Genomic DNA, 42,661 nt, shown 5'->3' on the forward strand with positions numbered 1-42,661 from the left:
CATTCTTAAATTGCACATCTTTTGCTTTGTAGTTTGGCGTATCCCAATTTGCTACATTTGTAGAAATAGCTCGGTTTTTTGCGGAAGCATAATTCATTGAATTTTCCAATGACTGAATTGTTCCACCAAACAAATTCATATTATCCACTCCTAAAAAAGTACTAACACTATTTTTCTGAACAGTCATAAAGTATCATTTTTATCTACGAATAGTTTAAGTCATATTTCCACTAAAGTCTATCGGTTTCCGACATTTTTCATCAAAAAAACAAAAGATAGTCATTTTTTACTAGTCTTTTTTTACTACATCATTGCCCGGATTTACTTTTTTAATACATTTTTATTTTGTAACATTCTATTTTGATATGTTTAGATGTCGAATTTTAAAAAAATACAGATTTTTATAGTTATTTATAGTTCTTATGCCATGTAAAAAAAGTCCTGCTTTATTCATTCACTATGCCTTTATTATATAATTTTCTTTTATTTTAAGATGAAAAGTGAACAAATTTCTACTTTTAACTGCTTTCTATCTAAGTAATTAGTTGTCTGTTCATTGCATGTTTACTGTTCATATAGATGAAATGGAATATGTTTGAAATCAGACTAGTCAACAACAATCACCTTTTTCTTCACGAATAATAACATGTATGAGAAAATACCTAATTTCATAAAAGATAAAAGGACTTTCGAATCACAAAAAGATTAATTTAAATAATAGGTATTAAAGCCCTATATATACCGGAAAAAATATTGCTTTACAAAAACTTAAACTATCATTTAAAATACTTACCTTTATTTCTTCAAAAAGAAAATAAATAGCTTAATATCGGCTAAGTTGCAATGTATTGCATCGAGGTTTTCCTTGTCCCTAAAAAACACTTTTTCTCTGTACGATGCCTATTCAAGAGAACTTTACTTCTCCTTGAAAAAGCGTGATGTATAGCTGTCGTATCCTCTTGTCCTTGAAAAAATCCCGATGTTTATTCAAAAAAACTTTCCCCGCCCTGTGACTGTGCATAAATCGAACATTTAAACGCCGTTACTACACTAAGTTATATTTTCCATAAGTTTTTTAACCCCTCATGACAAAGTCTGTAAAATGACGATTACCCTTAGTATGATCAAAACCTATTCTTAGGAGATTTTAATTCACATCAAGGGTATATTATTTTCAACCATAGATGAATACTTTGCTGGCTGTATAACATATTAAAATACTAAACAGAATATTGAAAGCTGTAATTGATTTTACATGAGTCCATAAATTAATATCATTAAAATTCCAATAGGATAACAAAGTAAATAACAGGTTTCCAAATGGATGTAATTCTCAGCGTAGTTGTACCCACATTAAGATCCATTTGAAATTGATCAAATTTCCAATGAAAAATAACATACAGGAAATCAATAATCCGCATATCGTTAAGAGTATATTACTAGAAACATGGTCAATAAATTCAAAAATACGCATACCAAAAAATTCAATTGTTTTCCATGATCCATAAGATAAAATGGATGATGCAGTAAGAAGGACCATCATGCAGAGTACAAACCAAACACTTTTCTTTCTGCCAATTTTAAAAAATTCGGTAATATTTACCGTTATCGTCTCTATCAGTCCGACACCTGTTGTTAACACTGCTATCGCAACTAATATAAAAAAAACCAACCCGAAATTTATTCCCTCTGGCATTCGATTTAAAAGATTTGGAATTGCAATAAAGTGAAACTTCATTCAGTAGGAGTTTTCTTCCATCTCCTACTGAATGTTAGTTGAACGAATCGGGCATTTAGGTGCCGTTTTCTCCCACTTAGACCCTTTTGTATCAACTCAGGTCTTAAAGTGGGAGTCTTACGGCACCTTACATGCGGGATAAATAATAAGCCTTGTCCTGAATCTGGTGCAATTAGAAATGCAAATAATACAGGAAAAATAACTAATCCTGATAAAAAAGCAATCAGCGTATCAAAAGAAATAACTGAAATACCTAGTTTAACTGATGTGAATGGCAAAATTATTGGCGATTCTAATTATAGACGTGTAGGGGCTTTTCATCGTGCGTCAAAAGACGTAATTTTAAAAAATGATTTTGTCATCTATGAAGAGAAAGATATTCTTAATGAGAAAAACGTTCTCCCCGAAGTAGCTGTTCCCCTTGTATTTAATAACTAACAAAAGTTGTATTAGGGATTATCGGTACCCCTAAAGAAGTAATGATATGCTAAATTAGTCAAGAAGTATATTGAAATAATGTGAAAAGAAGTGGTTATTGAACAAGTTGATGAATTAGAAGAAAACATCCTTGAATCATTTATAAACTATCTGCTATTAAGTAAATTTGCTGATCCAATACGAATTAAACAGTATTGCTCAACGTCTCTATATGAATGTGTACAAAATATTATTGCATCATCATTGATTTTTTACTGGCTGTCAAATGTCTTTTTGCAGTAAACAAAATTATTCTTTTGGTTCTTTAAGAAGTATTCTTTTAACGACGGCGCGTGACATGTTTATAAAAAATGTGCTTATCTAAGTGATTAAAAATTAATTATTCTAAAGGCCGTTTTAAAATCAGAAGATGAATATTAGGCTATGGAATGCTTTAGGCATGAATCAGCTGCCTTCCTAAAAGTATGCAATCAATAGATAATCTTCAACCACTCATCATTAGCGGTACCATTTGTGATTCTCTTTTACAGGTAAACACATCCTATCATCAAGCCAAACATTTGCTAAGTTTTGTCAAAAAGCATAAATTACGATCGTAAATTTTTGATTTCTATTCATGGTCTACTTTACTAGCAATGTTTCCAGAACGGATTGATTCAACGTTTGCAGCTATGTTAAAAAACGTTTGGCAAAATTGATCATGGATGAATTATATGAGGAATTAAGGCGTAATTTTATTATTTATTTTGATTGTAATATGAATATAACATATACGGACAAACAGCTGTTTATCCATCGGAATACGCTCATTTACCGGCTCCATAAGATAGAAAAATTAGCGCGATTAAACACACGGAACTTCTAACATTGTTTATTACTATAAACTGCCTTAATAAAATTTTCTGCATATAAAGAAGGAAATCCCTCTCCGGACAAATCGAGCATTTAGGTACTATTATCTCCCACTTCAACTTTTTTCGTTCTCTCTATAACTTTTGAAATGGAAGTCTCACGACCCAGATACGGGATAATACTAAGCTTTATCTTTATTAGCTAGAAAGGATCTCTTTATCAATTATAAAACCAGAGCAATGTGCTCTGGTTTTATAATCTTATCTTGAACGTAATTTTTCTAATTCTACAAGGAAGTTGTGATTTAGTACTTTGATGTATGTTCCTTTCATTCCTAACGAACGGGACTCGATAACACCAGCACTTTCTAGCTTTCTTAACGCATTAACAATAACAGATCTTGTAATTCCAACTCGATCAGCAATTTTACTTGCTACGAGTAATCCTTCACTACCATCAAGTTCTTCAAAAATATGGTCAATTGCTTCTAATTCACTATATGATAGAGAGCTAATTGCCATTTGTACAACAGCTTTACTTCTTGCTTCCATTTCAATCTCTTGAGACTTTTCATGAAGGATTTCCATTCCTACTACTGTTGCACCATATTCAGCTAATAATAAATCATCTTCGTTAAATTCTCCATTTAGACGGCCAAGGATTAATGTTCCTAATCTTTCTCCTCCACCAATAATTGGTACAATCGTTGTTAAAGCGCTTTGGAATAAGTCACGATTTTCTACAGGAAAAACAGTATGTGGGCTATCAATACCTAAATTAGCCGTTGTTTCATGAATATTGTATAAACCTTCTGTATATTCTTGTGGAAATTGACGTTCCTCTAGCATCGTTTTCATTCTTTCATTTTCAATTTCTTGATTAATAGCAAACCCCAAAAGCTTTCCACGTCTGCTTAAAATATATACATTTCCTTTTATTACATCACGTAAAGATGCAGACATATCATTAAAGTCAACTGATTTTCCTCCAAATTTTTGTAGCATTGCGTTAATTTTTCTTGCACGATTTAATAGTTCCATAATGATCCTCCATTCGATCTTTAGTTTATAGTATATATTGGCTTAAATCTTTATTTTTAGCGATAGCCCTGAGTTTTTCGTCAACGTAAGCTGGAGTTATTTCGATTGTATCCATATTAATTTCTGGTGCTTCAAAGGAAAGATCCTCCAGCAATTTTTCTAAAATAGTATGAAGTCTTCTAGCTCCTATATTATCCATTTCTTGATTTACTTCATAAGCTATTTCAGCTAGTCTATCTACAGCTTCGTCTGTAAAAACTATATTTATACCTTCTGTTTTCAATAAAGCTGTATATTGCTTTAATAAAGCGTTAGATGGCTCTTTGAGTATACGTTTGAAATCATCTGTAGAGAGCTTTTCCAATTCAACACGAATCGGGAATCTTCCTTGGAGTTCAGGAATCAGATCAGAAGGTTTCGACATATGAAAAGCACCGGCTGCAATAAATAATATATGATCTGTTTTTACTGGACCATGCTTTGTAACAACAGTAGAACCTTCAATGATCGGTAAAATATCTCGTTGAACCCCTTCTCTTGATACATTAGCAGATTGTTCTTGCTTGCCTGCTACTTTATCAATTTCATCAATAAATACAATACCAGCCTGTTCTGCCCGTTGAATAGCCTCCTGAACGGCTTCTTCCATATCAACAAGCTTGGCAGCTTCCTGTTGAGTTAATACTTTTCTTGCTTCCGATACTGGTAATTTGCGTTTCTTTTTTCTTTTTGGCATAAACTGACTTAATGCATCCTGCATGTTCATGCCCATCTGCTCCATACCGGATCCTTGTAACATATCGAACATAGATGGAGCCTGTTCTTCTATTTCTACAGATACAAGATGATCCTCTAATTCTCCTAAAGCTAATTGATGCTCTACGCGCTTTCGCTTATTACGAATTTCTTCATTTTTTGCAGACGACTTATCATCATCCGTGTTATTCGTTGACTGTGAAGAAAATAACATTTCAAACGGGTTTTTTGTCTGATTTTCTGTTTTTGCCTGCGGAACTAAAAGTTTAACTAGTTGCTTATTTGCTTCCTTTTCTGCTTTATCTAAAACTTTTTTCATTTTTTCTTCTTTTACCATACGTAAAGACATTTCTACTAAGTCACGAATCATTGATTCGACATCTCGGCCAACATAACCTACCTCAGTAAATTTGGTCGCCTCTACTTTTACAAATGGTGCACCTACTAGCTTAGCTAATCTTCTAGCTATTTCTGTTTTTCCTACACCAGTCGGACCGATCATCAATATATTCTTAGGAACAATTTCCTCTTTTAGACTGTCTTCAAGCTGCATTCTCCTGTACCTGTTTCTCAGTGCTACAGCTACCGAGCGTTTAGCACTTTTTTGCCCAATAATATATTTATCCAATTGTTCCACAATTTGTTTGGGTGTGTAGTCAATTCCCATACTTCCAAAAGGCCTCCTTTAATCAAGCACCTCGAGTGTAATATGATTGTTCGTATACACACATATTTCTCCGGCAATATTTAAGGCAGCTTGTGCGATCTCTTTAGCCGTTAACTCCGTTGAATATCTAACCAATGCTCGGCCTGCGCTGAGTGCATAATTTCCTCCAGAGCCAATTGCTAAAATTCCATCATCAGGTTCAATCACTTCACCAGTACCAGAAACTAAAAACATATTCTCTCTATTCATGACTATCAACATAGCTTCCAGCTTTCTTAAAACTTTATCACTGCGCCACTCTTTTGCAAGTTCTACAGCGGCTCTTGCAAGATTGCCGTTATATGTCTCCAGTTTCCCTTCAAACTTCTCAAAAAGTGTAAATGCATCTGCAACAGATCCAGCAAATCCTGCTAACACTTGCCCCTTAAATAATTTTCGGACTTTTTTTGCTTTATGCTTCATGACAACCGCATTTCCCATTGTTACTTGACCATCACCACTCATGGCACATTGGCCATTATGCTTAACGGCAAATATTGTTGTGGCATGAAAACCATTCGTCACGCCTCTCACCTCTTCAATTAAAATTAATCATTTGCTCTTGGATGACTTTTCATATAGACGCGCCGCAAATGATCTTTCGTCACATGAGTATATATTTGTGTTGTTGACAAATTTTCGTGACCTAATAATTCTTGAACACTGCGTAAATCAGCACCTTCATTTAAGAGATGTGTAGCAAATGTATGGCGTAATTTATGCGGATGTACATTCACAGTTAGAGCCGCTTTTTTTACCACTCTGTTTAATACATCCCTGATTCCTCTGTCTGTCAATGGGGAACCGCAATGATTCAGGAATAATGCATTAGTTGGCTGTTTAGCTTTAGCTAACAACAGCTTTCTACCATCCTGTATGTACGTTTCCAAAGCAATTTCCGCAAATTTACCATACGGGATGTAGCGCTCTTTTCTGCCTTTTCCCGTTACAAACACGGTACCAATCGTGAAATCAATGTTATCAAGAACTAATTGCTGACATTCACTAACACGCATTCCCGTTGCATAAAGCAATTCCAATATTGCTTGATCTCGTTGTCCTAATGGATCTGTTAAATCGTTGACTTCAAATAGTTTTTCCAGCTCTTCAGCATACAAAAACCCCGGTATAGGGCTTTCTGTTTTTGGTAACCGAATCAATGTAAATGGATTGCCTATTACTATCTCTTCTCGTTCCAAAAATTTAAAAAACGTTCTTAATGCAGAGATTTTCCTAGAAACAGATCTTCTGCTAAGCTTTCGATTGTACAACGTATTAAGAAATACACGTACAACGCGTTCATCTACTTCACGAAGATCATTCACAGCTTCCGAAGCCAAGAAGTCAAAAAACAATTCCAGATCATTCAGATAATATTTAACAGTATATGGTGAAGCATTTTTTTCTATTTGTAAGTACTCCTTAAAGGATTGCCAATAGTTCCTGAAATTATTCAAATTTTCACCCCATTAAGCAGCGACTAAAGCATAACATAGAAATTATTGTTTCGCAATAAATTTAACTAAATTGTAACAAAATTCAGAATCAGCTTCACTTTCCATGTTTTTTGCTTGCTTTCTCCTTTCTGCTTATGCTTGTGAAAAATCAAACGTATAGACGCAGAGGTTCATTGATTATCGCTCCTGGAAGTCAATTATAAAAGCAAAAAGCACTCTATGCTATTTTTTAACTAAGCAAGTTCACTGTACAAGACATAACAAGTGTCAAGTAGATGCCCTTACCAATGCGTAATTATATATGTTTCCAACTAATTAGTCAACAAATTGTATTTAATAATTGAAAACTAATTGAATTGTTGCTTAATACAGCTTTTTATCCATATAAATGCTTTCGTTAAAAACAACTACTTTTTGTACTTTCTTCTTTTTTCACGCTGATATAATGTAAAAAGTTTATTCTACATTATTCATTGCCAAAAATCGCTTTTTGAGCATAAATTTAAATCAAAAAAGAAAAAACACTTTTGACATAGGTTTGTTCTATGAACATAGGACTGTTTTTGAATAAAGATGACTATGTATACCCGCTTTAATTTTTTCAAACTTTCTGCATGTTTCAATAAGGTCGAAGTTGCTTCGCTTACACCATAAATAGAAAAAATACTTCATTCAATAGACTTTCTTCCCTGAATTAAAATAGGATAAAGTGAAACTTCATTCAGTAGGAGTTTTCGTCCATCTTCTACTGAATGTTAGTTGAACGAATCGGGCATTTAGGTGCCGTTTTCTCCAACTTACACCCTTTTGTATCAACTCAGGTCTTGAAGTGGGAGTCTTACGGCACCTTACATGCGGGATAAAAGCTAAAAAACACAAGCCTCCTTAAAATACGGCGGTGTGCCGCTGCCGAAGTTTTTCCTCTTTAAAAAACCGCGATGTATCGCTGGCGTAGCTTTCCTTGTCCTTGAAAAAGAAGAACGCTTTTTCTGCGTGCGATGTATCGCTGGCGTAGCTTTCCTTGTCCTGGTCGCGCCAAATGGACCGGGAATTGAGAAGCAGTTTCTCTCATAAAGTTCGTAAAATGATTTTTTTAATGAACGTCCTACATTCGGGATAAAGAAAACAGGGTGTATATCGACGCCTGAGCAGCAAGCCCACTTTTAGTCGGCCTTCCTTTTGATTCGAGCCGATGTTGACTTATCGTAGGAAGGAGATCGAAGTTTGCTAGGCGCTTGAGCGCTTAAGCTAGACGACGATACTGCTTTTTTAGAAAAACTTGGCTTATCGCCAAGTCTTTATGGCGAAAGCTATAGTTTTTCTTATACTATAAACCATAAAGTTTTATACTTTCCTATAGTATAAAAAAGCTATCCACCACGGGAAAACAAATATAATTTCCTACACAACATTAAAAACTGCTCGATGAAACGAGCAGTTATGTTTGTGGTTGTTCTTTATACTCACAATTTGTACATTGAATTTGTGATCCTTTTTTTGCTTTTTTCTCTACTAATAAGGAATTACACTTTGGACACGAACGGTTTATGGGTTTATCCCAAGATAGAAAATCACAATCCGGGAATTGGTCACATCCATAAAAAATTCGTCGCTTCTTCGATTTTCGTTCAACGACTTCTCCCTTTTTACATTTTGGACAAGTTACACCTATTGTCTTTAATATCGGTTTCGTATTTCTACATTCAGGAAAGTTGGAACATGCAAGAAACTTGCCATATCTGCCCATTTTATATACCATTTCATGTCCACATTTCTCACATTCAATTCCAGCTGGTTCATCTTTAATTTCTACTTTTTCCATTTCTTGCTCAGCTTTTTCCAAGCGTTTTTCAAATTCTTGATAGAATTGATCAATGATTTTCACCCATTCTGTTCTTCCATCTTCAATGGCATCTAAATCATTTTCCATTTGGGCCGTAAAATCAACATCAATAATTTTTGGAAAAAACTCTTCGACTAACTCGATAACAATCGTTCCTAATTCGGTTGGGATAAACCGTTTATTATCTATGCTTACATAGCCCCGACGCTGAATCGTATCCAATGTAGGAGCATACGTTGAAGGTCTTCCAATTCCCAACTCTTCCATCGTCTTTACTAATCTCGCCTCAGTATATCTTGGTGGCGGCTGAGTGAAATGCTGATTTGGTTTAATATCGTTTGCCTTTACTTTCATTCCTTCTGTCAAAGCAGGCAAATATTTATCTTCTTCTTTTTTATTATCATCTGTTCCTTCAACATAGACTTTCATAAATCCTTTAAACTTAATTTTGGAGCCAGTAGCTCTAAACTCTACATCATTGTTTAATAGATGTACGGTCATTGTATCCATAATGGCAGCGGCCATCTGGCTAGCTAAAAATCGCTCCCAAATTAATTTGTATAATCGAAATTGATCCCTTGATAACACCGATTTTAGTGTTTTGGGTTCTCTTACGACAGATGTTGGACGAATTGCTTCATGCGCATCTTGTGCCGTTTCCTTTTGTTTTTGTTTTCGATTCACCCCAACATATTCTTCTCCATACTGCTTTGTAATATAATCTTTAGCTTCATTTTTAGCTGATTCTGAAATTCTTGTGGAATCAGTTCGCATATAGGTGATTAAACCTGTAATTCCACCGGCTTTTTTCCCAAGGTCAATTCCTTCATATAACTGTTGAGCTACCATCATCGTCTTTTTAGCTTTAAAATTTAACTTCCTAGCAGCTTCCTGTTGGAGGGAAGAAGTAGTGAACGGTTGAGCAGGGTTTCGTCTGCGTTCTTTTTTAGTCACTTTATCGACAATGAAATGGTCACCATCGAGTTTTTGCAGCACTTCCTTTACATCTGCCTCTGTTTTTAATGCTGTCTTTTTACCATTTAACCCATAAAAAGAACCTTGAAACGAGTCTTTATCCTTTTGAAATTGCCCTTCTATTGTCCAATATTCTTCTGGTTTAAAATTTTCTATTTCTTTTTCACGATCAATAATTAATTTAACAGCAACCGACTGCACTCGTCCTGCACTCAAACCCTTTTTTACTTTTTTCCATAATAATGGACTAATATTATAACCTACAAGACGATCTAAAATTCTTCTGGCTTGCTGTGCATCGACTAGGTTCATATCAATACTTCTCGGATGCTTAAATGACTCTTTAATTGCATCCTTTGTTATTTCATTAAATACGACCCGACAGTCGGATTCATTATCAATATTTAATATGTGGGCTAAATGCCAGGCGATTGCTTCTCCCTCACGATCAGGGTCGGCTGCAAGATAGATTTTTTTAGCTTTTTTAGCTGCTGCTTTTAGCTCTTTTACTACATCGCCTTTACCACGAATTGTAATATACTTTGGGGTAAATCCGTTTTCTGTATCAACTCCCATTTGACTTTTTGGTAAATCGCGCACATGACCCATGGAAGCTTTTACTTTATATTTTTTGCCTAAGTAACGTTCAATCGTCTTTGCTTTCGCAGGTGATTCGACGATTACTAGATAATCTGACATATCATTTCCTCCCAAAAATGAGGTTATCCTTAGAAAACCTTACTACATAATCATCAACACTGTCATATTAATGATTCCACATCCATTTTATTTCTCTGTCTCATCTTCCCTCTGCTCCATCTAATCATACTATGAACCTCTTATAATAATTTACAAATCTTCACTAATAGTAAATATATACGGTGCATTTGTCAAACATGTAATGAATTATTTCTTCATAAATCAAGCATTTTAGTTCTCATTTTTAGTGCTTTTATTACGCTTTGCAATTACAAATTAAATTTTTTACTATTTTTTTCACTTATAAAATTTCCTGTTTTTCTATTTGTAAAAGCCGTATGGTTGTTTTAGCCATTCCACTCATCTAATATATCATTAGCGCTCATCACTAATTTAGCTCCATCCTGAATCAGAAGGTGACACCCTTTTGTCTGTTCACTAAACAGGGATCCAGGAACAGCAAACACTTCCCTTCCCTGGTCCAAGGCATGATCTACTGTGATCATTGTTCCACTTTTTTGGGTTGCTTCGATTACTAACGTTCCAAAACTTAAGCCACTTATAATTCGATTTCTTTCGGGAAAATGGTACCGGGTCGGTTGGGTAGATGGAGAGTATTCAGACAAAACAAGCCCTTGCTCTATTATTTTTTGGAAAAGCTTTATGTTCTCTCGTGGATAAATATGATAAAAGCCACTGCCTAATACAGCTATTGTTTTTCCTTGATAATCCAATGTTGCTTCATGTGCAATTCGATCAACTCCCTTAGCCATTCCGCTTACAATTAACCAATTTTGAAAAACTAAAGGTTTAATCATTCTTGTTACCTTGCGCATAGCTTCCTGTGATGGATTTCTTGTACCAATTACACTTAAAGCTGGAAATTGCTTTAGTAAGTTTATATCCCCTAATGCATATAAAACAAGGGGGGGATCCTGAATAGCTTTTAACATAGGGGAAAAACATTTGTCAAGGATTGTAACTACATGAAAATCATTGAATTCTGATTCTAACTGATGCAATAATGTAGCATCATGGAGATCTCGATAAAGAATAGTTGCATTCTTTAAAGGGAGTTGGTAATAGTGGTTAATTTCGAGTGGAGTCATTTGATACAACTGTTGAAGGGAACTGTCTTTTTGCAATACTTTTCTAATCCAATGTCTCGTTATTCCTCTACAACGGCTTACATGTATAAGACTAAAACGTAAATCAGTCAATATCTCACTTCCTTTTTTATACTATAGGAAAGTATAAAACTTTATGGTTTATAGTATAAGAAAAACTACAGCTTTCGCTAAAGACTTGACGACAAGCCAAGTTTTTCTAATGAATAATGAGTGCAGTGTTCAAATAAGGGGAAAATAGTTCTGAGGACTAAGATCGCAATGTCCTGTAAGACTGTGATGTATTAACTGTCAATATTTTTTTATTGTCACGTTATAGCGCCGACACTAGCACTCCTCTCTTGTAGAAGTTGGAAAAGAGGACGTATCAAGTAGCGGGGTGGATGTATATAATAATGAGTAACCAAAAAATCGATGCGTCGTTTTTACTGGACTTTTTAAACATCTACTTATAGAGAAAAGGACCTAAAAAAGTATTTTAGGCCCTCTCGAAAACAATTTTTAATGTGTTTTACATTTTTCTTTCAAGCCATTATCCTCGAGTACTTTAATCATTGTTTCGCCCATTACTGCTGGAGTCTCTGCTACTTTAATACCACACTCGTTCATCACACGAATTTTTTCTTCCGCAGTACCTTTTCCGCCGGAAATGATCGCTCCTGCATGGCCCATTCGTTTTCCTGGAGGTGCAGTTGCACCGCCAATGAATCCTACTACAGGTTTTTTCATATTTGCTTTTACCCACTCAGCCGCTTCTTCTTCCGCAGTTCCGCCGATTTCTCCTATCATCATAACGGCATACGTTTCTGGGTCATTATTAAAAGCTTCTAATACATCAATAAAATTAGTTCCATTTACAGGATCTCCACCGATACCAACCGCTGTCGTTTGACCATAACCGGCCTCCGATAATTGATGTACAGCTTCGTAGGTAAGGGTACCAGAACGAGATACAACACCAATATGGCCTTTTTTATGAATATAACCAGGCATAATACCAATTTTACTTTCGTCTGCTGTAATAACTCCAGGGCAATTCGGTCCAATTAAACGTGTCTTCTTACCTTCCATATAGCGCTTTACTTTTACCATATCCAAAACTGGAATATGCTCCGTAATACAAATTACTAAATCCAATTCCGCGTCCACCGCTTCCATAATCGCATCTGCAGCAAACGGTGCTGGGACATAAATAACAGAGGCCGTTGCATCGGTTGCTTCAACCGCTTCCTGTACCGTATTAAACACAGGAACCCCTTCAACTTCCGTACCGCCTTTTTTTGGTGTTATACCACCAACGATTTTCGTACCGTATTCAAGCATTTGCTTTGTATGGAATCTTGCTGTTCCACCAGTAATACCTTGGACAATTACTTTTGTATCTTTATTTACATATACGCCCATTTTCGTCCGTCCTTTCCACAAGATCTGAACATATTTAACATTTTTTGCGATTTATTTCACCATTGAGACAATCTTTTTAGCACCATCAGCCATAGAACTTGCTGACGTAATATTTAGTCCTGAGGAGTTTAAAATCTCTTTTCCTTTAATAACGTTCGTTCCCTCAAGACGAACTACTAAAGGAATCTCTAATCCTACCTGTTTCGTGGCTTCGACAACACCTTCTGCGATAACATCACATTTCATAATACCACCAAAGATATTGACAAAGATTCCTTTTACATTACTATCAGACAAGATTATTTTAAAAGCTTCTGTTACCTTTTCAGCCGTGGCACCGCCTCCCACATCAAGGAAGTTTGCAGGCTCTCCGCCATAATGTTTAATAATGTCCATCGTTGACATAGCAAGACCGGCTCCATTAACCATACAGCCGATATTACCATCTAAAGAAATATAGCTTAGATCATACTTAGAAGCTTCAATTTCTTTTTCATCTTCTTCGTCTAGATCTCGTAAATCCATAATATCGGATTGGCGGAATAAAGCGTTGTCATCAAAATTTAATTTTGCATCAAGTGCCAACACTTCGCCATCTCCTGTAGTTACTAATGGGTTGATTTCAGCAATGGAACAATCTTTTTCTACAAAAGCTGTATAAAGCCCCATCATAAATTTAACCGCTTTCCCTAACAACTCATGTGGAATATTAATATTAAAAGCAAGTCTCCGTGCTTGGTAAGGAGCTAAACCGATAACGGGGTCGATTACTTCTTTAAAGATTTTTTCTGGTGTAGCAGCTGCTACTTCTTCAATTTCTGTGCCACCTTCTTCAGATGCCATCATAACTACACGCGATGTTGCTCGATCAAGTACAACACCAATATAATATTCTTTTTTAATATCGCAGCCTTCTTCGATTAATAATCGCTTAACTACTTGCCCTTTTGGTCCTGTTTGATGTGTTACTAATGTTTTTCCTAGAATTTCATCTGCGTATGTACGCACTTCTTCTACATTTTTTGCAACTTTAACACCACCAGCTTTGCCACGTCCGCCAGCGTGGATTTGCGCTTTTACTACTGTGACATCGCTTCCTAATTTCTTTGCTTCTTCCACAGCTTCATCGACTGTATATGCAACGTATCCATTAGGAACTTTTACGCCGTATTGTCGCAAAATTTCTTTCCCTTGATGCTCATGAATGTTCATTCTACATCCTCCCATCTTAATTCACTGCATATCCATTGTATAAAAAAACAGTTCAATTAACAAGAATAGTTTATCAGAAATTGTCGAATCAAATAAGCTAATGAATTAACTAGTTTAACCAGTTGAAATACGGTATGAGAAATAGTTTATCTATTATAAATGAACAGGACTTGGTACGTAGACATATGCTTATTCAGAGAGACCTAAGAACTAGGTTACTTTAATTGCTGATCAGCACGATACACAAAAGCAAAAACTTCGGCAACTGCTTCATAAAGTTCTTCTGGAATCGTCTCATTAATATTTAACTGTGCTAATAATTCAACTAATGAAGCATCTTCAAGAATCGGAATATCGTTTTCCTTTGCTCTTTCAACGATATCTTCTGCTAACCATCCTTTACCTATCGCAGTAACGACTGGAACCGCATGTCGTGTTTCATCATATCGTAACGCTGCTGCTTTACGTCTATTTTGTTTCATACCCTATAGTCAACTCCTTGATATCCAAATGGATTTGCATCATGCAATTGTTTTCGCTCTTCATTAAGGGGCTTAAAAGTAACTGTTGATAAATAATAATTCATTTCCTCCAAGCCTTTTTTTAATAAAGGCTGTAACTTCAAAGACAATGTTCGCAATTCCGGATGGTCATTAAACACAGTAATCGTAACATTACGATTTTGCACATGCATATCGACGATCGTTTGCTTCATATTTGTAAGTTCCAAACAGAATAATATTCGGCAATGATCCGGATCCAATTTTCCTGACTTGGTTTTTTTTCCTTCAAATTTTAATTCGATGTCATTAGCTAACCCTAGTTTACTTGCAGGCAGTTGTAGATATGCTGCTAAGAAACCATTATTCAACTCTTGAACAGAAAACAATTGCATTCCGTTAAAATTATGTAGTACACGTTGAATTTGCTCTTGTATAACTCCCTCTGTCTGTTGGAGGGCTAGAATAAGTTGACCCTTTAATGTTGTGTTTTGTAACTTTTCATTCATTATTTGATGTTCATAAGAAATACCGGAATATTGCAAATGTTGTTTTACTAGAGCTAACCATTGCTGTTTTGGATTTACGAGCAAATGGCTCTTTGATACGTTTATCAGCTGTTTTAGTTGCTGATACGTATGCGGTTTTTGTAATAAACGAATACTCTTTAATAATTGACCGTAATTATTGCTTAATGGCAAATCCTCGGTGAACAAAATCGGAAAGGTCTGGGAGATTTCTCGCTTTAATTGGGCAAGCTCTGCATCATTAAATAAATACTGATTTGCTGCTGCTAACAACAGCTTACTTTCCCATTTTCTTAAAGTAAGATCAGCTTGTTTACTATATTCCTGTTGGTTATATATTAGTTCGTTCCATCGTTTTATTGTTTGTGGAGAAGTTATATCTTCTCCCCCTAATGTTTGAAGAAGCGGAAATAAGCTTTTGCTTAATCTGGCAAGCTGCTTATATACCAATTGCTGACTATTAGCTTTCTCTTCTGTAGACGGCTGTAGCAATTGTCCTAGTTGTACGTTTAATTCCGAATGAATGGAACGCTGCTGAAGCGAATTCAGCAAGTGCTCTAACTGTGGTGCTAATGGCATCGTTCGTTTTATATGTAATGCCTGAAAGACTGCTTCAGTTATTGGAAACTGCTGTCGAATCATTTCTTTTAATATTGGTAACGCCTGTTGCTTGTTTTTATAATGTGATAATAACTGAAAGGCATTTTGCAGTTGCTTTCTATCAAATGGTATGTCTTCTTTCATTAACTGTTTTGTCAAATCTACATGGTTCGTGTTTACTCTTAAACCAAGTTGCTGCAACAATTGACTTACCATGAGATCCGGTTTCTGATTGGTTTGTCCACCAATCACCTTTAGCTCCATAATTTCACCTAGTTGTTGAATTTGAAAGTGATAATGATTACCAACGGTTAATGGAGCCTGTAGTTGTGCAACTAGCCGCTCTCCCCCTAATTGTATTTCTGCTTTGTGTTGCGAAAAAATTTTAAGCACCCTACCTTGAATAATTTGTCCTATCCTTAATTGACTCAGTGAGGTGCTTTTATTTAGTTGCAGAATTTCTTTTAAATCATGGATGCGCAAAAAAATCTCCCCCTTTAGAAAGATATTTGTTTAATCGGTGCAAAAGAGCGCCGATGATGGGGACAAACACCATGTTGTTTCAGCTTTTTTAAGTGCTGCTTCGTTCCATAACCCATATTTGAAGCAAATTCATACATAGGGTACTGTTTATGTAATTTTTTCATATATTGATCTCTAGTGACTTTTGCTAAAACACTTGCCGCAGCGATAGAAATACTGCTTGCATCTCCTTTCGTTATCGCTTCTGATGAACAGGTAAGTTGATCCAGGCGAACTGCATCGATAAGAACATGATCCGGCTCTGGATCTAACTGATTGATCGCATGATACATTGCTAACTTTGTTGCTTCGTAAATATTTATCTGGTCAATAATTTTACTGCTAATGACAGAAATTCCATAACTTATCGCCTGTTCTTTAATATAATGATAATACTGGTTACGCTTTGCTTCTGTTAACTGCTTGGAATCATCCAAGCCTAATAATACAAAATCAACAGGAAGGATAACTGCTGCCGCAACGACTGGTCCAGCGAGTGGGCCTCTGCCAGCTTCATCCACACCAGCAATACCATGAAATCCCTTATTATAGCAGGACTTTTCAAATACTGTCATTTCCAGATGCCGTTGTTTCAATGCTTTTATTTTTAGTTGTTGTTTTTCATAGCTTGTTATTAATTGTTGTACCCCTTTTCGTTCATCTACACGTAATTTTTCGATCACCTCGTCTGTTACTTTCCCCGATTTAAATAATTGTTTTAGTTGAGCAATGGATTGCTTTTTCATGGATAACCCTACCTTTTTTCTATTATCGACCACTTTTTTAAAATCATTAGAGCAAAGCCGGTAAGAGCCAAAGAACCTAATAAATGAAACAAGACACCCATCCGATAGATGTATGTCTCTCCACATAAGATAAGTTATTATTTTTTATACTATAGGAAAGTACAAAACTTTAGGGTTTATAGTATAAGAAAAACTACAGCTTTCGCTAAAGACTTGGCGACAAGCCAAGTTTTTCTAATCTAATCCTACATCTTTTTCCTTATCATTCAACTTTTCTCCCGGTGCTTCTAAGGAAATGTTACCTAGTCTACCTGAGCGTAAATCTTGAATAAAAATTTTGGAAACTTTAGAGAAATTCACCTTTCCACCACTTTCTAATGCCCCACGTTGTTTACCGATGGTCACAAAAATATCCCACATATCCTCCGTGTCTTGACTTAAATTGTACCGTTTTTTAAGATTGTTAGGATAATGAACTTTCATATAGTTAATGACAAAAGCCACGATATCCTGCATTGGTAACAGTTGATCTTTAATCGTACCAATGGCGGCTAAACGATATCCAACTGCTTCTTCCTCGAATTTTGGCCATAGTATGCCCGGTGTATCAAGCAGTTCAAAATCCTTTTTAACTTTAATCCACAACTGCTGTTTCGTAACACCCGGCTTATCCCCAGTTTTTGCAATCTTTTTATTAGCTAATCGATTGATAAGGGTTGATTTGCCGACATTTGGTATCCCAATAATCATCGCTCGAGCAGCACGTGACTGAATTCCTTTTGCCTTTAGCTTATCCAATTTTATTTGGGCTTGTTCTTTTGCTAATTGAATGACCCGTTTTATATCCTGTTTATTATTTACATTAACCGCAATCGCTGGGACTTCTCGCTCCTTAAAATAGAAAAGCCATTGATCTGTAACTCGTGGGTCAGCTAGATCACTTTTCATCATTAATGTAATTTTGGATTTATGTTGCAAGATTTCTTTTAGCATTGGATTTTGTGAGGACAGAGGCACTCTTGCATCTACTAATTCTATTACAAAATCGACTAACCTTAGTTTTTCCACTACTTCTCGCTTTGCCTTTGCCATATGTCCAGGAAACCATTGAATTGTCATCGTATAGTACCTACTTTCCAATAATTTGTATCCGATCAATGGGCCAATAAATCAAGCTTGTTTTCCCGACGATTTGATCGAGAGAAACTAGTCCAATTACCCGGCTATCTGTTGAATTTTCTCTATTATCTCCTAAGACGAGCACATCATTTTCTGGAATCTTATGGTGGTTACCAGGAAGATCTTCCAATGTAAAGTCATTGGTTTGTATTTGGTATGCTTGTTGATCGGTTAAAAAGGGCTGACTCACTTCTTTACCATTAATGTATAATACATCATCCTTTATTTCAACATGCTCACCTGGCAGACCGATTACACGTTTTATAAAATCTTTTTCTGATGAAGCATGGAAAACGACAATATCAAATCGTTCAGGTTCTTGAAAATGGTACGTGAATTTATTTACGATCATTTGATCCCCGTTTTGTAATGTAGGCAGCATAGATGGTCCATCAACTACAATTGCGGCAAAAAAGAATGTTCGTATAATAAAGGCTACGCCAAGAGCGATTAAAAGTGCTTTTAACCAGTCCCACCATTCATTTTTTCTTTCTTTCGGTTTGTCTGCCACTAGCTCCAACCTCCTGTTTTAAAACCTCATTCCTATGTATTCAGCTTTTTATAAAGTAAAACTTCATTTCTTGGAATGCTTTTCCCAAGAAATGTTAGTTAAACGAACCGGGCATTTAGGTGCCGTTTTCTCACACGTAGACCCTTTTTGTATCAACTCTGGTCTTGTAGTGGGAGGCTTACGGCAACTTACATGCGGGATAAAGTGAATCTTCATTTCTTGGAATGCTTTTCCCAAGAAATGTTAGTTGAACGAATCGGGCATTTAGGTGCCGTTTTCTTCCACTTAGACCTTTTTGTACAAACTCAGGCTCTTTGAAGTGGGAGACTTACGGCACCTTACATGCGGGATAAAGTGAATCTTCATTTCTTGGAATGCTTTTCCCAAGAAATGTTAGTTGAACGAATCGGGCATTTAGGTGCCGTTTTCTTCCACTTAGACCTTTTTGTACAAACTCAGGCTCTTTGAAGTGGGAGACTTACGGCACCTTACATGCGGGATAAAGTGAATCTTCATTTCTTGGAATGCTTTTCCCAAGAAATGTTAGTTGAACGAATCGGGCATTTAAGTGCCGTTTTCTTCCACTTAGACCTTTTTGTACAAACTCAGGCTCTTTGAAGTGGGAGACTTACGGCACCTTACATGCGGGATAAACTTGGCTTACTAGAGCAAAAAGGAGCTTGCGCAAATTTGCCAAGCTCCTTTCCTAAACATGTTTTCGTCATGTATTCGATTAGCGACGTTCTTTTATACGAGCCGCTTTTCCGCGAAGATTACGTAGATAGTATAGTTTCGCGCGACGTACGCTACCACGGCGGGTTACTTCAATTTTATCGATACGAGGGGAATGTACAGGGAATGTACGCTCAACACCTACACCGTAAGATAGTTTTCTCACCGTAAATGTTTCACTAATTCCACCATTTTGTCGTTTAATTACGACACCTTCAAATACCTGAATACGTTCACGAGAACCTTCCACAACTTTTACGTGGACTTTAACTGTATCCCCTGCACGAAAATCAGGATGATCCATACGAAGTTGGTCTTTTGTAATTTCTTCAAGCAATTTTTGCATCCTGGTTCACTCCTTCCAACTCAATGCTCATATCTCCTATCCGACAGCGGAACATCGTTGATCATGCTTAAAGACGAAACTTTAAACACAACATATAATATACCATATACAATGACATACTTCAACTACTATTTCAGTGAGTCTGTCAAGTATTTCCGGGAGCTCCTCTCACCTAGTGGTTTTCTTGCTTTTATCCCGAATGTGAGATACCGTAAGACTCCCACTTCAAGAGTTGAAATCGATACAAAGAAGATAACGGCACCTAAATTCCCAATTCGTTCGGGTCGACCGGATGTCGATCACAAAGGCGTTGCAACAGGACAGAGTATGCTTCGACAGCAATACACCGCGATTTTCCAAGGACAAGGAAAGCTACATAGCGACGCATCGCACGACGAAAAAGTGTTTTTTCTTTTTCAAGGACGTTGCGATGTTAGCCTTTATTCTAGTAAAAGATAGAGGAAAACTCCTACTGAATGAAGTTTCACTTTATTTCCGATTTAGTAAAAGCTTTCGAATTATCGCTCCTGAACCCGCAGTGGATATACACTTCGCTTTTCGCGGGCAACGCCTCAACTTCCTCGGAAGCAAAGAGCGGCTTCCTGCGGGATTTTCGGATGTTACTTTTCCCGCAGGAGTCTTCGTGTATATCCACTGCTTTTTTGGAGATTCCAATTCTTATCTATTTTAGATTTTTTATAGACGCTGTTTTCCGAATGCTCAAAACCCCATTAAACTTCGTAAAGCACTTACATATGGCTTTCCTTGATCATCGTATACTAATGCTGGCATATGCCCTTGAATAGTACCAATCGATCGCCTTGTCTTTTCTGTAAGCAAGGGTGCGAATGTTGGCAGATTATATCTCCTTCTTATTTGTTTTCCTGTCCAAGACTTATTATATCAAAGATAAGAGTCCTCTTCCCTTCCCCTCATAATTTGTTCTAATATTATAAACAATATCCCCGTTTATATTTTACTCATACTTTCCATTAACAGATTTTTTTATTTCAGCTAGAAACACTTGAAGATCTCGTGGTAAATCTATCTTTTCTAGTAGATCACTTCTTCGTTCAAAAGTTCGCCTAACTGCCTCCCGTTTTCTCCATGTTTCTATTTTTTGATGATCCCCTGAGAGTAATATGTCTGGAACCTTCATGCCTCGAAAATTGGCAGGGCGTGTGTAATGTGGATGCTCAAGTAAACCTGTAGAAAAAGAATCTTGTGGAGCTGAAGCTTTATTACCTAATACCTCAGGCAAAAGGCGGACAACACTATCAATGACTACCATCGCACCTAATTCGCCTCCCGTTAACACATAATCGCCTATGGATAGTTCATCTGTTGCTAAATAATGTCTAATTCGTTCATCAAAGCCCTCATAATGACCACAAATAAATATTAAATGTTCTTCTTTGGCTAGTTCCTCTGCCTTTGTCTGTTGAAATTGTTCACCTTGAGGGCACATTAAAATTATTCTTGGCTTCGTATTACGTTTTGTTTTGATGGCATCTACGGCATCAAAAATAGGCTGTGGCGTCAATACCATTCCGGCGCCACCACCATATGGGTAATCATCCACCTTTTGATGCTTGTTTTCAGAGTAATCTCGAAAATTAATTAAATCATAACTAAATATATTCTTATCCTGCGCTTTTTTTAAAATCGATGCGTTCATTACGCCATGAAACATTTCAGGAAAGAGCGTTAAAACATCTATATGCATTAGTCCAACAGTCCTTCCATTGGCCTAATGGTCACTTTCTTTTTAGCTACATCTACATGGAGCACTACTTCTTTGATATATGGAATAAGTACATCTTTTCCTTGTTTTCTTTTGGCAACCCAGACATCATTTGCTCCCGGTGATAAAATTTCTTTGATTGTTCCTATTTCTTCGCCAGCTTCAGTGACCACAGAACATCCGATAATTTCATGATAATAATATTCATTCTCTTCCAATTCCGTAAGCTGTGATTCACTGATTTTTAACTCACAGCCTTTAAACGGTAAAATATCATTTATATTATGGAAGCCTTCAAACTGAAGTAAATCGAAGTCTTTAAGTACACGATGATTCGCAATGGTAACTTGAAAAGGGGGGTGATTGTCCTTTATCACAAATAATGTATTCCCAATTTGAAAACGATCTTCGAAGTCAGTAATCCGTAATACTTTTACTTCTCCTTTTATTCCATGGGTATTAATTATTTTTCCAACTGTAAATAACCGTTCTTGCATGATTTCACCTGCTATTCTTCAATTCGTACTACAATATTATCCTTTACAACAACAGCGCTATTACCCATTATTTCATCCCAATGCGATCCCTCAGAGACCTCAACAAGAGCTTCAACTTCCTTCTCAACAATTTCACTACCAATCTCCAGCATGTCCAGTTGATCCATTTTAAATTCGGCTAGTTTTATCTTTTCTTTGCGATTATTAATTTCTCGTTGAAAACGCTGGTCGATTTCTTGTTTAGAGAGCCCTGATTTATTCTTTAATTTGCGTTGTTCAAACAGTAGCTGTTGACACTCTTGTTCAAGTCGCATTTTATGATGAAGAAAATTCGCTTTTATTTCCTCTTTACTCTTTTCTGTGATTATTTGCTTAACTTGGACCTTTTTAATTATTTGCATGTTTTACGCCTCACTCTCAACAAAACATCTAAGCAAACTATCGTTATGTTTTAGAAAAACTTGGCTTGTCGCCAAGTTTTTATGGCGAAAGCTATAGGGTTTTTCTTATACTATAAACCATAAAGTTTTATACTTTCCTATAGTCTTAAAAAGGGAAAGGTTTATTTTCTCCCTTTCCCTTTACATAATATCTAGAAAAACACGCTTATTGCTATCTGTTTTCGCTGCATAGACAACTGTTCGAATCGCTTTTGCAATTCGTCCATTTCTACCGATCACCTTACCAACATCATCTGGATGAACGGATAAGTGATAAACAATCTTGGTATCCTCTTCGGCTTCGGTAACTTTAATTTCTTCCGGATGATCTACAAGTGACGTAACAATTGTTTCAATAAGGGTCCTCATGATATCACACTACTTTGCAATTTCATTTTTTTGTTCGTGAAACTTTTTCATGATGCCTTCTTTTGAGAATAGATTGCGAACCGTATCACTAGGCTTTGCACCTTTTTTCATCCAGTCAAGTGCTTTTTCTTCATCTATTTTAACTTCTACTGGATTGACTACAGGATTATATGTTCCAATTTGCTCGATCGAACGTCCATCACGTGGAGCACGTGAATCAGCTACAACGATGCGGTAAAATGGATTTCTTTTCGATCCCATACGCTTTAAACGAATTTTAACTGCCATATTATTGCACCTCCATATTTAAAACTTAACACATTTTTAGATTGTAGCAGAAAACAGAAAGTCTGTAAAGTGTTTTTCCATTACAGGTGAAAAGAATATTTGTCATTTACATAAATGGCAGTCCCATTCCCCTTCCCTTTTTGCCTTTTTTCCCTTTTTGCATATTGGTCATTTGTTTCATCATTTTCTTCATTTCATCAAACTGTTTAAGTAGTCGATTTACTTCGGATACAGATGTTCCTGATCCTAAAGCGATCCGTTTTTTTCTGCTTGCATTCATAATGCTTGGGTCTTGACGTTCTTTTTTGGTCATCGACTTAATGATCGCTTCTACATGTAAAAGCTTTTTCTCATCAAATTGTGCATTTTTTAAACCTTTCATTTTATTAGCACCAGGTATCATTGCCAATAAATCATCCAATGGCCCCATTTTTTTAACTTGCCCCATTTGCTCAAGAAAATCATCCAACGTAAACGTCATGGTACGCATTTTTTCTTCTAATGCCTTTGCTTGTTTTTCATCTACTGTTGTTTGTGCTTTTTCAATTAAAGATAGCACATCACCCATACCAAGAATTCTCGAGGCCATACGATCCGGATGGAAAGGTTCTAATTCATCCAGCTTTTCTCCCATTCCAGCGAACTTTATTGGCTTATCGGTAACAGCTTTGATGGAAAGAGCCGCTCCACCACGTGTATCCCCGTCCAGCTTTGTTAAAACAACCCCGGTAATATCCAGTTGTTCATTAAAGCTCTCTGCTACGTTCACCGCATCTTGACCTGTCATAGAATCAACCACTAAAAATATTTCATGCGGTTGAACTTCCGTTTTGATTTGTTTCAATTCTTGCATTAATTCATTATCTACGTGTAACCGCCCTGCCGTATCAATAATTACATAGTCGAGATGTTCTTCCTTCGCCTTATCAATTGCTCGTTTTGCAATCTCCACCGGATTTGCTTCTGTTTCCATGGAAAATACAGGCATGTCAAGCTGCTTGCCTAAAGTTTCCAGCTGCTGGATAGCTGCCGGGCGATACACATCACAAGCTACAAGTAGTGGTTTACGGTTATACTTTTTTCGTAATAAGTTAGCTAACTTTCCCGAGGTAGTCGTCTTTCCAGCACCTTGTAAACCTATCATCATAATGATGGTAGGACTTTTATCAGCTACTGCAATTTTGCTTTGTTCCCCACCCATTAAAGAAGTTAGCTCATCTTTGACAACTTTAATAACCTGTTGGCCTGGAGTTAGGCTTTCCATAACTTCCTGACCAACAGCACGTTCCTTGATTCGTTTAATAAGATCTTTTACAACTTTATAGTTAACATCAGCTTCCAATAAAGCAAGACGAACTTCTCTTGTCATCTCTTTTACATCTTGTTCTGAAACCTTACCTTTACCTGTAATTTTCTTAATTGTACTTTGCAGACGGTCGGCTAATCCTTCAAATGCCATAGAAGGTGTCCCCCTAATCCAAGTCTTTTATTTTTTTTACAAGCTGCTGCACATCTTCCTGCGCATCTGCAAGCTTTTCTTCCAATTGCATCAACAGTTTACAACGTTGCTGGAATTTACTATATAAGCCTAGCTTTTGTTCATAGGTTTCCAACATTTGTTCCGTTCGCTTTATATTATCATAAACAGCCTGTCTCGATACATCAAATATTTCGGAGATCTCACCAAGAGAATAGTCCTCTAAATAATACATCTCCATATAACTTCGCTGTTTAGGTGTAAGTAACGCTTGATAGAAATCAAATAAATAGTTCATTCTCGTCGTTTTTTCCAGCATCAGGCTATAACCTCTTATCTGAATAATTTGCTATTTATCCCGCATGTAAGGTGCCGTAAGACTCTCACTTCAAGACAAGAGTTGCTACAAAAGGGTCTAAGTGAGAAAAAACGGCACCTAAATACCCGATTCGTTTAGCTAACATTCAAGGAGAAAAGCACTCCTTGAATGAAGTTTCACTTTATTGGCTTGGCGTCAAACTTTTGGCGCTAGCCAGTTGTATTTATCCATAACACGAAACACGTTGATCAGCGTCTACCGCTTAATTTTAAAGTTTTTAATGTGTAAAGTAAGAATAACGAATATTTTATTTATGTGTCAAGCAAAATTCCTTTATTCCTTTTCCAATAAATCAGCAAACAATCCGTACACAAATGCATGAGCGTCAAATGCTTGTAAGTCCTCCACTTTTTCACCTAACCCAACATATTTAACCGGAATGTTCAACTCGTTTCGGATAGCTAGAACAATTCCTCCTTTAGCTGTTCCATCTAATTTAGTTAAAATAATTCCTGTGACATTGGTCGCCTCGGAAAAGACTTTTGCTTGATTCAACGCATTCTGACCAGTTGTTGCATCTAAAACAAGCAATACTTCATGCGGAGCATTAGGAACTTCCCGTTCAATGACACGCTTTACCTTTCTAAGTTCATTCATTAAATTAACCTTATTTTGCAATCTTCCCGCAGTGTCACAAATTAATACATCTACATTCTTGGATTTGGCCGATTTAATTCCATCGAAAATCACAGCAGCTGGATCGCTCCCTGAGGTCTGCTTTACAACATCTACCCCTGTACGGTCTCCCCAGACTTCTAATTGTTCAATAGCTCCAGCACGAAATGTGTCTCCTGCAGCGAGCATTACTTTTTTTCCTTCTTGCTTTAAATTATGAGCAAGTTTACCAATTGAAGTTGTTTTACCAACGCCGTTTACGCCTACTACTAAGATAACGGAGAGCTGATCCTTTTCAAGGTGTAATTTTTCCATTTCTTGATCGTCATCACCATAATAAATTTCTACCAGCTTCTCTGAAATAACATCTTTCATCTCGGATGGCTGTTTAATGTTTTGTCGTTTCACCTCCATTTTTAATTCATCAATTAAATCCATCACTGTAGTTACACCTGTATCAGCTGAAATTAATATTTCTTCGAGATCTTCGAAAAAATCCTCATCCACCTTGCGATATCTTGCAAGCAAATCATTGATTTTTCCTGAGAAGGTTTGCCGTGTTTTTTTCATCCCATCTTTATATTTTTCCGAAACCTCTTCTGCGTTTTCTTGGTTTCTTTGAAATTTTGCCTTTAATTTATCCATAAATCCCATCATCATCGCCTCCTATTGCTCAACTAAATCTTTCGTATCTTCCAAGCGTACGGAAACAAGCCGTGAAACACCTGATTCCTGCATAGTAACTCCATACAATACATCTGCTTCTTCCATTGTACCTTTTCGGTGGGTAATTACAATAAACTGTGTGTTTTTACTAAAAAGTTTTATATATTTTGCAAAACGGGATACATTCGCTTCGTCTAGTGCTGCTTCTACTTCGTCTAGCACACAAAACGGAACAGGGCGAACTCGCAGAATAGCAAATAACAAAGCTATAGCAGTTAATGCACGTTCTCCACCTGAAAGAAGCCCTAAATGCTGCAGTTTTTTTCCAGGAGGTTGAGCAACAATATCGACCCCTGTATCCAATAGGTTTTTTGGATCCGTTAATTTTAATTCTGCATGTCCACCACCAAACAACTGTTGAAACACATCAGTAAATGCGACCTTTATTTGTGAAAAGGTGTCGCTAAATTGGCGCTTCATTTCCTCATCCATTTCACCAATGACCGTATAGAGAGTCTGTTTTGCTTCAACTAAATCTCTCTCTTGTTCTTTAAGAAAAGAATAGCGCTCATTAACACGCTCATATTCATCAATGGCACCAAGGTTAACCGTACCTAATTGCTCGATTTGTCGTTTCAACTGTTTAACAGTTGCTTGCGCGCTCTGTTTATCCTTTGCTTTTTCAAACGTGTTTTGTGCTTTTTCAAATGTAATCGTATATTCCTCTTGTAAGTGATTTAACAAATTTTCTAGTTCGACATCAATCCGATTTGCTTGCACCTCTTTTTGTTGAATCACTCGTTTAACCGTTTCGTGTTCTTGGCTAATTTCTTTCATTTCCTGTTCTTTTTCCTGTAACTGCTTCGTGTGATCCGTACGTTTCATACGAAGTTGTTCTAGTTTGTCAATGATTTGTTGTTTTGCTTCCGTCTGTTCTTGAATAGAACGATCAATGTCATCCTCCGTTTCATTGGAATCTTGAAATTCAACAAGATTTTTCCATTCCTCTGCATATGCATCATATTCATATTGTAACTCGGATAATTGTGCTTGGACCTGCTTTGTTCTTTCTCGTTGATATTTAACACGCTCATCTTGTTCTGCTAAAAGAACTTGATGTCGATGCAACTCTTCTTGCAGTTTTTGTTTATTCTCTTTTAGTTCGGTCTGTTGTTCTGTTAAACGGGTGATCTCCTGTTCAATCTGCTTCGCCTGTTTAGCTAGCAGGTCTAATTCATCAGTAAGTTCAGCTTGTCGTTTTACCAATTGCTGTTTGTCTTCGTTAAATTGTTGCTTATCTTGATCATAGATTTTTAATTGATCATTTAATGCTCGTAGTTTCATTTCCAGCTCACGATGATTCGTTTCTATCTTTTGCATGTTTCGTTGTTCAACTTCTAAAGCTTGTTCTTCTACTGCCAATTGGTCTTCCAATTCGTCAATCTTATCTTTTTGTTTACGAACATTATGCTCGAAGTCCAATATTTGAGTTTGGAACGTTTTAAGCTTTGCTGTCATTTCTTCCAGCTCTTTCTCTCGTGTAAACAACGACTGATTCATTTTCTTTTTAGCTCCACCAGACATAGATCCACCTGGATTTACAACGTCACCATCCAATGTGACAATTCGGTAACGCCTTGCTGATAGCCTTGCCAACTCATTTGCATCTTTTAACGTTTTAGCGATCACAACGTGCCCCATTAAATGGTTGATAGCTCGGCAATAACGGTGATCTGTATGAATTAGTTCCGCAGCAATTCCAACAAATCCAGCATGATCCTTTAGCTTTTCTTTCACATTCTCAGGAATAAAACGTTCCTGAATGGAAGCGAGTGGTAAAAACGTGGCTCGACCGCTGTTGGTTTTTTTCAGCCAAGCAATAGATTCTCTAGCTGATTGGTCATCTTTTACAACAATATACTGCGCTTGTCCGCCAAGCACTGTTTCCATCGCTGTAATATAAGGATTTGGCACATCAATCAGCTCAATAACTGCACCATAAATATTAGTGATCTTCTGCTCTTTTTTAGCCTTTAAAACCGCCTTAACCCCTTGAAAAAAGCCTTGGAAATCTTCTTTCATTTCTTCTAGCATTTCTTTTTTTGACTTAATTTTTTCAATGTATTGATAGCCTTGATACAATTTCTTTTGTGCACGTTGAAATTCCAAACGCTGACGCTCTAATGCCTGTTTAATCGATATTATCGTTTGCTCTTTCGTTTTACACAACAACTTTTTCTCTTGTAAGCGTGGTACTAATTCATTTACTTGTTTTTGTAAAGCTTTTCTTTCAGTTATTAGACCAGCAAACTTTTCTGATTGAACTTCTGATTTTGTATCTAATTGCTGTAAGCGTTCTTCAATTGTTTGTTTCTCGTTACGCTTGGCTGCCTGCTGATTCAAATACTCAATATAATCTGATTTTCGATCTTCAATCGTTTCCTCAAGATTTTCTTCACCTACGCTTAATTTCGTTTCTAATTGCTTTACCGTTTCAGCCGTTGCTTTTTTGATAGATTGCAATTCAGTAAATTGTTTTTTTTCTTGAATGAATACTTCATGCAAATTACCGATCCGGACAGACGTATTGTTTTTTTGTAGTTCTAATTTTGCCTTATTCTCTGCAAAATGCTTTGACCTTTCCAGAAACAGCTGTTTTTTACCTTCATATTTTTCCAGATTTTTTGTTACTTCCAGTAATTCCGTTTGCAGTTGTTCTAAATCTTTGTCCATCTGTTCGATTAAGTCACGTTCAGAAATTTGGTCTCTTTCCTTTTGCTCCATCGACGCCTGTATTTCCTGTTGCTTTTGTTTTAACTGGTTTAACTCTTGTAACAAGTCTTGCCATTTATCATGAAGTTGTTCGATTTCAGCGAGCAAATAAGCAATCTCTGTTTCTTTTAATTGATCTTTTAATAAGCGATAATTTCTAGCTGTTTCTGCTTGTTCTTTTAAAGGTTGCAGCTGGCTTTCAATCTCATGAATAATATCTTCAACTCGGTATAAATTTTCCTGTGTTTCGGCTAATTTATATTCTGCCTTTTTCTTTCGCTGTTTATATTTTAAAACGCCGGCAGCTTCCTCAAAGATCGTTCTTCTTTCTTCAGCTTTTGAGCTTAGTATTTCTTCTACTTTCCCTTGACTGATAATTGAAAATGCTTCGCGACCAAGTCCTGAGTCCATAAATAAGTTAATAATATCTTTAAGACGACAAGATTGATTATTAATATAATATTCACTAGCTCCTGAACGGTACACACGTCTTGTCACACTAACCTCTTCATAATCTAACGGAAGAAGCTGATCATGATTATCAAGTACTAGGGTTACTTCTGCCATATTTAATGGCTTACGTGAATCACTTCCTTGAAATATAATATCTTCCATTTTCGAACCGCGAAGCGACTTGGCAGATTGTTCGCCGAGAACCCAACGGATAGCATCAGTAATATTACTTTTCCCGCTCCCGTTTGGTCCAACCACCGCGGTAACTCCCGGAACAAAATCAACATTTATTCGCTTGGCAAAAGATTTAAAGCCAACACTTTCTAGCCTTTTTAAATACATCCTACATTTCTCCTATTTATCATCGTATTAAAAAAGGTAGCGTAGAGGTTTATCAATCCATATTTCTACTTTAACCATCCTAATTTAAAACGAAAATCTATTCCATTCTTGTACCAATACATTAAAGACTCTTACTACTAGCTATAAACAATCTTCAAGTGAGTGTTCGAGGACTGGGATACTGGGATGTTCGAAGTAGTTTAATGTTGAACAGTCGAATGCAAGCATTTAAATTAGAATCGCTAGAACCAACTTAAAAGATAGCTTAGCCTTAGCGGTAATAGGCTACTGCCACGTTGAAACTTATACTTCGGTCAATAAAAATCCACTCACATCATTTAAACTTCCACACTAAAATTTTTATATCGAACGGACAAAGAATTTTGGTGTGTCATTTTTAGAAAACTTTGAACATCCTCTTAAAGATAATGTAGCTGGCGTTAAGCTTTTGGCACAAGCAAAATCAACTTGTACATTCAAAATTTTATGTTTTAACAATCAAGCACTGGTCATCAACTCTCAGCTGTATGTAAGAAACATAATAAGGGGTTGCAGTTGCAATCCTCCATTGTTATAATCATTCCAACTGAAAAACTGGTTTTTTACCGCATTTATTTTATCATAAATGCCTTCACAAAAGAAGGTTAGACGTGATATATAGCTAAAGGAGTGGTTATCAATGTATTTAGAACAGCCTTCTGAGGAAAATTTTAAAATACTATTAGATGAGATTGCTGAACATTTATCTATTGTCAATCGAACGATTATGGATCCGGATGATTATGATCTTAATCAATATGACAAGTTAAAAGCCATGTATGATATGATAAAGCGACAAGGAAATTTAAGTGTACAAGAAACACAAGCTTTTCTAGAGGAGCTTCGTACTATTCGCAAATAAAGTGAAACTTCATTCAGTGAGAGTTTTCTTCCATCTTCTACTGAATGTTAGTACCTTAATGGTATGACCTAAAGGCCCTTCTCACGAATCGGGCATTTAGGTTCCGTTTTCTCCCACTAGACCCTTTTGTACCAACTCAGGCTCTTGAAGTGAGAGTCTTACGGCACCTTACATGCGGGATAAAGAAAACTGTTCCTTCTTGGAAGTTTCCCCTTTATCTAACGGAGGAACGAGTTAAATTTGCTCTCATAATCTAATGCTGTATTTATTTTATGACAAAAAGCTTTTACACATATTAGTGCTTGATTTCAAATAACGAAGTGTAGGCTATTAGAAAAAATTGGCTTGTCGCCAAGTCTTTATGGCGAAAGCTATAGTTTTTCTTATACTATAAAGCCTAAAGTTTTATACTTTCCTATAGTGGAACAAAAGCTAGAAGCGCGCCGGGTTAGGGTATAAACGGCAGAACTTCTGAGACATACAGTAAAACTTCATTCAAGAAGTGCTTTTCTTCTTGAAACAATATATCTAAGGCTAGGTTCACAGGTGCCCTTGAAAAAGAAAAACACTTTTCTGCGTGCGATGCGTCGCTGACGTAGCTCTCCTTGTCCTAACGAAGTACTCCAACCTTTAACAATCATTTGTGTAACAAAGCTACACAAAGTACGACTGCCCGTCGCACGCAAGAAAACCCGCAGAATATTTAAATACTCAGCGGGTTGCTATTTTGTCTAACATTCTTTACTGAAGGCGATTAGCAGATTAAATGAATCCGCTAAAGTAGCTGGCTGGAAAGATAAAACCGTTACTGCTCTCTTCATCATCTTAAATTTTAAATTTCTTGACTAAGAATTCCAACTCATTGCTAGATTGACTTAACGCTTCTGCTGATTGCGATACGGTTTCTATCGCTTTTAATTGATCTTGGGTAGAAGCACTTACTTCTTCAGCTGCAGCTGCTGACTCCTCCGTTATACTAGACAGATTCTCTATCGAATGTACAACTTCATCTTTTAATAACGACATCTCATGAACTTCTTTCGACATTTCATTAATCGACTTAATTACTTGATACATTAATTCTTGAATGGTCGTAAATGCCGTTTCTGTATCTTTTACGGCTCCATTTTGCTCTAATGTTATTTCTTTTGTTTTGGTCATCGCTTCAGTTGCTCGTGCTGCTTCCTCAACAATGCCTTGAATTGTTTGACGTATTTGCTCCGTTGATACCGCTGATTGCTCAGCAAGTTTCCGAACTTCCGTCGCTACTACAGAAAAGCCTTTTCCAGCCTCTCCAGCTCTAGCTGCCTCAATAGATGCATTTAGAGCAAGCAAATTTGTTTGTTCCGAAATTGCATTAATCGTCGTAACAATTGCTTGAATATCGTTTATTTTAGAAACTAAAATATTTAACACATTTTCAATCGATTCAATTTCACGAAAAGACTCGTCTGAACGTGTTTGTAAAACAGCCAATGTTTCTCTGCCGTTTATACTTGCCTGCTGTGTTTCATTAGACTTCGATTGCATTGTATGCATCGTTTCCTCAACAGATGTAAACTGTGAAGATAAATGATTTGTGACTCCTTGCATTTCATCTAACTTTGTTGCGCTCTCCGTAGAACCTTGAGCCACATCATTAATTGCATGAGCAATTTCTTCACTTGCCGCTTTCGTCTCCTCTGAAACAGCGCTCAAACTTTCCGCAGAAGTAGAAACCTTCTCAGAAGCACCAATCACATGTGATAAAACTTCACGCATCTGCTGCACCATTTGATTGAAATGGTTCGTTAGTTGTCCAATTTCGTCTTTTGATTTTGTTTGTCCTTGAACAGTTAAATTCCCTTGTGCCATGATTTGTACTAGTTTGGTTAACTCGACAATTGGTTTTGTAAAATAACGGGCAACAAAAAAGATAATCATAATTGCAATGACGATAGCCCCTAACGTAATAATGAAATTCAACTCTTGAATGCGTTTCACAAACTTTAATAGTTCTGTTTCCTTATAAACAGCCCCTATTTTCCACCCTGTATTCTCTAGCGTAGAATAATAAAGTATTTTCTTTGTATCTTTCTCCTTGAACTCAATCTTACCTTTTTCATGACTGTACATTTTTTCTACATGAGGCTTGTTCCGTAAATTTTCTCCAGTGGAATCTGGATGAACGATAGTATTTCCTTTAGAATCAAAAATAAAACCATACCCATTGTATCCGACGTCTGTTTCATTGATTTGCTCTGTAATGGTATTTAAATTTAAATCAAGAGACACAACACCAATTACTTGGCCATCTTGGACAATGGCTTTTGAGACGGAAACCATTAGCGCATTAGTGATATCCTCATAAGGTTCAGTAAATTGCACTTCTCCACTATTTTCACTAGCTAATTTGTACCAAGGCCTCTCTGTTGGATCGTAATTATCTTCGTATGTAATAGAAGAATCAGGATCGTACATTTTTCCTTTTGAACTTCCCATATAAATACTGGCAACGTCAGAATTAATAGTTACATAGTTCGTCATTTCATTGCGCATTTCAGGGGTTAACGTTACTTCATCATTTTGTAAAATAGCCTTTAAACGCGGATCTTCACTAAAACGCAATAAATCTTTAGCATAGTTGTTGAGGCGTAATTCCGTAATCTGTGATAATGCTTTTGCTTGTTCCGATCCCGTCATGTCTAATTCTTCTCTAAAATTTTTAGACATTTGCATTCCTGTAACCAATTGCGAGATTACCATTACGATAATGAGTAATAACGCAAAGATGAGAATAAGTTTGTTCTGCAATTTGTTTAACAAGATCATTTACCTCCTTTGTATTGTACATATTAGAAAATAACTACTAAAATAGAGAAGAATGACGGTAATAAAGCTTTTATAGTCCCTATTCCCTAAAATTTTATCACATAATTAGTACATAATACTTATGTAAAAAGCAACAGTTTTTTGAACATAATGCGTCAAGTTTTTCTCGACATGGTGACTCTATTGATGTACGCTTATGCTACTACTGCGTTATCGCTTGGCGGCCTCCGTTTTTTAGTAAGGCTTTAGAGCCTTACTAAAAAACGGAGGAAAATCGGAAACTTTTAACCAGTTGCCCCATGGCAGTCGAATGGGCTTGATATAAAGAGATTACGCCTTGTTTCACACCAAAAAAGAATGGACTGCTGTAGACATGAGCCATCAGACCGTAGGGGCCATAGTGAAGCGTGTGGGAAAAGCGCAAGCAGACCGAAGACAGAGAAATGGTCACTGAATTAGAAGAATCGGCAACACTTCCCAAGGAAAAACAAGTGGACTTTCTATATACAGAAGCAGATGGTGTTTTTATTCGTGGGACAGAAAAGAAAAAAGTTTAGAAGTCAGTCATGCGATTATGTATGAAGGCTGGGACAAGAATGGGGAAAGAGTTTCTTTAAGATTAGAAAAACTTGGCTTGTCGCCAAGTCTTTATGGAGAAAGCTGTAGTTTTTCTTATACTATAAACCATAAAGTTTGATACTTTCCTATAGTGGAACAAAAAGTGATGATGACAACCCAACCAACTGCACGCTTTTGGAAGGAAGTTCAGGCATTTGCAGCGAACCATTATTCTTTGGAAAACACGCAAGTAATCACGAATAGTGACGGTGGTCAAGGCTATACTGCTGAAAAGTTTCAAGGAGCTTTTTCCCAGTAAGTGTACCCTACCTGGTATTCAATCAATTGGATTCTTATCATGTATCAAGCGTTACATCGTGCATTAGGTGTAATTATCAGGATGGGATTAAAAAAGCGCTGAAAGAGAAGGATTTAGGTGCATTTACTCTTTGGCTGGATACATATGAAAACACATGAGATGATTCGAAAAAGAAAAGAAAGTGAAAGATTTTCGTACGTGTATCCTTGGTAATTGGGATCGAATTTATCCCTCATGTAAGGTGCCGTAAGACTCCCACTTCAAGAGCCTCGAGTTGATACAAAAGGGTCTAAGTGGGAGAAAACAACGGGAAGTGAAACAAATCGTGAGAATGTCAGAAATCCTACATCAAGCAACACGTTCATCAAAATGTCTTCGCTGTTTCACGATACGTACATTCACTAGCTAATTCAGCGACTTTTACTTCTACCAATGGATGATAACGTTGATATTTTCTAATCCCTAGCCATTTATCTAATGGGTAATGGTTATGTCCGTTTTCATCCACCATTAAAGCCTTTTATAACATACGGAACCAAAGGTAAATGGAACGGTTTTACAATCCTCTCTTTTCACCAACCAGCCAGATGCCTGCTTCTCCTTCTTTATCACTTGATCTGTGTGAAAATACTCCCCCTAACAAATCTGAAAACAAGTCATGCATATAGCTTTGGATACTTTCTTCTGCTTCAATAAAATCATTTGTATTCTTTATTATCTCGTACAGTTTTGAACGCCTATAAGGAGGACTTCCCATTATTTACGGATGATCGTCAACTTATCCGCCGCCTTTGTAGTTCAACTATTCGTTTGGGTCTGCTTATCCGCCTACAGTCCTCTCGGTTTCCTGCATCTCCTTTAAGACAATACCTCACGATGATGCCCTAGATTAGTCTTCTTGGGGTTGTACCAGCACTCCCAAGGAAGGACTTTCACCTTCTTCTGGGATTGGGGAGTCGTTTTTACCTAGGTAACGTTCTCCAACCTTTAACAATTCATTTGTGTAACAAAAGCTTACAAGGTGCGACTGCCCGTTCGCACACAAAAGGCTGTACTATTTATACAGCCTTTTCACTAATTATGCGTTAGTTTATATTTATCCATGGCGGCTTTGGCAGCGCGTTGCTCTGCCTCTTTCTTTGTTCTCCCAGCTCCTGAACCATACACTGTTCCTTCAATTAATGCATTAGCGATAAATTCCTTATCATGAGAAGGGCCACGCTCTTCTACAATTTTATACGCAATCGACAGATGTTTTACTTGTTGAACTAACTCCTGTAATTGACTTTTATAATCCATCGCATGCGAAAAAGCACCATTTGTAATTTTCGGAAATACATGACGTTCCAGAAATTGAATCGTTCTCTCAAAACCTTGGTCTAAATATAAGGCTCCTAAAAAAGCTTCAAAAACATCGGCTAATAATGTATCTCGATCACGACCGCCTGTCTGCTCTTCGCCTTTTCCTAGTAAAAGATAATTGCCAAATTTTAAACTCCGGGCAAACCCGGCTAACGATGGTTCACAAACGATTGCTGCACGTAATTTGGTCATTTCTCCTTCTGGCATTTGTGCATTTGTTCGAAATAAATATTGGGAAACTCCTAATTCTAGTACAGCATCCCCTAAAAATTCTAATCTCTCATTATCCGAAAATACTTTTTCACGATGCTCATTCACATAAGATGAATGGGTGAATGCTTGTATGATTAACGAGCGGTTGTGAAAGCGAAGATTCAACTGTTTTTCTAATTGTTCAACATTCATCAACGGCACCTCTATTTTCAAAATATACAGAAAGCCTCGCTAATACGAGACTTTCCCTTTGCTTACTGTTAACCTTGTAATTTTTGTATGTAGTTAACAGCATCACCCACTGTATTTATTTTTTCTGCTTCTTCATCAGCAATTTCCATATCAAATTCATCTTCAAGCTCCATCACAAGCTCTACTACATCTAATGAATCCGCTTCTAGATCCTCTTTAAAAGAAGCTTCCATCGTTACCTTAGATTCGTCCACATCCAGACGATCTACAATAATTGATTTTACACGTTCAAATACATCTGCCACGACTTGTCACCTCCTTTCAAGTAGTATTATCCAATTTTTCACTTACATAACCATACCACCATCAATATGGATCGTTTGACCAGTAATATAACTTGCATCATCACTTGCTAGAAAACGAACGACCTTTGCTACATCTTCTGGCTCTCCTAATTTTTGTAGCGGAATCATCGTTAACATTTCTTCCTGCTGTTCTGGTGATAATGCTTCTGTCATATCTGTTGAAATAAACCCTGGCGCAACAGCATTAACCAGAATATTTCTTGATGCTAGTTCCTTTGCAGTTGTTTTTGTTAAACCAATTACTCCTGCTTTTGCAGCCACATAATTTGCTTGACCGGGATTTCCGCTTATCCCAACGATCGAAGCCACATTAATAATTTTCCCTGCTCGCTGCTTCATCATCTGTCTGGTTACGGCCTTTGTGCAAAGGAAAACACCTTTTAAATTTGTATTTATTACTTCATCAAACTCTGTTTCCTTCATACGCATTAATAAATTATCTCTAGTAATACCGGCATTGTTTACGAGAATATCTAATGATCCAAATTCAGATATAACTTCTTTCACCATCATTTTTACTGCTGTTTCATCAGCTACATCGGTTTGTATTTTTATAGCTTTACATCCCAGTTTTTCAATCTCCTGGACAACAGCCTCTGCTTTTTTTTCATTTCCAGCATAATTTATCGCTACATTCGAACCTTGTTTGGCAAGTTCCAGTGCTATAGCTCGACCGATACCACGAGATGCTCCAGTAACTAATGCATTTTTTCCTTTTAGCATCATGCTTCCTCCCTGTACCATGAAATAAATTCATTTAATGACTCAACATTCTGAACGGAAAATGTTTTTATTTTGCGGTCGATCTTTTTAACAAGTCCACATAATACCTTGCCATTTCCTACTTCAACAAATGCATCCACATTTTGCTCTATCATATTTCGAACCGACTGTTCAAAGCGAACAGGCGAATATAATTGTTTAATTAATAAATCCTTAATCTGATAATGCTCTCTCACTGGTTCAGCAGAGGCATTCGCATAAACTGGTATGGAAGCATCATGAAGTGTCACTTGATTTAAATACTCAGCAAAGGCTTCATTTGCCGTTTTCATTAAGCGTGAATGAAATGGACCACTTACATTTAATTGTAAAACTCGTTTAGCGCCTTTAGCTTTTAACATCTCTGTTGCTTGTTCAATCCCTTTTACAGAACCGGAAATCACGATTTGCCCGGGACAGTTGAGATTCGCAATGTCGACAATTTCGTCTGTTACTTGCTCCAATGCTAATTGAATTGTCTCTTCTTCTAATCCGAGGACAGCCGCCATCGTTCCTTGACCTTTGGGAAAAGCCTTCTCCATTAATCTGCCTCGTACAGCTACTAATGGAAGAGCTTCATCAAAAGAAAGAACGCCCGAGGCAACAAGAGCACTATATTCACCTAAACTGTGACCAACCGCCATGATTGGCTGTACATTCGCTTTTATCAGCAGTGTATGTAAAGCTGTACTCATTAATAATAGAGCAGGTTGAGCATGCTCCGTTTGCGTTAAACGCTCTTTCGGCCCTGCAAACATAATAGAAGTTAAGTCTGTTTTTAACAATGAATCGGCCTCTTGAAATAACTCTTTTACAGCTGGATACGCATCATATATTTCTTTTCCCATCCCAACGGACTGTGAACCTTGCCCAGGAAACATAAAGGCTACTCTTTTCATGTAGTTTCCCCTTTCTTTATATCTAGTGTCGCTATGGTTGATTGTATTGTTTCTGTAATTTGGTATTCAACCATGTGTCGAGCTTGCTTTACTGCATTGTATATTGCTCGTTCATCCGACGAACCATGAGCTTTAATCACCGGTGCTCGTAAACCAAATAAACCTGCTCCACCGTATTCAGAGTAGTCGAGCTTGGTTTTTAGTGCTACTAAATCTTTCTTTAATAACCCAGCTGCGAACTTACTTTTTACTGACGCCATAAATGTTTCCCTCAGCATCGAAAATATCGCACCTGCTGATCCTTCAATCGTCTTAAGAGCAATATTCCCAGTAAAACCGTCTGTTACAACAACATCTGCTTGTCGTTTTAACATGTCTCGCGCTTCAACATTGCCGACAAAATGAATCGGCGCTTCTTGCAATAGTTTAAATGTTTTTTTAGCAAGGTCATTTCCTTTTCCATCTTCTGTTCCAACATTTAAAAGACCGACCTTTGGACGTGTAATCGAACGAACCTTTTCCATGTAGATAGAGCCCATTAGTGCATATTGTAGTAAATGTTGAGGTCGTGCATCGACATTTGCCCCTACATCTAAAAACAAAAATCCTTGGCCGTCTAGTGTCGGTAACGTCGGGCTTAATGCGGGACGGTCAATTCCGGTAATTCGTCCAACGATAAATAATCCGGCACTCATTAATGCCCCTGTATTTCCAGCTGATATACACGCATCAGCCTTGCCTTCTTTAACCTCCTTAGCCATTAAAACCATAGAGGAATTTTTTTTTCTTCGTACTGCTCGTACTGGCTCATCATCACTGGTAATAATTTCATTAGCATGTAAAATATCTATTCGCTTATCGTCTGTCAAATATTTTTTTATTTCTTGTTCCCGTCCGACCAATGTAATATGTAAATCTTTTATTTCCGAGACAGCCTTCATCGCACCAAGGACAGTTGCTTTTGGCGCATGATCTCCTCCCATCGCATCTATAGCTATTCTCATTTAATTTACTCCTTTATGCTGATTCGATTGATACATATGAAAGACTCCGGTAAATACTAATTCATTCTCGACATAGCTGTTGACATGGACAGTTGTTAATCCTTTTTCTTTTCCTTGAACCATTGCTTTTGCTATTACTCGCTCGCCTTCTTTTACTTGTCTTGTAAATTTCAATTCCGATTTTGCAGTGAGTGCTAACTCATCATTTAACACTGCCACTGCTAATGAATTAGCCTGAGCAAACAAATGATGACCTCGAGCAATCTTATTACGAGAAAACACATGCTCATGACGAATATCCAAAATAGAAATAGCTCGCTTGTCTAATTCCAGATCAATTACTTCGCCAATTACTTCTTCAAGCGGCAATGCTTTAACCATCTCGTTCCATTGGTCTGTTGCAACCGATTTAATCCGTTGGCGTAATTCTGGAATAGACAGCTCCATCCGATCTAATCGAATCGTTTGAATGCTTACATTAAATTGCTTTGCCAACTCTTCATCCGTAATAAACGGTGTTTTTTCAATTGTTTCTTTTAATAAGCGCTGACGTTCAGCTTTTGGTCGTTTCATGTTTGCACCATCCAACATATATTTATCCCTTTTATCTGCGTACATTTAACATGCCATCCCCAAGCAAAAAATTTCGTATTGGAGTATAGGGTAAATAATGGCTCTAAATGCACTAGTGTTTAACAAACATCCGTGGGGCATGATACGCTCCACTTAAATGATGTTCACTACAAGAACTTCCGTTTTTATGACTTGATCCTAATAGTAATATATAATACCTGAATCAATTATGCAAACATTTATTAATCTAATTTTTCATTCGTTTGAAAACTATTTTCCACATACCTTAAAAGCGGCTGAAATTCGGGGGTTTTTAATAATTGACTATCGATTATTTCTTGTGCATCTTTGCGAGCTGTTTCCAATGCACGATAATCATGAACCATGTCCGCTACTTTAAACTCGGGTAAACCACTTTGCTTTTTTCCAAAGAAATCGCCTGGACCACGTAACTGAAGGTCTTGCTCGGATAACACAAAGCCATCCGTTGTTTCCGACATAATTCGCATTCTTTCTTTTCCTACTTCTCCTTTTGGATCTGCTATTAAAATACAATAGCTCTGCTTATCACCTCTGCCAACCCTTCCCCGTAATTGATGAAGTTGAGATAAACCAAAGCGCTCTGCATCATAAATAACCATAATCGTTGCATTTGGCACATTTACTCCCACTTCTATTACGGTAGTAGAAACAAGCAACTGGAGCTCATTGTTGGCAAATTTCTTCATAACCGTATCCTTTTCTTCTGCAGGTAACCGCCCATGCATAAGGCCAATATGAATCGATTCTGGAAAATAAGCTTTTAACTGATGATACACATCAACTGCATTTTGAATATCTAACTTATCGGATTCCTCAATAAGTGGACAAATAACATAAGCCTGTTCTCCTTGCCTTATATGTTTTTCGATAAATTGTAACACCCGATCAAGAAGTGTCTCCTTCACCCAATATGTTTCAACTTCTTTTCGTCCAGAAGGTAGCTCATCAATGACAGATACATCCATATCGCCAAATGCAGTAATCGCTAGCGTACGCGGGATCGGTGTTGCCGTCATAAAAAGAACATCTGGATGCAAGCCTTTTTCTCGTAATACACGCCGTTGCTCGACTCCAAAGCGATGCTGTTCATCTACAATAACAAAACCAAGGTTATTAAAGGTAACATCCTCTTGAATTAAAGCATGTGTTCCGACAACAATATCTATTTCGTGGTTGCGGATTTGCGTTGTTCGCTCTTTGCGTTTTTTCCCTTTTATCGAACCAGTAAGTAAAGTAATCCTTGCCCGGTCCCCAAATAATTCTATTAAAGAATGATAATGTTGTTCAGCTAATATTTCGGTAGGAACCATTAAAGCGCCTTGCCTACCAGCTGTAATTGAAGCATACAAACATATCGCTGCGACTGCTGTTTTACCTGAACCTACATCGCCTTGTAACAGTCGATTCATACGATAAGGGGATTTTAGGTCATCCATGATTTGCTTTAATACTTTATTCTGAGCATTAGTTAATGTAAAGGGAAAAGACGCTATAAATTCCTTTACTTTTGTTTTATCATAATGTTGGGCATTACCTTCTATTGCTTCGCGCTTCCATTTTCGTAATAATTGCATCTTCAACTGAAAAATTAATAACTCCTCATAAATAAACCTCCTGCGCGCATGCTTTAAAGCTATACGATTCTTCGGCATATGAATCATTTGATATGCCGCTTTTCTATCAGGCAGTTTATAAGCTGTTAAATAAAATGGAGGTAAAATTTCGTCAATCGATGAAGCATAGCTCGCTAATGCTTGTTGAATCACTTTTTTTAGTTTTCTTGTCGTCAGCTCACCCTTTACCGGGTAGACTGCTTGCATTTGATCTTGTTGTTTCGCTTTTCCTTTTTTATAGGTAATAACTGTAATTTGCAGCCGGTGAGCATCCCATTTTCCTGTTAAAGTGACGATGTCACCTTTTTGAATATGCTTTTTAGCGAAGGCCCGATTAAACATGACCGCTTTAACAGCGACTTGCTCGACTTCCAGCATAAAGGTTAGTCTTGATTTGCTTTTTCCATAAAAAGTAAGAGAAGGATCGTAAATTACCCTTCCCTCAATTGTAACTTTATCATCATGAACTAACTCACTAAGAGGTCTAATTTCAAAAACATCATATCGATAGGGAAAATGATTGATTAAATCTTCTACCGAATGAATTCCCATGCGAGCGAGATCTTCTGCCATTTTTTCGCCGACGCCTTTCACATGAGTTACAGAATCACTTAGCATGTAAAATCACTCTTTCCTAACTTATAGTTCCAAATAAATTTATCCTCTCCCCATCGAGCTATACCCTGTTGGGAGGCAGTATTTACAGTTTGTTCTGATTTAAGCTAGACGAAGCCTTTTACAAAAAATTTATCCATCAAGTAGAAATAGATATAATTTCCTAAACAATTTAAAGTTCCACTCGTATCGAAAATATCATTTTATATTTAACATACGAAGAAAATCTGTCATTTTTGGTGAACTTATTAAACAACCTCTTATAACAACTGCTTCATTTAGAAGAAGATTCCATAATGTGCTTACTTCTTGTTTTGATAGAATTCCAGCTCATCTTTTCTTTACATCATTTATTCAATACCACTAACGTCGCATTAATTTCGAATGAATATTCAGTTTATATTGTTGGGTTTTAAAATAAAAAATGAAAACATCAAAGCTAAGGTAGTAAACATCCATTTTTTTACTATAGCCTAAGAC

General features: G+C 36.8%; 40 protein-coding genes (1 of these 40 running past the window's edge). 6 read left to right on the forward strand and 34 right to left on the reverse strand.

Translation table 11 applies throughout. The features are described 5' to 3' along the window. Both flgB and KQI21_RS13490 read right to left on the reverse strand, forming a co-directional pair. Positions 1-139, reverse strand: the start of a protein-coding gene (gene flgB / locus KQI21_RS13485) for a flagellar basal body rod protein FlgB (protein WP_216484694.1). 257 nt of this gene lie to the left of the window's left edge; 139 of the gene's 396 nt are visible here — the first part of the coding sequence; it begins with the start codon at positions 137-139; its stop codon lies off the left edge, out of view. A 1,194-nt stretch (positions 140-1,333) separates the two neighbouring features. Continuing rightward, positions 1,334-1,738, reverse strand: a complete 405-nt coding sequence (locus tag KQI21_RS13490; protein WP_216484695.1) for an SLC5/6 family protein — start codon at positions 1,736-1,738, stop codon at positions 1,334-1,336. A gap of 108 nt (positions 1,739-1,846) precedes the next feature. Here KQI21_RS13490 and KQI21_RS16545 point away from each other — a divergent pair, with 108 nt between their 5' ends. From KQI21_RS16545 to KQI21_RS16950, 3 genes are all read left to right on the forward strand, one after another. Beyond that, positions 1,847-2,176 carry a sugar diacid recognition domain-containing protein gene (locus KQI21_RS16545; protein WP_216484696.1) on the forward strand — a complete coding sequence of 110 codons (330 nt, stop codon included), beginning with the start codon at positions 1,847-1,849 and terminating at the stop codon, positions 2,174-2,176. 90 nt (positions 2,177-2,266) lie between these two features. Beyond that, positions 2,267-2,458 (forward strand): hypothetical protein, encoded by a 192-nt coding sequence (locus KQI21_RS13500; protein ID WP_216484697.1) that lies wholly within the window; start codon positions 2,267-2,269, stop codon positions 2,456-2,458. Between the two features lie 418 nt (positions 2,459-2,876). Next, the gene (locus KQI21_RS16950) at positions 2,877-3,041 is read left to right on the forward strand and encodes a helix-turn-helix domain-containing protein (protein WP_216484698.1); all 165 of its coding nucleotides are present in this window, start codon (positions 2,877-2,879) and stop codon (positions 3,039-3,041) included. A 247-nt stretch (positions 3,042-3,288) separates the two neighbouring features. Here KQI21_RS16950 and codY read toward each other — a convergent pair whose 3' ends face one another. From codY to smc, 23 genes are all read right to left on the reverse strand, one after another. After that, positions 3,289-4,068, reverse strand: coding sequence for a GTP-sensing pleiotropic transcriptional regulator CodY (codY, locus tag KQI21_RS13510; protein ID WP_216484699.1), 780 nt, complete (start codon positions 4,066-4,068; stop codon positions 3,289-3,291). 25 nt (positions 4,069-4,093) lie between these two features. Beyond that, positions 4,094-5,491: an ATP-dependent protease ATPase subunit HslU gene (gene hslU, locus KQI21_RS13515; protein ID WP_216484700.1), complete on the reverse strand. Its 1,398-nt coding sequence runs from the start codon at positions 5,489-5,491 to the stop codon at positions 4,094-4,096. An 18-nt stretch (positions 5,492-5,509) separates the two neighbouring features. Further along, positions 5,510-6,055 carry an ATP-dependent protease subunit HslV gene (gene hslV, locus KQI21_RS13520; protein WP_216484701.1) on the reverse strand — a complete coding sequence of 182 codons (546 nt, stop codon included), beginning with the start codon at positions 6,053-6,055 and terminating at the stop codon, positions 5,510-5,512. 23 nt (positions 6,056-6,078) lie between these two features. Then, positions 6,079-6,987: a tyrosine recombinase XerC gene (xerC, locus tag KQI21_RS13525; protein ID WP_216484702.1), complete on the reverse strand. Its 909-nt coding sequence runs from the start codon at positions 6,985-6,987 to the stop codon at positions 6,079-6,081. A 1,438-nt stretch (positions 6,988-8,425) separates the two neighbouring features. Then, the gene (gene topA, locus KQI21_RS13530; RefSeq protein ID WP_216484703.1) at positions 8,426-10,504 is read right to left on the reverse strand and encodes a type I DNA topoisomerase; all 2,079 of its coding nucleotides are present in this window, start codon (positions 10,502-10,504) and stop codon (positions 8,426-8,428) included. A 347-nt stretch (positions 10,505-10,851) separates the two neighbouring features. Further along, entirely contained in the window at positions 10,852-11,724 is an 873-nt protein-coding gene (gene dprA / locus KQI21_RS13535) for a DNA-processing protein DprA (RefSeq protein ID WP_216484704.1), read from the reverse strand. 408 nt (positions 11,725-12,132) lie between these two features. Further along, positions 12,133-13,035 (reverse strand): succinate--CoA ligase subunit alpha, encoded by a 903-nt coding sequence (gene sucD, locus KQI21_RS13540; RefSeq protein WP_216484705.1) that lies wholly within the window; start codon positions 13,033-13,035, stop codon positions 12,133-12,135. Between the two features lie 51 nt (positions 13,036-13,086). Next, positions 13,087-14,247, reverse strand: coding sequence for an ADP-forming succinate--CoA ligase subunit beta (gene sucC, locus KQI21_RS13545; RefSeq protein WP_216484706.1), 1,161 nt, complete (start codon positions 14,245-14,247; stop codon positions 13,087-13,089). A 215-nt stretch (positions 14,248-14,462) separates the two neighbouring features. Further along, complete coding sequence (locus tag KQI21_RS13550) at positions 14,463-14,729, reverse strand: EscU/YscU/HrcU family type III secretion system export apparatus switch protein (RefSeq protein ID WP_077320400.1); 267 nt, start codon at positions 14,727-14,729, stop codon at positions 14,463-14,465. After that, complete coding sequence (locus tag KQI21_RS13555) at positions 14,726-16,357, reverse strand: TP0910 N-terminal domain-containing protein (RefSeq protein WP_216484707.1); 1,632 nt, start codon at positions 16,355-16,357, stop codon at positions 14,726-14,728. Before KQI21_RS13555 ends, KQI21_RS13550 begins: the two co-directional genes overlap by 4 nt. A gap of 14 nt (positions 16,358-16,371) precedes the next feature. After that, positions 16,372-17,142: a ribonuclease HII gene (gene rnhB / locus KQI21_RS13560; protein WP_216484708.1), complete on the reverse strand. Its 771-nt coding sequence runs from the start codon at positions 17,140-17,142 to the stop codon at positions 16,372-16,374. Between the two features lie 234 nt (positions 17,143-17,376). Next, entirely contained in the window at positions 17,377-18,261 is an 885-nt protein-coding gene (gene ylqF / locus KQI21_RS13565) for a ribosome biogenesis GTPase YlqF (protein ID WP_216484709.1), read from the reverse strand. A 10-nt stretch (positions 18,262-18,271) separates the two neighbouring features. Beyond that, on the reverse strand, positions 18,272-18,832 hold the full coding sequence (lepB, locus tag KQI21_RS13570; protein WP_309245556.1) for a signal peptidase I: 561 nt from the start codon (positions 18,830-18,832) through the stop codon (positions 18,272-18,274). A 733-nt stretch (positions 18,833-19,565) separates the two neighbouring features. Continuing rightward, complete coding sequence (rplS, locus tag KQI21_RS13575; protein ID WP_216484711.1) at positions 19,566-19,910, reverse strand: 50S ribosomal protein L19; 345 nt, start codon at positions 19,908-19,910, stop codon at positions 19,566-19,568. A 976-nt stretch (positions 19,911-20,886) separates the two neighbouring features. Then, positions 20,887-21,636, reverse strand: coding sequence for a tRNA (guanosine(37)-N1)-methyltransferase TrmD (gene trmD / locus KQI21_RS13580; protein WP_216484713.1), 750 nt, complete (start codon positions 21,634-21,636; stop codon positions 20,887-20,889). Then, positions 21,636-22,151, reverse strand: coding sequence for a ribosome maturation factor RimM (rimM, locus tag KQI21_RS13585; RefSeq protein WP_216484714.1), 516 nt, complete (start codon positions 22,149-22,151; stop codon positions 21,636-21,638). Before rimM ends, trmD begins: the two co-directional genes overlap by 1 nt. Positions 22,152-22,162: 11 nt before the next feature. Beyond that, positions 22,163-22,552, reverse strand: coding sequence for a YlqD family protein (locus KQI21_RS13590; RefSeq protein WP_216484716.1), 390 nt, complete (start codon positions 22,550-22,552; stop codon positions 22,163-22,165). Positions 22,553-22,732: 180 nt separating this feature from the next. After that, on the reverse strand, positions 22,733-22,960 hold the full coding sequence (locus KQI21_RS13595) for a KH domain-containing protein (protein WP_077320391.1): 228 nt from the start codon (positions 22,958-22,960) through the stop codon (positions 22,733-22,735). Between the two features lie 9 nt (positions 22,961-22,969). Next, positions 22,970-23,248, reverse strand: coding sequence for a 30S ribosomal protein S16 (gene rpsP / locus KQI21_RS13600; protein WP_216484718.1), 279 nt, complete (start codon positions 23,246-23,248; stop codon positions 22,970-22,972). Positions 23,249-23,354: 106 nt separating this feature from the next. Further along, entirely contained in the window at positions 23,355-24,707 is a 1,353-nt protein-coding gene (ffh, locus tag KQI21_RS13605; RefSeq protein WP_216484720.1) for a signal recognition particle protein, read from the reverse strand. Between the two features lie 13 nt (positions 24,708-24,720). Next, positions 24,721-25,044 (reverse strand): putative DNA-binding protein, encoded by a 324-nt coding sequence (locus KQI21_RS13610; RefSeq protein ID WP_216484722.1) that lies wholly within the window; start codon positions 25,042-25,044, stop codon positions 24,721-24,723. Between the two features lie 333 nt (positions 25,045-25,377). Next, positions 25,378-26,373 carry a signal recognition particle-docking protein FtsY gene (gene ftsY / locus KQI21_RS13615; protein ID WP_216484724.1) on the reverse strand — a complete coding sequence of 332 codons (996 nt, stop codon included), beginning with the start codon at positions 26,371-26,373 and terminating at the stop codon, positions 25,378-25,380. A 12-nt stretch (positions 26,374-26,385) separates the two neighbouring features. Beyond that, positions 26,386-29,952, reverse strand: coding sequence for a chromosome segregation protein SMC (smc, locus tag KQI21_RS13620; protein WP_216484725.1), 3,567 nt, complete (start codon positions 29,950-29,952; stop codon positions 26,386-26,388). A gap of 679 nt (positions 29,953-30,631) precedes the next feature. On the opposite strand from smc, the gene KQI21_RS13625 reads away from it, so the two are divergent. After that, positions 30,632-30,853 (forward strand): DUF1128 domain-containing protein, encoded by a 222-nt coding sequence (locus KQI21_RS13625; protein WP_216484727.1) that lies wholly within the window; start codon positions 30,632-30,634, stop codon positions 30,851-30,853. 825 nt (positions 30,854-31,678) lie between these two features. Here the strand turns inward: KQI21_RS13625 and KQI21_RS13630 are convergent. Then, positions 31,679-33,658, reverse strand: coding sequence for a methyl-accepting chemotaxis protein (locus KQI21_RS13630; RefSeq protein WP_216484729.1), 1,980 nt, complete (start codon positions 33,656-33,658; stop codon positions 31,679-31,681). A gap of 413 nt (positions 33,659-34,071) precedes the next feature. On the opposite strand from KQI21_RS13630, the gene KQI21_RS16955 reads away from it, so the two are divergent. Then, positions 34,072-34,221 (forward strand): hypothetical protein, encoded by a 150-nt coding sequence (locus tag KQI21_RS16955; RefSeq protein WP_216484730.1) that lies wholly within the window; start codon positions 34,072-34,074, stop codon positions 34,219-34,221. A gap of 164 nt (positions 34,222-34,385) precedes the next feature. After that, positions 34,386-34,541, forward strand: a complete 156-nt coding sequence (locus tag KQI21_RS13640) for a hypothetical protein (protein WP_216484732.1) — start codon at positions 34,386-34,388, stop codon at positions 34,539-34,541. Positions 34,542-34,905: 364 nt separating this feature from the next. On the opposite strand, the gene KQI21_RS13645 is transcribed toward KQI21_RS13640, so the two are convergent. The 8 genes from KQI21_RS13645 to recG form a co-directional block, all read right to left on the reverse strand. Next, a complete protein-coding gene (locus KQI21_RS13645) occupies positions 34,906-35,049 on the reverse strand; it encodes a hypothetical protein (protein ID WP_216484733.1) in 144 nt (47 codons plus the stop codon). A gap of 566 nt (positions 35,050-35,615) precedes the next feature. Then, the gene (rnc, locus tag KQI21_RS13650; protein ID WP_216484734.1) at positions 35,616-36,308 is read right to left on the reverse strand and encodes a ribonuclease III; all 693 of its coding nucleotides are present in this window, start codon (positions 36,306-36,308) and stop codon (positions 35,616-35,618) included. A gap of 68 nt (positions 36,309-36,376) precedes the next feature. After that, entirely contained in the window at positions 36,377-36,613 is a 237-nt protein-coding gene (gene acpP, locus KQI21_RS13655) for an acyl carrier protein (protein ID WP_216484735.1), read from the reverse strand. Positions 36,614-36,655: 42 nt separating this feature from the next. Next, positions 36,656-37,396: a 3-oxoacyl-[acyl-carrier-protein] reductase gene (fabG, locus tag KQI21_RS13660; protein WP_216484737.1), complete on the reverse strand. Its 741-nt coding sequence runs from the start codon at positions 37,394-37,396 to the stop codon at positions 36,656-36,658. Next, positions 37,396-38,334, reverse strand: a complete 939-nt coding sequence (gene fabD, locus KQI21_RS13665; protein WP_216484739.1) for an ACP S-malonyltransferase — start codon at positions 38,332-38,334, stop codon at positions 37,396-37,398. The genes fabG and fabD overlap by 1 nt, the downstream gene beginning before the upstream one ends. After that, the gene (plsX, locus tag KQI21_RS13670) at positions 38,331-39,338 is read right to left on the reverse strand and encodes a phosphate acyltransferase PlsX (protein ID WP_216484740.1); all 1,008 of its coding nucleotides are present in this window, start codon (positions 39,336-39,338) and stop codon (positions 38,331-38,333) included. The genes fabD and plsX overlap by 4 nt, the downstream gene beginning before the upstream one ends. Beyond that, complete coding sequence (gene fapR, locus KQI21_RS13675) at positions 39,339-39,911, reverse strand: transcription factor FapR (protein WP_216484751.1); 573 nt, start codon at positions 39,909-39,911, stop codon at positions 39,339-39,341. A gap of 242 nt (positions 39,912-40,153) precedes the next feature. After that, on the reverse strand, positions 40,154-42,184 hold the full coding sequence (gene recG, locus KQI21_RS13680) for an ATP-dependent DNA helicase RecG (RefSeq protein WP_216484742.1): 2,031 nt from the start codon (positions 42,182-42,184) through the stop codon (positions 40,154-40,156). Positions 42,185-42,661: the final 477 nt, after the last annotated feature.

Origin of the sequence: Virgibacillus proomii, assembly GCF_018916875.1 — a bacterium.
In the GTDB taxonomy this organism is placed as follows: domain Bacteria; phylum Bacillota; class Bacilli; order Bacillales; family Amphibacillaceae; genus Virgibacillus; species Virgibacillus proomii_B.

Bases quoted from the DNA above. Each gene is read 5' to 3' on its own strand.
- codY (WP_216484699.1), bottom strand. From the start codon at position 4,068: ATGGAACTATTAAATCGTGCAAGAAAAATTAACGCAATGCTACAAAAA.
- KQI21_RS13625 (WP_216484727.1), top strand. From the start codon at position 30,632: ATGTATTTAGAACAGCCTTCTGAGGAAAATTTTAAAATACTATTAGAT.
- ftsY (WP_216484724.1), bottom strand. From the start codon at position 26,373: ATGGGATTTATGGATAAATTAAAGGCAAAATTTCAAAGAAACCAAGAA.
- KQI21_RS13550 (WP_077320400.1), bottom strand. From the start codon at position 14,729: ATGAAACAAAATAGACGTAAAGCAGCAGCGTTACGATATGATGAAACA.
- trmD (WP_216484713.1), bottom strand. From the start codon at position 21,636: ATGCATATAGATGTTTTAACGCTCTTTCCTGAAATGTTTCATGGCGTA.
- ffh (WP_216484720.1), bottom strand. From the start codon at position 24,707: ATGGCATTTGAAGGATTAGCCGACCGTCTGCAAAGTACAATTAAGAAA.
- KQI21_RS13595 (WP_077320391.1), bottom strand. From the start codon at position 22,960: ATGAGGACCCTTATTGAAACAATTGTTACGTCACTTGTAGATCATCCG.
- rimM (WP_216484714.1), bottom strand. From the start codon at position 22,151: ATGCAAGAACGGTTATTTACAGTTGGAAAAATAATTAATACCCATGGA.
- hslU (WP_216484700.1), bottom strand. From the start codon at position 5,491: ATGGGAATTGACTACACACCCAAACAAATTGTGGAACAATTGGATAAA.
- fabG (WP_216484737.1), bottom strand. From the start codon at position 37,396: ATGCTAAAAGGAAAAAATGCATTAGTTACTGGAGCATCTCGTGGTATC.
- topA (WP_216484703.1), bottom strand. From the start codon at position 10,504: ATGTCAGATTATCTAGTAATCGTCGAATCACCTGCGAAAGCAAAGACG.
- sucC (WP_216484706.1), bottom strand. From the start codon at position 14,247: ATGAACATTCATGAGCATCAAGGGAAAGAAATTTTGCGACAATACGGC.
- rnc (WP_216484734.1), bottom strand. From the start codon at position 36,308: ATGAATGTTGAACAATTAGAAAAACAGTTGAATCTTCGCTTTCACAAC.
- smc (WP_216484725.1), bottom strand. From the start codon at position 29,952: ATGTATTTAAAAAGGCTAGAAAGTGTTGGCTTTAAATCTTTTGCCAAG.
- rnhB (WP_216484708.1), bottom strand. From the start codon at position 17,142: ATGAAAAAGCAATCCATTGCTCAACTAAAACAATTATTTAAATCGGGG.
- KQI21_RS13610 (WP_216484722.1), bottom strand. From the start codon at position 25,044: ATGCTGGAAAAAACGACGAGAATGAACTATTTATTTGATTTCTATCAA.
- KQI21_RS13490 (WP_216484695.1), bottom strand. From the start codon at position 1,738: ATGAAGTTTCACTTTATTGCAATTCCAAATCTTTTAAATCGAATGCCA.
- fapR (WP_216484751.1), bottom strand. From the start codon at position 39,911: ATGAAACGACCAAAAGCTGAACGTCAGCGCTTATTAAAAGAAACAATT.
- KQI21_RS16950 (WP_216484698.1), top strand. From the start codon at position 2,877: ATGGATGAATTATATGAGGAATTAAGGCGTAATTTTATTATTTATTTT.
- fabD (WP_216484739.1), bottom strand. From the start codon at position 38,334: ATGAAAAGAGTAGCCTTTATGTTTCCTGGGCAAGGTTCACAGTCCGTT.
- KQI21_RS13590 (WP_216484716.1), bottom strand. From the start codon at position 22,552: ATGCAAATAATTAAAAAGGTCCAAGTTAAGCAAATAATCACAGAAAAG.
- rpsP (WP_216484718.1), bottom strand. From the start codon at position 23,248: ATGGCAGTTAAAATTCGTTTAAAGCGTATGGGATCGAAAAGAAATCCA.
- ylqF (WP_216484709.1), bottom strand. From the start codon at position 18,261: ATGACAATTCAATGGTTTCCTGGACATATGGCAAAGGCAAAGCGAGAA.
- rplS (WP_216484711.1), bottom strand. From the start codon at position 19,910: ATGCAAAAATTGCTTGAAGAAATTACAAAAGACCAACTTCGTATGGAT.
- plsX (WP_216484740.1), bottom strand. From the start codon at position 39,338: ATGAGAATAGCTATAGATGCGATGGGAGGAGATCATGCGCCAAAAGCA.
- recG (WP_216484742.1), bottom strand. From the start codon at position 42,184: ATGCTAAGTGATTCTGTAACTCATGTGAAAGGCGTCGGCGAAAAAATG.
- sucD (WP_216484705.1), bottom strand. From the start codon at position 13,035: ATGGGCGTATATGTAAATAAAGATACAAAAGTAATTGTCCAAGGTATT.